55 protein-coding genes and 1 tRNA gene (1 of these 56 only partly in view) are annotated in these 54,099 nt (G+C 67.8%); 45 read left to right on the forward strand and 11 right to left on the reverse strand.

Annotated features, from left to right (window positions below; translation table 11 throughout):
• The 7 genes from ACW5E8_RS11575 to ACW5E8_RS11605 all read left to right on the forward strand — a co-directional run.
• On the forward strand, window positions 1–222 hold the end of the coding sequence (locus ACW5E8_RS11575) for a hypothetical protein (protein WP_456965673.1). The gene continues 234 nt to the left of window position 1, outside the view; the window shows 222 of its 456 coding nt (coding positions 235–456); the start codon falls outside the window, past its left edge; it ends in the stop codon at window positions 220–222.
• 52 nt (window positions 223–274) lie between these two features.
• Window positions 275–2,587 (forward strand): heavy metal translocating P-type ATPase, encoded by a 2,313-nt coding sequence (locus tag ACW5E8_RS11580; RefSeq protein ID WP_456965674.1) that lies wholly within the window; start codon window positions 275–277, stop codon window positions 2,585–2,587.
• A complete protein-coding gene (gene cueR / locus ACW5E8_RS11585) occupies window positions 2,584–2,991 on the forward strand; it encodes a Cu(I)-responsive transcriptional regulator (protein WP_456965675.1) in 408 nt (135 codons plus the stop codon). The genes ACW5E8_RS11580 and cueR overlap by 4 nt, the downstream gene beginning before the upstream one ends.
• Window positions 2,992–3,123: 132 nt before the next feature.
• Window positions 3,124–4,680, forward strand: coding sequence for an efflux transporter outer membrane subunit (locus tag ACW5E8_RS11590; RefSeq protein ID WP_456965676.1), 1,557 nt, complete (start codon window positions 3,124–3,126; stop codon window positions 4,678–4,680).
• 20 nt (window positions 4,681–4,700) lie between these two features.
• Window positions 4,701–5,909 carry an HlyD family secretion protein gene (locus tag ACW5E8_RS11595; RefSeq protein WP_456965677.1) on the forward strand — a complete coding sequence of 403 codons (1,209 nt, stop codon included), beginning with the start codon at window positions 4,701–4,703 and terminating at the stop codon, window positions 5,907–5,909.
• On the forward strand, window positions 5,906–6,958 hold the full coding sequence (locus ACW5E8_RS11600) for a DUF2955 domain-containing protein (RefSeq protein ID WP_456965678.1): 1,053 nt from the start codon (window positions 5,906–5,908) through the stop codon (window positions 6,956–6,958). Before ACW5E8_RS11595 ends, ACW5E8_RS11600 begins: the two co-directional genes overlap by 4 nt.
• Before the next feature lie 44 nt (window positions 6,959–7,002).
• Window positions 7,003–7,506, forward strand: a complete 504-nt coding sequence (locus ACW5E8_RS11605; protein ID WP_456965679.1) for a hypothetical protein — start codon at window positions 7,003–7,005, stop codon at window positions 7,504–7,506.
• Window positions 7,507–7,527: 21 nt separating this feature from the next.
• On the opposite strand, the gene ACW5E8_RS11610 is transcribed toward ACW5E8_RS11605, so the two are convergent.
• The 3 genes from ACW5E8_RS11610 to ACW5E8_RS11620 all read right to left on the reverse strand — a co-directional run bounded on the left by ACW5E8_RS11610 (window position 7,528) and on the right by ACW5E8_RS11620 (window position 9,797).
• Complete coding sequence (locus ACW5E8_RS11610) at window positions 7,528–8,676, reverse strand: AI-2E family transporter (protein WP_456965680.1); 1,149 nt, start codon at window positions 8,674–8,676, stop codon at window positions 7,528–7,530.
• Window positions 8,677–8,686: 10 nt separating this feature from the next.
• Window positions 8,687–9,082 (reverse strand): response regulator transcription factor, encoded by a 396-nt coding sequence (locus ACW5E8_RS11615; protein ID WP_456965745.1) that lies wholly within the window; start codon window positions 9,080–9,082, stop codon window positions 8,687–8,689.
• 100 nt (window positions 9,083–9,182) lie between these two features.
• Entirely contained in the window at window positions 9,183–9,797 is a 615-nt protein-coding gene (locus ACW5E8_RS11620) for a response regulator transcription factor (protein WP_456965681.1), read from the reverse strand.
• Between the two features lie 187 nt (window positions 9,798–9,984).
• On the opposite strand from ACW5E8_RS11620, the gene ACW5E8_RS11625 reads away from it, so the two are divergent.
• The 19 genes from ACW5E8_RS11625 to ACW5E8_RS11715 all read left to right on the forward strand — a co-directional run bounded on the left by ACW5E8_RS11625 (window position 9,985) and on the right by ACW5E8_RS11715 (window position 32,939).
• Window positions 9,985–12,288, forward strand: coding sequence for a PAS domain S-box protein (locus ACW5E8_RS11625; RefSeq protein ID WP_456965682.1), 2,304 nt, complete (start codon window positions 9,985–9,987; stop codon window positions 12,286–12,288).
• A gap of 169 nt (window positions 12,289–12,457) precedes the next feature.
• A complete protein-coding gene (locus ACW5E8_RS11630; RefSeq protein ID WP_456965683.1) occupies window positions 12,458–13,060 on the forward strand; it encodes a lipid-binding SYLF domain-containing protein in 603 nt (200 codons plus the stop codon).
• Window positions 13,061–13,238: 178 nt separating this feature from the next.
• The gene (locus tag ACW5E8_RS11635) at window positions 13,239–14,723 is read left to right on the forward strand and encodes an arylsulfatase (protein ID WP_456965684.1); all 1,485 of its coding nucleotides are present in this window, start codon (window positions 13,239–13,241) and stop codon (window positions 14,721–14,723) included.
• Entirely contained in the window at window positions 14,723–16,156 is a 1,434-nt protein-coding gene (locus ACW5E8_RS11640) for a class I SAM-dependent methyltransferase (protein WP_456965685.1), read from the forward strand. The genes ACW5E8_RS11635 and ACW5E8_RS11640 overlap by 1 nt, the downstream gene beginning before the upstream one ends.
• Entirely contained in the window at window positions 16,153–17,139 is a 987-nt protein-coding gene (locus ACW5E8_RS11645; protein WP_456965686.1) for a formylglycine-generating enzyme family protein, read from the forward strand. The genes ACW5E8_RS11640 and ACW5E8_RS11645 overlap by 4 nt, the downstream gene beginning before the upstream one ends.
• Before the next feature lie 2 nt (window positions 17,140–17,141).
• Window positions 17,142–17,510, forward strand: coding sequence for a DUF1622 domain-containing protein (locus tag ACW5E8_RS11650; protein WP_456965687.1), 369 nt, complete (start codon window positions 17,142–17,144; stop codon window positions 17,508–17,510).
• Window positions 17,507–18,031 (forward strand): YidH family protein, encoded by a 525-nt coding sequence (locus ACW5E8_RS11655; protein ID WP_456965688.1) that lies wholly within the window; start codon window positions 17,507–17,509, stop codon window positions 18,029–18,031. The genes ACW5E8_RS11650 and ACW5E8_RS11655 overlap by 4 nt, the downstream gene beginning before the upstream one ends.
• A 15-nt stretch (window positions 18,032–18,046) precedes the next feature.
• Window positions 18,047–18,427 (forward strand): hypothetical protein, encoded by a 381-nt coding sequence (locus ACW5E8_RS11660; protein WP_456965689.1) that lies wholly within the window; start codon window positions 18,047–18,049, stop codon window positions 18,425–18,427.
• Between the two features lie 40 nt (window positions 18,428–18,467).
• A complete protein-coding gene (locus ACW5E8_RS11665; protein ID WP_456965690.1) occupies window positions 18,468–20,831 on the forward strand; it encodes an arylsulfatase in 2,364 nt (787 codons plus the stop codon).
• Between the two features lie 169 nt (window positions 20,832–21,000).
• Window positions 21,001–21,957 (forward strand): SphA family protein, encoded by a 957-nt coding sequence (locus tag ACW5E8_RS11670; RefSeq protein WP_456965691.1) that lies wholly within the window; start codon window positions 21,001–21,003, stop codon window positions 21,955–21,957.
• Between the two features lie 164 nt (window positions 21,958–22,121).
• Window positions 22,122–24,494, forward strand: a complete 2,373-nt coding sequence (locus ACW5E8_RS11675) for an arylsulfatase (protein ID WP_456965692.1) — start codon at window positions 22,122–22,124, stop codon at window positions 24,492–24,494.
• Window positions 24,495–24,742: 248 nt separating this feature from the next.
• Window positions 24,743–25,948, forward strand: a complete 1,206-nt coding sequence (locus ACW5E8_RS11680) for a hypothetical protein (protein ID WP_456965693.1) — start codon at window positions 24,743–24,745, stop codon at window positions 25,946–25,948.
• A gap of 56 nt (window positions 25,949–26,004) precedes the next feature.
• On the forward strand, window positions 26,005–26,787 hold the full coding sequence (locus ACW5E8_RS11685; protein WP_456965694.1) for a hypothetical protein: 783 nt from the start codon (window positions 26,005–26,007) through the stop codon (window positions 26,785–26,787).
• Between the two features lie 13 nt (window positions 26,788–26,800).
• Window positions 26,801–27,238 (forward strand): hypothetical protein, encoded by a 438-nt coding sequence (locus ACW5E8_RS11690; RefSeq protein ID WP_456965695.1) that lies wholly within the window; start codon window positions 26,801–26,803, stop codon window positions 27,236–27,238.
• A 19-nt stretch (window positions 27,239–27,257) separates the two neighbouring features.
• Window positions 27,258–28,064 carry a transporter gene (locus ACW5E8_RS11695; RefSeq protein ID WP_456965696.1) on the forward strand — a complete coding sequence of 269 codons (807 nt, stop codon included), beginning with the start codon at window positions 27,258–27,260 and terminating at the stop codon, window positions 28,062–28,064.
• 261 nt (window positions 28,065–28,325) lie between these two features.
• On the forward strand, window positions 28,326–29,165 hold the full coding sequence (locus ACW5E8_RS11700; RefSeq protein WP_456965697.1) for a DUF2092 domain-containing protein: 840 nt from the start codon (window positions 28,326–28,328) through the stop codon (window positions 29,163–29,165).
• The gene (locus tag ACW5E8_RS11705) at window positions 29,162–29,818 is read left to right on the forward strand and encodes a hypothetical protein (RefSeq protein WP_456965698.1); all 657 of its coding nucleotides are present in this window, start codon (window positions 29,162–29,164) and stop codon (window positions 29,816–29,818) included. The genes ACW5E8_RS11700 and ACW5E8_RS11705 overlap by 4 nt, the downstream gene beginning before the upstream one ends.
• Window positions 29,819–29,848: 30 nt before the next feature.
• Entirely contained in the window at window positions 29,849–32,113 is a 2,265-nt protein-coding gene (locus ACW5E8_RS11710; RefSeq protein WP_456965699.1) for a patatin-like phospholipase family protein, read from the forward strand.
• A gap of 55 nt (window positions 32,114–32,168) precedes the next feature.
• Window positions 32,169–32,939, forward strand: coding sequence for a DUF2092 domain-containing protein (locus ACW5E8_RS11715; RefSeq protein ID WP_456965700.1), 771 nt, complete (start codon window positions 32,169–32,171; stop codon window positions 32,937–32,939).
• Window positions 32,940–32,952: 13 nt separating this feature from the next.
• On the opposite strand, the gene ACW5E8_RS11720 is transcribed toward ACW5E8_RS11715, so the two are convergent.
• Complete coding sequence (locus tag ACW5E8_RS11720; RefSeq protein ID WP_456965701.1) at window positions 32,953–33,318, reverse strand: STAS/SEC14 domain-containing protein; 366 nt, start codon at window positions 33,316–33,318, stop codon at window positions 32,953–32,955.
• Window positions 33,315–33,821, reverse strand: a complete 507-nt coding sequence (locus tag ACW5E8_RS11725) for an acyl-CoA thioesterase (protein ID WP_456965702.1) — start codon at window positions 33,819–33,821, stop codon at window positions 33,315–33,317. The genes ACW5E8_RS11720 and ACW5E8_RS11725 overlap by 4 nt, the downstream gene beginning before the upstream one ends.
• Window positions 33,822–34,111: 290 nt before the next feature.
• Here ACW5E8_RS11725 and ACW5E8_RS11730 point away from each other — a divergent pair, with 290 nt between their 5' ends.
• The 9 genes from ACW5E8_RS11730 to ACW5E8_RS11770 all read left to right on the forward strand — a co-directional run bounded on the left by ACW5E8_RS11730 (window position 34,112) and on the right by ACW5E8_RS11770 (window position 41,604).
• Complete coding sequence (locus ACW5E8_RS11730; RefSeq protein ID WP_456965703.1) at window positions 34,112–34,786, forward strand: lysozyme inhibitor LprI family protein; 675 nt, start codon at window positions 34,112–34,114, stop codon at window positions 34,784–34,786.
• Window positions 34,770–35,735, forward strand: a complete 966-nt coding sequence (locus ACW5E8_RS11735) for a hypothetical protein (protein ID WP_456965704.1) — start codon at window positions 34,770–34,772, stop codon at window positions 35,733–35,735. The genes ACW5E8_RS11730 and ACW5E8_RS11735 overlap by 17 nt, the downstream gene beginning before the upstream one ends.
• A gap of 32 nt (window positions 35,736–35,767) precedes the next feature.
• On the forward strand, window positions 35,768–36,160 hold the full coding sequence (locus ACW5E8_RS11740) for a hypothetical protein (protein ID WP_456965705.1): 393 nt from the start codon (window positions 35,768–35,770) through the stop codon (window positions 36,158–36,160).
• Window positions 36,161–36,174: 14 nt separating this feature from the next.
• On the forward strand, window positions 36,175–36,738 hold the full coding sequence (locus tag ACW5E8_RS11745) for a hypothetical protein (RefSeq protein ID WP_456965706.1): 564 nt from the start codon (window positions 36,175–36,177) through the stop codon (window positions 36,736–36,738).
• 141 nt (window positions 36,739–36,879) lie between these two features.
• Entirely contained in the window at window positions 36,880–37,890 is a 1,011-nt protein-coding gene (gene dusA, locus ACW5E8_RS11750) for a tRNA dihydrouridine(20/20a) synthase DusA (protein ID WP_456965707.1), read from the forward strand.
• 13 nt (window positions 37,891–37,903) lie between these two features.
• Window positions 37,904–38,815, forward strand: a complete 912-nt coding sequence (locus ACW5E8_RS11755; protein ID WP_456965708.1) for an arginine deiminase-related protein — start codon at window positions 37,904–37,906, stop codon at window positions 38,813–38,815.
• Window positions 38,816–38,975: 160 nt separating this feature from the next.
• Window positions 38,976–39,380, forward strand: coding sequence for a hypothetical protein (locus ACW5E8_RS11760; RefSeq protein WP_456965709.1), 405 nt, complete (start codon window positions 38,976–38,978; stop codon window positions 39,378–39,380).
• Window positions 39,381–39,447: 67 nt separating this feature from the next.
• Window positions 39,448–40,134 carry a response regulator transcription factor gene (locus ACW5E8_RS11765; protein WP_456965710.1) on the forward strand — a complete coding sequence of 229 codons (687 nt, stop codon included), beginning with the start codon at window positions 39,448–39,450 and terminating at the stop codon, window positions 40,132–40,134.
• A 75-nt stretch (window positions 40,135–40,209) separates the two neighbouring features.
• Window positions 40,210–41,604, forward strand: a complete 1,395-nt coding sequence (locus ACW5E8_RS11770) for an ATP-binding protein (RefSeq protein ID WP_456965746.1) — start codon at window positions 40,210–40,212, stop codon at window positions 41,602–41,604.
• Between the two features lie 9 nt (window positions 41,605–41,613).
• Here ACW5E8_RS11770 and ACW5E8_RS11775 read toward each other — a convergent pair whose 3' ends face one another.
• Both ACW5E8_RS11775 and ACW5E8_RS11780 read right to left on the reverse strand, forming a co-directional pair.
• Entirely contained in the window at window positions 41,614–42,405 is a 792-nt protein-coding gene (locus ACW5E8_RS11775) for a M90 family metallopeptidase (RefSeq protein WP_456965747.1), read from the reverse strand.
• Entirely contained in the window at window positions 42,372–42,632 is a 261-nt protein-coding gene (locus tag ACW5E8_RS11780) for a hypothetical protein (protein ID WP_456965711.1), read from the reverse strand. Before ACW5E8_RS11780 ends, ACW5E8_RS11775 begins: the two co-directional genes overlap by 34 nt.
• Before the next feature lie 108 nt (window positions 42,633–42,740).
• On the opposite strand from ACW5E8_RS11780, the gene ACW5E8_RS11785 reads away from it, so the two are divergent.
• The 10 genes from ACW5E8_RS11785 to ACW5E8_RS11830 all read left to right on the forward strand — a co-directional run bounded on the left by ACW5E8_RS11785 (window position 42,741) and on the right by ACW5E8_RS11830 (window position 49,751).
• Window positions 42,741–43,775 carry a biotin--[acetyl-CoA-carboxylase] ligase gene (locus tag ACW5E8_RS11785; protein WP_456965712.1) on the forward strand — a complete coding sequence of 345 codons (1,035 nt, stop codon included), beginning with the start codon at window positions 42,741–42,743 and terminating at the stop codon, window positions 43,773–43,775.
• Window positions 43,772–44,521 (forward strand): type III pantothenate kinase, encoded by a 750-nt coding sequence (locus ACW5E8_RS11790; protein ID WP_456965713.1) that lies wholly within the window; start codon window positions 43,772–43,774, stop codon window positions 44,519–44,521. Before ACW5E8_RS11785 ends, ACW5E8_RS11790 begins: the two co-directional genes overlap by 4 nt.
• A gap of 23 nt (window positions 44,522–44,544) precedes the next feature.
• A complete protein-coding gene (locus ACW5E8_RS11795) occupies window positions 44,545–45,360 on the forward strand; it encodes an SPOR domain-containing protein (RefSeq protein WP_456965714.1) in 816 nt (271 codons plus the stop codon).
• A gap of 29 nt (window positions 45,361–45,389) precedes the next feature.
• Window positions 45,390–45,465: transfer RNA gene (locus ACW5E8_RS11800), tRNA-Thr, on the forward strand.
• Between the two features lie 32 nt (window positions 45,466–45,497).
• The gene (gene rocF / locus ACW5E8_RS11805) at window positions 45,498–46,421 is read left to right on the forward strand and encodes an arginase (RefSeq protein WP_456965715.1); all 924 of its coding nucleotides are present in this window, start codon (window positions 45,498–45,500) and stop codon (window positions 46,419–46,421) included.
• Window positions 46,422–46,559: 138 nt separating this feature from the next.
• Entirely contained in the window at window positions 46,560–46,715 is a 156-nt protein-coding gene (locus ACW5E8_RS11810; protein WP_132985662.1) for an entericidin A/B family lipoprotein, read from the forward strand.
• Between the two features lie 127 nt (window positions 46,716–46,842).
• Window positions 46,843–47,043, forward strand: a complete 201-nt coding sequence (locus tag ACW5E8_RS11815) for a CsbD family protein (RefSeq protein ID WP_456965716.1) — start codon at window positions 46,843–46,845, stop codon at window positions 47,041–47,043.
• A 118-nt stretch (window positions 47,044–47,161) separates the two neighbouring features.
• Window positions 47,162–48,484 carry a tryptophan--tRNA ligase gene (locus ACW5E8_RS11820; protein ID WP_456965717.1) on the forward strand — a complete coding sequence of 441 codons (1,323 nt, stop codon included), beginning with the start codon at window positions 47,162–47,164 and terminating at the stop codon, window positions 48,482–48,484.
• The gene (locus ACW5E8_RS11825; RefSeq protein WP_456965718.1) at window positions 48,481–48,804 is read left to right on the forward strand and encodes a hypothetical protein; all 324 of its coding nucleotides are present in this window, start codon (window positions 48,481–48,483) and stop codon (window positions 48,802–48,804) included. Before ACW5E8_RS11820 ends, ACW5E8_RS11825 begins: the two co-directional genes overlap by 4 nt.
• On the forward strand, window positions 48,801–49,751 hold the full coding sequence (locus ACW5E8_RS11830) for an MBL fold metallo-hydrolase (protein WP_456965719.1): 951 nt from the start codon (window positions 48,801–48,803) through the stop codon (window positions 49,749–49,751). Before ACW5E8_RS11825 ends, ACW5E8_RS11830 begins: the two co-directional genes overlap by 4 nt.
• Window positions 49,752–49,794: 43 nt before the next feature.
• On the opposite strand, the gene ACW5E8_RS11835 is transcribed toward ACW5E8_RS11830, so the two are convergent.
• From ACW5E8_RS11835 to pdhA, 4 genes are all read right to left on the reverse strand, one after another.
• On the reverse strand, window positions 49,795–50,178 hold the full coding sequence (locus ACW5E8_RS11835; RefSeq protein ID WP_456965720.1) for a VOC family protein: 384 nt from the start codon (window positions 50,176–50,178) through the stop codon (window positions 49,795–49,797).
• Window positions 50,179–50,251: 73 nt separating this feature from the next.
• Complete coding sequence (locus tag ACW5E8_RS11840; RefSeq protein WP_456965722.1) at window positions 50,252–51,685, reverse strand: dihydrolipoamide acetyltransferase family protein; 1,434 nt, start codon at window positions 51,683–51,685, stop codon at window positions 50,252–50,254.
• A 147-nt stretch (window positions 51,686–51,832) separates the two neighbouring features.
• A complete protein-coding gene (locus ACW5E8_RS11845; RefSeq protein WP_456965723.1) occupies window positions 51,833–52,840 on the reverse strand; it encodes an alpha-ketoacid dehydrogenase subunit beta in 1,008 nt (335 codons plus the stop codon).
• Entirely contained in the window at window positions 52,837–53,910 is a 1,074-nt protein-coding gene (gene pdhA, locus ACW5E8_RS11850) for a pyruvate dehydrogenase (acetyl-transferring) E1 component subunit alpha (RefSeq protein ID WP_456965724.1), read from the reverse strand. The genes ACW5E8_RS11845 and pdhA overlap by 4 nt, the downstream gene beginning before the upstream one ends.
• Window positions 53,911–54,099: the final 189 nt, after the last annotated feature.

The raw sequence follows: 54,099 nt of genomic DNA on the forward strand, positions 1-54,099 counted from the left end.
ACGGTACCCGGCGACCTGTATTACGCCTGCGCCCTGGCGCGCGTTTCCGGGCGCCCCTGCCGGGGCGTGCTCGATGCCTGGCTCAGCGGGCACGAGGAAGGCTGGGAGGGTATCGCCCGCGATGTGGGCGTGGTGCCGGGTGATGCGCGCGCCAGGCGCCTGCGCGAGGGGATTGCGGAAAGCTATGCGCGCTGGGGGCGGCCGCTGCCCGACGGCAGCTGAGCGTCGTCGCCCGGCTTGACCTTCCAATGATGGGAAGGTCTAGGCTGTTCGCATGTTCAACGGCGACCAAGGCGAGGCCCCGCGGATGCACGACTCCACCATCGAACTGACCGTGGAAGGCATGTCCTGCGCGTCCTGCGTGGGCCGCGTCGAGCGTGCGCTGCAGGCGGTGCCGGGGGTGTCCGCAGCCACCGTGAACCTCGCCACCGAGCGCGCCACCGTGCACGGTGCGGCCCCGGCCGACGTATTGCTTGCCGCGGTCGGCAAGGCCGGCTACACGGCGCGCGCGATCGATGTCGGCGCGCCCGCCGGTGATGACGAAGCCGCGGCCCGGCGCGAAGCCGAGCGTGTCGCGCTCGGACGCGACCTGCTGCTGGCCGTGGCGCTGGCGCTGCCGGTCTTCCTGCTCGAGATGGGTTCGCACCTGGTGCCGGCCGTGCACCACTGGGTCGGGCAGACGCTGGGCCTGCAGCGCAGCTGGATCCTGCAGTTCGCGCTGACTACGCTGGTGCTGGTGGTTCCGGGCCGGCGCTTCTACACCGCCGGCATCCCGGCGCTGCTGCGGATGGCGCCGGACATGAACTCGCTGGTGGCCGTGGGCACGCTGGCCGCCTGGGGCTATTCGGTGGTCGCCACCTTCGCGCCGCGACTGCTGCCCGAGGGCACGGCCAACGTCTATTACGAAGCGGCGGCGGTGATCGTGGCCCTGGTCCTGCTCGGGCGCTGGCTGGAGGCGCGCGCCAAGGGCCGCACGTCGGAAGCGATCACGCGCCTGGTGGGACTGCAGCCGAAGGTCGCGCGGGTCCTGCGCGACGGCCGCGCGGTCGACATCCCGATCGGCGAGGTCGTGGATGGCGACCTGGTCGAGCTGCGGCCCGGCGAGCGCGTGCCGGTCGACGGCGAGGTCGTCGAAGGCAGTAGCTGGATCGATGAATCGATGATCACCGGTGAGCCGGTGCCCGTCGAAAAGTCCGCCGGCAGCGCCGTGGTCGGCGGCACGGTCAACCAGCAGGGCGCGCTGACCCTGCGCGCGACGGCCGTGGGCGCGCAGACGGTGCTGGCGCAGATCATCCGCCTGGTCGAGCAGGCCCAGGGCTCCAAGCTGCCGATCCAGGCGCTGGTGGACCGGGTCACGCTGTGGTTCGTGCCGGCGGTGATGGGCGCGGCGCTGCTGACCTTCATCGTGTGGATGGCTTTCGGGCCTTCACCGGCGCTGGGCTTCGCCCTGGTCAACGCCGTGGCCGTGCTGATCATCGCCTGCCCCTGCGCCATGGGCCTGGCGACGCCGACCTCGATCATGGTCGGCACCGGCCGCGGCGCCGAGCTGGGCGTGCTGTTCCGCAAGGGCGAGGCGCTGCAGCTGCTCAGGGATGCGCGCGTGGTGGCGGTGGACAAGACCGGCACGCTGACCGAGGGGCGGCCGAAGCTGACCGACCTGGACGTGTCGCAGGGCTTCGATCGTGCCGACGTGCTGCGGCTGGTGGCGGCGGTGGAGTCGCGCTCCGAGCATCCGATCGCGCGCGCCATCGTCGAGGCCGCCGAGGGCGAGGGCATCACGGTGCCGGCGCCGGCGGAGTTCACGTCCGTCACCGGCATGGGCGTGCGCGCCAGCATCGATGGCCGCCGCGTCGAGGTCGGTGCGGATCGCTACATGCGTTCGCTGGGCCTGGACGTGGATGCGTTCGACGACGTGGCCACCCGCCTGGCGGGCGAGGGCAAGTCGCCGCTGTACGCCGCCATCGACGGCCGGCTCGCCGCGATCATCGCGGTGGCCGATCCCATCAAGCGGGACACGCCCGCCGCCATCGCCGCGCTGCATGCGCTCGGCCTCAAGGTCGCCATGATCACCGGCGACAACGCACGCACCGCGCAGGCGATCGCCGCGCGCCTGGGCATCGACGAGGTGATCGCCGAAGTCCTGCCCGCGGGCAAGGTCGACGCGGTGCGCCGCCTCAAGGCCGAGCATGGTGGCGTGGCCTTCGTCGGCGACGGCATCAACGACGCCCCGGCGCTGGCCGAGGCCGACGTCGGCCTGGCCATCGGCACCGGCACCGATGTCGCGATGGAGGCCGCGGACGTGGTGCTGATGTCGGGCAGCCTGCAGGGCGTGCCCAATGCCATCGCCCTGTCGAAGGCGACCATCGGCAACATCCGCCAGAACCTGTTCTGGGCCTTCGCCTACAACACCGCGCTGATCCCTGTGGCGGCGGGCGTGCTGTATCCCGCGTTCGGGCTGCTGCTGTCGCCGATCCTCGCCGCCGGCGCGATGTCGCTGTCGAGCGTGTTCGTGCTCGGCAACGCGCTGCGCCTGCGCGGGTTCAAGCCGCCGCTGGCAAAGGACGCGGTGACCGGGGGGCGCGCATGAACATCGGCGAGGCATCCGCGGCCTCCGGCGTGTCCGCCAAGATGATCCGCTACTACGAAGACGCCGGCCTGGTCCCGCCGGCCGATCGCAGCGCGTCGGGCTACCGGATCTATGGCGATGCCGACGTGCACCGCCTGCGCTTCATCCGCCGCGCCCGCGACCTCGGCTTCCAGGTGGCCGAGATCGCCGACCTGCTCGGCCTGTGGAACGACCGCTCGCGCCGCAGCGCCGACGTGAAGCGCCTGGCGCAGGCGCACATCGCCGACCTCGAGGACCGGATCGCGAAGCTGCGGCAGATGGCCGACACCCTGCAGACCCTGAGCGACTGCTGCGCTGGCGATGGGCGCCCCGACTGCCCCATCCTCGCCGGCCTGGGCGAACCGGCCGCCCGGCCTCCGCTGTAGGAACCACTGCAGGCGCGACCGGCCGCGCCTCCGGCGATGCGGTAGGTACAAGGTGCGATGTTGGCGCCGAATTCGCCGTGCTATAGCTCCCCCGGTTGGGCTTTCGTTCCCTAGCCGATCAGGATCCGGGCCGTGACCGAACTGCAGACAGTGCCGCGGTGGGGTGTCGCAGCCGTGGCGGAACCCGTGGTCACGATGCCCCGCAGTGGCCGCTTCCGACTGTCGGGCAGCCTGACCCTCGCCATTCTCGTTTGCGGCAACGCCGGCTGCGTCCTCGGCCCGGACTATGTGCGGCCCAGCGTGGAGGTGCCGGAGGCCTGGCGCTTCGCGGCGGAGGCCGGATCCGCGTCGTCGCCGGGCGCGACGCTGGCGGACGTGCCGGCCTGGTGGCGCGGGTTTGGTGACAGTGCCCTCGACGCGCTGGTCGAGGAAGCCCTCGCCGCGAACCACGACCTGCGCATCGCCACGGCCCGGGTCGACGAGTTCGCCGCGCGCGTGGTCGCCACGCGCGCCCAGGGCCTGCCGCAGGCCGGCTACGGCGCCAGCGCCGGACGCCAGCGCGCGGGCTCCGCGGTCGGCGGCGACTACGCCGCGCTGCTGTCGGCCAGCTGGGAGCTCGACCTGTGGGGGCGCATCCGCCGCGAGGGCGAGGCCGCGCGCGCCAACCTGCTGGCGACCGAACAGGCGCGCCTCGGCGTGGCGCTGACCCTGGTGTCGGCGGTGGTCTCCGGCTACGTCACCCTGCTCGACCTCGATAAGCGCCTTGAGATCGCGCAGGCCACGCTCGAAGGCCGCAAGCACAACGTCGACGTGTTCCAGCTGCGGCTCGACGGTGGTGCGGTCTCGGATTTCGAAATGATGCAGGTGACGGCCGAGTACGAGACCGCCGTCGGCTCGATCCCGGAGCTCGAACAGGCGATCGCCCGGCAGGAGCATGCGCTGTCGATGCTGGTCGGGCGTAATCCCGGCCCGATCGCGCGCGGAGGCAGGCTGCAGGACCTGGCCGGACCACCGGTTCCGGCGGGGCTGCCCTCGGGGCTGATCGCCCGACGGCCCGACATCCTGCAGTCCGAGCAGCAGCTGATCGCCGCCAATGCGCTGGTCGGCGCCGCGCGCACGCTGTACTTCCCGAGTCTGTCGCTGACCGGTGCCGGCGGAAGCGCCAGCCGCGACCTCGACAACCTCTTCAGCGGACCCGCGCGCACCTGGTCGTTCGTGGGGCAGCTGTTCGGGCCGCTCTTCGCGGGCGGTGCCATCGATGCAGCCAACCAGCAGGCGGAAGCGCGCCGCGAGCAGGCGCTGGCGGCCTATGCGCAGACCATCCAGGGCGCCTTCCGCGATGTCGACGATGCGCTGGCCACGATCGGGGCCACGCGTGAGCAGCTCGCTTCGCTCGAACGTCGCGTGGCGGCGCTGCAGCGCGCAGTGGAGCTTGCGCGCGAGCGTTACGACAACGGCTATGCCGACTACCTCGAGGTGCTGGACACCGAACGCAGCCTGTTCTCGGCGGAGCTGGCCTTGAGCACCACGCGCGGCGACGGCTATCGCTCCCTGGTCGACCTGTATCGCGCGCTGGGGGGTGACTGGATTGCGCCCGTCGCGCCGTTTCCAACAACGCGGAGCGAGCCTGCGATGGACGACATCGCCAACGCCGCGCGCGCGCCCGTGGCCGGGCATCCGCCCCGGTAACGCGACCGACGGACACGCCGATGCCGAACCCGCTCCACGCCGGACCCGTGACCGCCGCCTTCCCGGGCGACGCGACGCAGCCCAGGCCCGCGTCCCCACCGCCGCCCGCGTCCCCGCCACCGGCCGCGGCTCCGCAGCCCGATGCCACGGCGAGCAGCGCGCGGCGCGTCCGGCGGATCGTGCAGGTGACGCTGGCCGTGCTGTTCGCGCTGTTCGTCTACCACCTGTTCGCAGACCGGATCACGCCGTACACCTCGCAGGCCTCGATCGACACCTTCCTCGTGCAGATCGCGCCCGAGGTCAGCGGGCCGGTGGTCGCCGTGGGCGTGCGCGACAACCACGAGGTGGAGAAGGGGCAGGTGCTGTTCCGCATCGATCCCCTGCCATTCCAGATCGCGCTGCGCGCGGCGCAGGCCAACCTGGCCGCGGCGGAGCAGGGCGCGGATTCGTCCGCGGCCGACGTGCGCGTGGCCGATGCGCAGCTGCAGCGCCAGCGCGTCGACCTGGCCGCGAGCCAGGAGCTGGGCAAGATCGTGCTCGACCTTTCGGCCAAGCGCGCGCTGTCGGAGACCTCGGCGATCCGCGCCCGCGCCGACATCGCCAAGACCCGCGCCGAGACCAGCCGCGCGCAGGCCGAAGCCGAGCGCGCGCGCATCCGCCTCGGCGACGCCGGCAACGGCAACGTGCAGGTGCGGCAGGCCCTGGTGGCGATGGAGCAGGCCGAGCTCGAACTGCGCCACGCCACGGTGGTGGCGCCCGCCAACGGCGCGGTCACCAACCTGCGTCTCTCCGCGGGCCAGTTCGCGAGCCGCGGCCAACCGGTGATGAGTTTCGTCGCCGACGGCCCGCGCTGGGTGACCGCGGCGATGCGCGAGAACCAGCTGGGCAACATCGCCGCCGGCAACCGCGCCTACGTCGTGTTCGACGATCGGCCGGGCAGGGTGTTCGCCGCGCGCGTGGAAAGCGTCGGCTGGGGCATTGCGCAGGGCGGCGAGGCGCCGACCGGCCAGCTGCCCGAAGTGCCGGCGCCCAGCGGCTGGCTGCGCGAGCCGCAGCGCTTCCCGGTGCGCATCGTGCTGGATCCGCCTGCAGATGGCGTGCAGCCGCTGCCGCCCGGCCGCAGCGGCGCGCAGGCCAACGTGGTGGTGCTCACCCGCGAGCGTTCGCTGCTCAACCCGCTGTCGCGCGCCTGGATCTGGATGATCGCCAAGCTGAGCTACCTGCAATGAGCGCGCAGCCGGCCACTCCCAGGCCAGCCGAGCACGCCGATGCCAGGCTGCACGCGACGCTGCGCTTCGCGGTCGGGGTCACGGCCGCGTTCGTGGCCTGCGAGGCCCTGCAGTGGGCACCGTCGTTCCTCGCCCCCGTGCTCGCCGCGGTGCTGCTGGCCAACCTGCCGATGCGGCCGCCGCTGAAGCTGGCGCTGGTGCTGGTGGTGGCGATGGCGGCGGCGGCGCTGTTCGCATTCGTGATCGCCTCGCTGCTGCGCGGCACGCCCGTGGTGCTGTTCGGGCTGATTGCGCTGTGCATGTTCCTGGCGTTCCTGGCGATGCTCGGCGGCCGCCCGGCCTTGCCGTTCATGCTGCTGCTGATCTGCCTGGCGACCATTCCGGTCGTGGTGATGATCGCGCCCGCGGAGGCGGGCGCCTTCCCGGTGGCACTGGTACGGGGCATCGCGCTGGCGCTGGTGGTGATCGCCCTGGTCCACCTGCCCTGGCCGCGCTTGCCAGTACCGGTGCCAAAGCCGGCCGCGCGCGCCAGCACCGCGACGCCGCTGGCGCGCGCGCTGCTTTCGACCGCGGTGGTGATGCCGGTGATGCTGGTCTACCTGCTGTTCGGCCTGGCCGACGTGCTGCCTGTGCTGGTGGCGACGGTGATGCTGGTGGTCAATTTCGACCTGCAGTCCGGTCGCGCGCAGGCGCTGGGCATGGTGCTCGGCAACTTCGCCGGCGGCCTGCTCGGCCTTGTCCTGCACAGCCTGCTGCTGACCACGCCGAGCCTGCCGTTCCTCGCGATCCTGCTGTGCGTGGTGCTGCTGGGCTTCGGCCAGCGCATCGTCGCCGGCGGTCCGATGGGCGCCGTGGCGCTGGTCGCCTGCAATGCCATGTTGATCATTCTCGGCTCCGCGATCGCGTCGGGGCCGGGTTCGCTGTCGCTGTGGCTGGCGCGCCTGTCGCAGTTCGCGCTCGCCGGCGCCTTCGCGGTCGGGACGATGCACCTCGTCTGGTACCGCGCATTCCCGCTTCGTCCCGCACCGCCAGGATCCGTGATCCGCTGATCGGGATCCTCCACCGAGTCGCCGCAAACCCCGGAGAAGACGCCATGCATATCGATGCTAAAGCCGTTGCCTACGCTGCGCTCATGCCGGCCCTGGCGACCGCACCCACGAACCGGCAGCGTCTGTTCATGCGCTACTTCACCGCGATCCTGATCGACCTGGTCGTGCTCAACCTGTTCGTCGAATACTCGGACAAGGTGACGATCGACTCGTTCACCGTCTCGTTGCTGGCGGCGGTGCTGTTGCAGGCACTGCTGAAGCTGACAATCGCAGTCGAACATCGCGTCGCGGTGTTCTTCAACGCACGCGCCGGTGGCCTCATGCGGTTCCTGCGGTTCTTCTTCGCATGGTTGGTGCTGTTCGGGTCGAAGTTCGTGATCCTCGAGGCGCTCTCGCTGACGTTCGGCGACAGCGTCCGCTTCGACGGCAGGTTCCATGGGCTGGTGACGCTGATCGTGGTGATCGTGGTGATGCTGGTGAGCGAGGAAGCCATCGTCCGGCTCTATCGCAGCCTTGGCGTGCGGAGCCACCATGGTCATGGCGGATAGGCCGGACGAAGGCTTCCTCGCTCACTGGCATCGCCCACGGCCCAGGTCGGGACGGCAGGTGTCATTCTCCCGGATCAGGGCAGGGCGGGCCGGTTCGTCCTGCAGCGGCTCTTCGACCCACTGCCAGAACAGCTGGTAGGCGACCGCCAGCACCACGGGACCGATGAACAGGCCGATGATGCCGTTGGTGACCATCCCGCCCACCGCGCCGACCAGGATCACCGGCATCGGCACCGCGACGCCGCGCCCCAGCAGCAGCGGCTTGAGCACGTTGTCGACGAGTCCCGCGACGAACACGTAGATCGAGAACACGATCGTCGCCACGCTGACGCCCTGGGTGGCGATGACGAACACGATCACCGGCAGCGTCACCAGCGTCGCCGGGATCTGCATGATGCCCAGCAGGAGCACCGCGAGCGCCAGCAAGCCGGCGCCGGGGACGTCCATGAGCACGAAGCCGACGCCGATCAGCAGCATCTGGATGAAGGCGATGCCGACCACGCCCAGCGCCACCGCGCGGATGGTGGATGTGCAAAGTGCGGTGATCCCGGGGCCCCTGTCGGCGCCGAACACGCGCGAGGCGATCTGCACGGCGCTGCGATGGCCGTTCTGCGCGTAGGCCATGATGATGCCGGCGACGATCAGGGACGCGATGAACACCAGCAGGCCCATGCCCAGCGCCGCGAGCTTGCCAAGCAGGACCAGGCTGGTCTCCCTGAGCTGCGGCGCGAACTTCTGGGCCAGGCTGGTCAGGTCGGTTGCCGCCTGCAGCCACACGGCATGCAGGCGTCCACCGACCAGCGGCCAATCCGCGACCGACGGGGATGGCGGCGGGATATGGAAGCCGCCGTCCTTGACGACGGCGATCGCATGTTGCGCGGAACCGGCCAGCGAAATGCCCAGCAGGTAGATCGGGACCAGCAGCACGCCGAGCGCGAGCAGCACGATCACGGTGGCGGCGCGGCCATCCTTGTTGCCCAGCCTTCGCTTCAGGTTGCAGTCCAGCGGGTAGAAGGTGATCGCCAGGATCACCGCCCAGAGCAGGAGGTCGAGGAACGGACGGAAGATCCGGAAGCAGAAGACCGCCAGCGCGAACACCAGGCCGGCGCGGATGAGTACATCGAGCAGGTCGCGCGACAGCGCCTTCTCCGGCAGCGGCGAGGCGGGCATGGGGCATCTCCTACCGTTGGCCGCCCTGGTCCCGGCTGGTGACCCAGTGGATCGCGTCGAGCAAAGCCTGGTCGTCGACCGGTTTGCGCAGGAACATCCGTGCGCCCAGGTTGCGCGCCATGGAGCGCGTGTCCTCGTCGTCACGCGCGGACACGGTGATCACCGGCAGCTTCAGCTGGCGCGCCTTCAACTCCGCCTGCACCTGCATGCCGGTCATGCGCGGCATGGTGATATCGAGCAGGATGCAGGCATCCTCGCCGTCCACCACTTCGCCAAGGAACCGTTCGGCCGAGCCATAGGGGCGCGGATCCAGGCCGGCGGAGCGGAACAGCTTGGCGAAGCCCTCGCGGACGGCCTCATCGTCATCGACGATGTACACGATCACGGAGCGCCCGATGCCGGACATCTTGGCCACGTCGGAGGTCCTGTGGTCGCCGTACTGTGGCGACCTTAGCCCTGGGGCGACAGACGGAGAATGGGACCATGATCCCATCCGTTCGCGGCGCCTAGATCCCCACGCCGACCGCATCGCACAGCCGCACCAGCTGCGCGACCGACCGCACCTCCATCTTGCCCATGGCGCGGCCGCGGTGGACCTTGACGGTTTTCTCCGCGATGCCGAGATCGGCCGCGATCTGCTTGTTCAGGCGTCCTGCGATCACGTGGTCCATGACTTCGCGTTCGCGTGGCGACAGCCGGTCGAGCCGAAGGCTGATGCCGTCCAGGCGACCCTGCGCTTCGCGGGCTGTTCGATGGTCGGTGATGGCCTGCTCGATGGCCGGCACGAGCACGGCTTCATCGACGGGTTTTTCGAGGAAGTCGCGGGCACCCTGCTTCATCGCCCGCACGCCGATCGCGAGGGTCGACTGACCGGTCAGGTAGATCACCGGCAGCGTGTTGCCGTCCTCGCGCATCCGGTCGTGCAGCTCCGGCCCGGTCATCCCGGGCATGCTGACGTCCAGCAGGACACAGCCGTCGAGGTGGCCGGGCCGCTCCTCGAGGAATGCATCGGCGGTCGCATAGGCGCGCACGTCCCAGCCGATGGCGCGGAGCAGGCGCGACAAACCATCGCGCACGTCGGGATCGTCGTCGATTACGTAGACAGTGTCATGGGCGTCCATCGTCCATAAACCTGCTGGAGTCGCCATCCGCTGGCAACCGTTGCCCTGTGCGACGGGTATGCGCGCCCATGCGTCGCATTGCAAGCCGCCACGGCGGCCGGGGAGGCGCCCGTCCGATGGACGGCACCGCAGCGGCGTCCGCGCCGGCACCCGCGCAGGCGGGCACGGCCCGCTTCCGGGAGTAGACTTGGCCGCGCTCGCCAACGGGGTCGATGCCGGAATGCTGGGCTTGAGCTGGATCAACCTGGTGTGGCCCATGGTGGCGGCTGCGAGCCTCACGCTCGCGGGCATCCACCTCGTCATCTGGTGCAGGCAGAGGAGCCAGCACGCCAACGTCCTGTTCGCGCTGACCGCGGTCTCGGTCGCGCTCATCTCGATGTTCGAACTGGCGCTGATGCGCGCGCGGACGCCGGACGAGTACGGCGACCTGGTGCGCTGGGCCCATGTCCCCATCGCGGTGCTGGTCGTGGGGCTCGTCGGATTCGTGCTCGTGCACTTTCGTGCCGGAAGCATGCCCCTGGCGGTGGCGGCCTGCCTGAGCCGGATTGCATGCCTGGCGCCCAACTTCCTTTCCGGCGCGAACCTCAACTTCCACTCGATTGCGGAACTGCGGACGCTGCCCGTATGGGGCGGCGATGCCATTTCGGTGCCCGCAGGCGCGCTCCCCAGCCCGTGGATGGCGCTGGGCCATGCCAGCGTGCTGCTGCTGGTGCTGTTCATCGCCAGCGCGATCGTGCAGGTCTGGCGCCGCGGGCCCTCCCCCGATCGTCGCAGGGTGCTGGTGGTCGGCGGCGGCATGGTGCTGTTCGTCCTGTTCTCCGGCGAATGGACCTGGGCGGTGGTGCATGGCGAGGTGCGGGGTCCGCTGGCCTTCAGTCCCGCCTTCCTGTTCGTGCTGCTGGGGATGGGGTATGAGCTCGGTGGCGACTTGCTTCGGGCCGGCCAGCTGGCCAGGCACCTGGCTGCCGCCGAGCTGAGGCTGCACGAGACCCGGCGCAGGATGGACCAAGCGGTGCACGCCGCCGATGTCGGGCTCTGGAACTGGAACATGGCCGGTGGGCGCTCCTGGTTCTCGGATCACGCGCTGCGCCTGCTGGGGTGCAGCCCCGGCGAGGCCTTCGACATGGCGCGGCTGCTCGAACGCGTGCATCCCGAAGACCGCCATCGCTTCGACGATGCGCTGCGGGACGCGCTGAACGCGGATGGCGCCTACATGTGCGAGTACCGGATCCTGCTTCCCGACGACACCACGCGCTGGCTCGTGGCCCGCGGCCAGGCCGAGTCAGGCGACGGGCGCGCGGTGACGCGCATCGACGGGGTGCTGGTCGACATCACCGAGCGCAAGCACGCCGAGGAGCGGTTCCGCCTGGTCGTCGAAAAGGCACCCCTGGCCATGCTGATGACCGATCCGGAAGGCCGCATCGCGCTTGCCAACCAGCAGGCGGAAGCGCTGTTCGGCTACTCGCGCGCGGAGCTGGCCGGCATGCCGGTGGAGCGGATCGTTCCGGCGCGGTTCCGCCGCGTCCATCATGCCGATCGGACCAGGTTCATGGCCGCGCAGCGCGCCATCGGCAACGGCCGCGACATGTACGGCCTGCACAAGGACGGGGCCCGGATCCCGATCGATGTGGCGCTCAACCCGATCCCGATGGAGTCCGGCCCGTTCGTGCTGGTGTCGGTGATGGACCTGCGCGAACGGATCCGCATGGAGCGCGAGATCGCGCTGCAGCGCGACGAGCTTGCGCACCTGTCGCGGCTGGCCCTGCTGGCGGAGCTGTCGGGTTCGCTGGCGCACGAGCTCAACCAGCCGCTCACCGCGATCCTGGCCAACGCGCAGGCGGCGGTCCGCTTCCTGGCCCACGCACCGCCCAACCTCGAGGAAGTGCGCGACGCCCTTGCCAACATCGTCGACAGCGACAAGCGCGCGGGCGAGGTCATCCGCCGCCTGCGTGCGCTGCTGCGCAAGGAGCTCTCCGACTACGGAAGCCTCGACGTCAACGAAGTGGTGCTGGACGTCCTGCGCATCATCCGCAGCGACCTGTTGAACAGGAGCGTGGAGGTGGTGCTCGACCTCGCCGAGGGCATGCCGCGCGTGCACGGGGACAAGGTGCAGCTGCAGCAGGTGCTGTTGAACCTGATCATGAACGCCAGCGATGCCATGAACGACCTCGCGCATGGCCGCGAGCTTTCGGTGGTGACCGTGCTGGCGGCCGACAACCGGGTGACCGTGTCGGTCTCGGACATCGGGAAGGGCATTCCAGACGGAGACACCGAGCGCATCTTCGTGCCGTTCGTCACCAGCAAGCGCGAGGGCCTCGGCCTCGGGCTTGCGGTGTGTCGGACGATCATCAATGCCCACGCCGGCACCTTGTGGGCCACCAACAACGCGGGTCCCGGCGCAACGCTCGCCTTCAGCCTGCCCGCGAGTGACCACCCCGGATCCGATGGTGGCGCGCAGGACGGGCGTGGCCTAGGGCCGGCTCCCACCTGAGGACGCGGCCAAAGCGAGCCGCCCGCGTTTGAACCGATGCGACCAAGGGGCAATTGGGCCCGTGCGCGTTTCCTGCTTCCATGCGTCACAGACAGGTCGCCTCCCCCACACGGCGTACGTCGTCCCGCGCGCATATGGCTTGCAACGAGTCGCATCGAGGAACCGCGCCATGAAAGTATCCAAGTTCGCCTGGCTCCAGTGTTCAGCGCTGGCCCTGCTGGTGCTGGCTGGCTGCACCAGCAGCAACATCCGCGATGCGGCACCCGGCCAGGAACGCGCAGCCGCGGTGGAGGAAGAACGCAATGAGGTGCGCGCGGCAGCGCGCAGCACGTTGCAGGAGCTCTACGCCACGCAGCCGGGCGCCAGGCAGGCGGTGGAAGGCGCGGCCGGGCACGCGGTATTCAGCAACTTCGGCATGAAGATCCTGGTCGCCGGTGGCGGCTCCGGAAGGGGCCTGGCGGTCGACAGGGCGGGGCGGGAAATCTTCATGCGCATGGCCGAGGTGCAGGCCGGCATCGGCTTCGGCGTCAAGAAGTTCCGGGTGGTGTGGGTGTTCGACACGCAGGCGGCGTACGACGAGTTCGTCACCAAGGGCTTCGAGTTCGGCGGCCAGGCGACGCTCGCCGCGCAGGCCGGCGGCCAGGGCGCCGCCTACGCGGGCGCAATGTCGGTCTCGCCGGGCGTCTGGGTTTACCAGATCACCGACGACGGACTCGCCGCCGAGTTGACTGTGAAAGGCACCAGGTACTACCGCGACAAGGATCTCAACTAGTGCCGGCAATCCGTGCACCCCATCGGTAGCTCGCTGGAGGTAGCGGTGAACAAGTCGCGCGAGGACCGGTAGGCGGCGATCAATGCCGCCGTGACCGATATTCGCCAAGTACCCGTTCGGGCTGGCGGATGAAACAGGTGTCATGCACCCCCTTCAACCGTGAGATGCGGAGCTGACCATGGCAATCGAGCGCAAACCCAACATCCTCATACTTTGGGGCGACGACATCGGCTACTGGAACATCAGCGCCTACAACCAGGGAATGATGGGCTACAAGACGCCCAACATCGACAGCATCGCCAAGGAAGGTGCGTTGTTCACCGACTGGTATGGCCAGCAGAGTTGCACAGCTGGTCGCGCCTGTTTCATCACCGGGCAGGTCGGCTTCCGCACCGGCATGCTCAAGGTCGGTTTGCCCGGCGCCCAGGAAGGGCTCAAGGCGCGCGACGTGACGATTGCCGAACTGCTCAAAGGACAGGGCTACAAGACCGGTCAGTTCGGCAAGAATCACCTCGGTGACCTCGACGAACATCTGCCCACCGCGCATGGTTTCGATGAGTTCTTCGGCTCGCTTTACCACCTCAATGCCGAAGAGGAGTTCGAGAATCCCGATTACTTCAAAGATCCGGAGATGATCAAGAAGTACAAGACGCGCGGCGTGCTCCATTGCTGGGCGAACCCGGACGGCACCCAGAAGATCGAGAGCAAGGGTCCGCTGGGCAAGAAGCGCATGGAGACCATCGACGAGGAGGTCACCAAGGAGGCGCTGCGTTTCATGGAAGAGGCCAAGAACGAGGACAAGCCGTTCTTTCTATGGTGGAACGCCACCCGTATGCACATCTTCACCCACCTCAAAGAGGAGAGTCAGGGCGTGACAGGCCTGGGCACCTATCCCGACGGCATGGTCGAACACGATGGTCACGTCGGGCAGATGCTCGCCAAGCTCAAGGAGCTCGGGCTAGACGAGAACACCATCGTCATGTACTCGACTGACAACGGCTCCGAATCCTTCAGCTGGCCGGATGGCGGCACGACGCCGTTCCGCGGCGAAAAGAACACCAACTGGGAGGGTGGCTACCGGGTGCCCTGCGCGCTTCGCTGGCCGGGCATGATCGAGCCGGGAACGGTGAACAACGACCTGTTCGCACACGAGGACATGCTGCCGACGCTCCTCGCCGCTGCTGGCGTGCCCGATGTCAAGAAGCAGTTGCTCACGGGAATGGAGATCGGCGAGAAGACGTTCAAGGTCCATCTGGATGGATACAACATCACCGATGCGCTCGGCGGCAAGAGCGCCAGCCCACGGCACGAGTTCATGTACTTCAATGATGACGGTTCGATCGTCGCGCTGCGTTACGACAACTGGAAGCTTACGTTCCAGGTGCAGCGTGCCGAGGGCCTGGAGGTCTGGCAGGAGCCGTTTGTTGCCTTGCGGTTCCCGATGTTGAACAACCTGCGCTCAGATCCATTCGAGCAAGCCCACGAGATTGGTATCGGCTATCCGAAGTGGCGCCTGGACCGTGCGTTCCTGCTGGTGCCGGCGCAGGCCATCGTCGGCAAGTTCCTCATGAGCTTCAAGGAGTTCCCGCCCAGCCAGAAGCCGGGAAGTTTCAGCCTTGATCACGTGATGGCATCGATCTCGGCAGGCCTGCAGGGCGGGTGATGGAAGTCGTTACTGCAAACGATGTACTGCCGCATTGCGGCGGCAGTGCACCGGCGCCGAAGCGCGACGCGCCCGTCGGAGGCGGGCGCGCGTGCGAACCCGATGCGCACGATTGTTTCAGCTGGGGTGGAATGACGGACGACGAAGCTGGCCAAGGGGGGGCCGACAGGATCGCGCAGGCCGTGGGCGCTTTCTACGAGCGCCACCCGTATCCGCCGCCGGTCGATGACCTCGACCGCTACCGCCAAGCGTGGGACGACGCACGGCGGCGAGCCGATGCCCATCTGTTCTGGCCGGCCGAATCTTATCGCGATGACCGCAGCATTCTGGTCGCGGGCTGCGGCACTTCACAGGTCGCGAAGTACGCGCTGCGCTGGCCAAATGCACGCGTGACCGGCATCGATCTGAGCGCTGCCAGCATCGAGGAAACCCGGAAGCTCAAGCACAGGTACGGTCTGGAGAACCTGGAACTGCATCAATTGCCGGTCGAGCGCGTTGTCGATCTCGGACGCAGTTTCGAACAAGTGGTCTGCACCGGTGTGCTGCACCACCTGTCGAGCCCAGACACTGGTTTACGGGCGCTGCGCGAAGTCCTCGAACCTGGTGGCGCCATGCACCTGATGTTGTATGCGCCCTATGGCCGCGCCGGGATCTACATGCTGCAGGAGTACTGCCGCCGGCTCGGAATTGGCACGACACGGCAGGAAATACAGGAACTCGCCGCAAGCCTGGACATGTTGCCGGCAGGCCACGCGCTGATACCGCTGCTGCATAACGCCCGCGACTTCCAAAGCGAGGCCGGCCTGGCGGATGCGTTGCTGCACCCGCAGGACCGGGCGTACTCCGTGCCGGAGGCGCTGGACTTTCTGTGTGCGGCCGACCTGGTGTTCGGGCGCTGGATACTGCAAGCGCCTTACCTGCCATATTGCGGCGCGCCACTCGTTACGCCCCATCACGCGCTGCTGGCACAACTAGATCCGGAAGGGCAGTTTGCCGCGATGGAGCTGTTCCGCGGAACCATGAGGCAGCACAGCCTGATTGCATACCGCAACGACCGTGTACGCCACGCGGAGATCACCTTCGACGACGAGGCATGGTTGGACTACGTGCCAATCAGGAAGCCCGACACCATCGCGGTGCAGGAGCGCCTGCCCGCAGAATCCGCCGCAGTCCTCATCAATCGCAGCCACTCCTACGCAGATATCTACTTGCCGATCGACGCCCGACAGAAGGTCTTGTTTGATGCGATCGACGGTTCGCGCTCAATCGGCGAGCTGGCTCCGGACTGCGAGCGACGCCAGACCGCGCGGATCCTGTTCGAACGACTTTGGCGTTACGACCAAGTGGTGTTCGACTTGTCATACCGGCCGACCCGATCGAAAGCTGATGCGGGCCCCTGCAACTCTTATGACCACCAACGGGATTTTTTATGAGCGCGATACTTGAAGCCATGCCCGTCGCCGCGCCGGGACCGTGTCCGTTTCCCGGCATGGTCTGGATCCCCGGCGCGACGTTTCGCATGGGTTCCGACCATCACTACCCCGAGGAAGCGCCAGCGCACCCGGTCAAGGTGGACGGCTTCTGGATGGACGCCACACCGGTGACCAACGCGCAGTTCCGCCGGTTCGTCGAAGCGACCGGACATGTCACGTTCTGCGAAACCGCGCCGGATGCATCCGATTACCCCGGCGCCGATCCTTCGATGCTGATCCCCGCATCGGTGGTGTTCGTGCCACCGACACATCGCGTGTCGTTGGTCAATCACTACCAGTGGTGGCAGTTTGTGCCCGGCGCCGACTGGCGTCATCCGCTGGGGCCGTGCAGCTCGATCGATGGCTGCGACGATCACCCCGTGGTTCATGTGGCACATGTCGACGTCGAAGCCTATGTACAGTGGGTCGGCAAGCAACTGCCGAGCGAAGCCGAGTGGGAATGGGCGGCGCGTGGCACAGGCGCCGACACCGAATTTGCGTGGGGCGATGAACTCGCACCGGGCGGACGACACCTTGCGAACACGTGGCAAGGCGAGTTTCCCTGGCAGAACCTCGCCGAGGACGGGCATGTCGGCACCTCGCCGGTCGGCACGTATCCAGCCAATGCCCACGGGCTGTCGGACATGATCGGCAACGTCTGGGAGTGGACCAGCGACTGGTACAGCCAGCGCCACGCCGAACCTGCAGCCAAGGCCTGCTGCATTCCAAGCAATCCGCGCGGCGGTGCACGTGACGCCAGTTTCGATCCGGCGCAGCCGCACATCCGCATCCCGCGCAAGGTGATGAAGGGCGGCTCGCACCTGTGCGCGCCGAACTACTGCCAGCGCTATCGCCCGGCCGCACGCATGTCGCAGCCGGTCGATACCTCGACGTCGCATCTTGGTTTCCGCTGCGTGGTCCGTGCCGGGCGGGGGAGCGACTAGCGATGGAAGCGCTGTTCCGCGAGCTCTCCAATGCCGTGGCGCTGGCGCTCGAGGCAGCCTCGGTGCTGATCATCGTGATCGGCGCGATGGAGTCCCTGTACCGGCTCGTGGTGCCGCTGATCGCGCGCGTGGATACGCATGGCGTGCGCCGTGCGGCGTGGCTGGTCCTGGCCCGCTGGCTGGTGCTCAGCCTGGAGTTCATGCTCGCGGCGGACATCGTGCGCAGCGCCATCGCACCCAGCTGGGACGACATCGGCCAGCTCGCTGCGATCGCGCTGATCCGCACCTTCCTCAACTACTTCCTCGAACGCGACCTGGAAGAAGCGGCGCAGCTGAAAGACGCGCCCGGCAACCCGGCGGAGGCTTCGTGAATACTCCCCATGATCCCGCAGGCGACCGCGTCAAGCCGCTGCCGGAAGCGCTGGCCAGGTCGGTGGAAGGCAAGGACAGCGGTACCGCGTCGACCCTGCTTTCGACGCACAGGACCCAGCTGTCGGAGCACCGCACCAACCTGTCGGAGCATCGCACCGGTCTGTCCGACCTGCGATCGCATCTGTCGAACGAACGCACCCACCTGTCCTACCTGCGCACCGCGATCTCGCTGATCGGATTCGGCATCACCATCAACCGCTTCAGCGTGTTCCTGCAGGAGCAGGGCAAGGTGGCGGCCAACCAGACCGGTCCGATGCTGCGCAGCTCGGAGCACGCTGGTGCCGGGATGGTCGTCATCGGCCTGGTGCTGATCGTGTGGTCGTTGTACCGCTACTGGCACGTCAACGAGGACATCGAGAAAGCGCGATTCAGGCCGCTGCATCGCGCCGTGATCATGCTCACGGTGCTGCTGGTGCTGGCAGGCGGATTCACGGCTGCCTGGCTGTTTCTCCAACAGTAGGTCCGGGAGCTCGGTATGGACGACATGTGGATGCGCTTCGTCGAGAACATGATCGACCGGGTCAGCGGGCCGATGAAACTCAGGCTGCTCCTGCAACCGACCATGGCCGCCATCTTTGCGGTCCTGGATGGCTTGAAGGATGCGAAGTGGGACAAGCCGCCGTACTTCTGGGGGCTGCTGAAGGATCCGCAGCACCGCCGGGAGATGGAACTGGATGGCTGGAAGCACGTCGGCAAGGTTTTCATCCTGGCGCTGGTCCTGGACGTCGTCTACCAGGTGATGGTCGCGCGCTTCGTCTATCCGGGCGAGGCCGTCGTCGTCGCGATCGTCCTGGCGATCGTGCCCTATCTGATGCTGCGCGGACTGGTCAACCGCCTGGTGCGCAAGTTCGGTTGATGACCCGGAACTGCTCTTCTGTGCTCCCAAGGAGATACCCATGTCCACCCAAAAGAATGACATCCAACGCAGCATCCTGCCCATCCCGGACCTCCAGCACGTGGGTGTGACCACGTATGACGCCAAAGACCCGGGCGCGAAGTATCCGAAGATCGAGCAACTGCGTCCGCCGAAGGGCGCGCCCAATGTGCTGGTCATCCTGATTGACGACGTGGGGTTTGGCGCATCGAGCGCGTTCGGCGGACCTTGCCACACGCCGGCTGCCGAGCGATTGGCGAAGAACGGACTGAAGTTCAATCGCTTTCACACCACCGCGCTCTGCTCGCCGACGCGCCAGGCGTTGCTGACCGGGCGCAACCACCATTCGGTGAGCATGGGTGGCATCTGTGAAATCGCGACCTCGGCTCCGGGCTACTCGTCAGTGCTGCCGAAGAACAAGGCGCCGCTGGCCATGACGCTCAAGCTCAACGGCTATTCGACGGCGCAGTTCGGCAAGTGCCACGAGGTGCCGGTCTGGCAGACGAGCGCGATGGGCCCCTTCGACCAATGGCCCTCCGGCGGCGGCGGGTTCGAGTACTTCTACGGCTTCATCGGCGGAGAAACCGACCAGTACTATCCAGGCCTCTATGAAGGTACGACGCCGATAAATCCGGGCAAGACACCCGAAGAGGGCTACCACTTCACCGAGGACATGACGAACAAGGCGATCGCCTGGATCCACCAGCAGAAGTCGCTGATGCCCGACAAGCCGTTCTTCATCTATTTCGCACCTGGCGCGACCCACGCGCCGCATCACGTGCCGAAGGATTGGATCGACAGGTACAAGGGAAAATTCGACGGCGGATGGGACCGGCAGCGCGAGGAGACGTTCGCGTGGCAGAAGAAGCTGGGCGTGATTCCCGCTGATGCTGTCCTCACCGAGCGGCCCGCCGAGATTCCCGCCTTCGATGAGATGCCGGAGGCGCTCAAGCCGATCCTCAGGCGCGAGATGGAGATCTATGCGGCGTTCCTCGAGCATACCGACCATCATGTTGGCCGCCTGCTCGATTCCCTGAAGGACCTGGAGATCCTCGACGACACGCTGATCTACTACATCATCGGCGACAACGGCGCTTCAGCAGAGGGGACGCCGAATGGCTGCTTCAACGAAATCGCCGTGCTCAACGGCATGGGTACGCTGGAAACGCCTGAGTTCCTGATGAGCAAGATCGACGACTTCGGCGGGCCGGAAGCATCGAACCACTACGCGGTGGGTTGGGCGCATGCGATGAACACGCCTTTGCAATGGACCAAGCAGGTGGCGTCCCACTTCGGCGGCACCCGCAACGGCACCATCGTCCACTGGCCAAACGGTATCAAGGCCAAGGGCGAGGTCCGCACGCAGTTTCATCACGTGATCGACATCGCGCCGACGGTGCTCGAGGCGGCAGGGATACCTGCTCCGATGATCGTCAACAGCGTGCAACAAGCGCCGATCGAGGGCACCAGCATGCTGTACGCGTTCAATGACGCCAAGGCGGCGGAGCAACGCGAAACACAGTACTTCGAGATGTTCGGCAACCGGGGTATCTACCACAGGGGTTGGACCGCCGTGACCCGGCATGGCATCCCTTGGGTAGGCTTCTACGACCGTACCTTCGATCAGGATATCTGGGAGCTGTATGACACCAATACCGACTGGAGCCAGTCGAAGGACCTGGCCAAGGACAATCCGGAGAAGCTGTACGAGCTGCAGCGGCTGTTCCTGATCGAAGCGGTCAAGTACAACGTGCTCCCGCTCGACGAGCGCCTGTTCGAGCGCTTCAACCCGGACCTCGCCGGCCGGCCCCAGCTCATCAAGGGCAACACGCAGCTGCTGTATGGCGGCATGAACCGGTTGAGCGAAGGTTCGATCGTCGCTACCCACAATAAGTCGTACTCGTTGACCGCGGAGATCGAGGTGCCGAAATCCGGCGCCGAAGGCGTCATCGTCGCCATGGGCGGCATGACGGGCGGCTGGAGCTTCTACGCCAAGAACGGCAAGTTGAAGCACTCCTACAACTTCTTCGGCATCAATGAGTACTTTGCCGAGGGCACGCAGCCCATTCCTGAAGGGAAGCACCAGGTCCGCATGGAGTTCAAGTACGACGGCGGCGGCACTGCCAAGGGCGGCACCGTGTCGCTGTACGTGGACGGCAAGAAAGACGGCGAAGGCCGTGTCGACCAGACCGTGCCGATGGCGTTCGGCACAGAGACCTGCGACCTCGGCGAGGATGCCGGCGCACCCGTGTCTTCGGACTACGAGGCAACGGGCAACCGGTTCTCCGGTCAGGTCAACTGGGTGCAGATCGACTTGGAGAAGGACGATAACGACCACCTGATCTCGCCGGAGGAGCGCTTCACGCTGGCGATGGCGCGGCAGTAAGAACTGGCGGCGGTCGAGTTGATGGCCGGGAAGAACTGGATCGTGAGGACTTTTGGTGGCTGGCCGGCCCAGTGCCCGCAGGCGTGGTCATGCAGCGGCACGAAATGGGATTCAACGTCGACGCGGTGATGAACAATGTTACTGAGAGCTCCGGCCGAAGGAGGTCGTGATGAATCCTCGGAGCTGGCTCACGTTGGCGGTTGCCTGGGCCGGCCTCGCCGCAACGCCAGCTGTCCTCGCCGATGAGGGCGGCGTGAGCTTCTGGATGCCGGGGCAATTCGCCAGTTTCGTGGCGGCACCTGGCGACCCGGGTTGGTCGCTCGGCATGGTCTATTACCACGCCACTACCGATGCCGACGCCGCGCAGTCGTTTCCCCGCGGCGGGCGAATCGCCGCTGGCCTCGATGTACGAGTCGACCTGTTGCTCCTCGCGCCGACTTTCGTAGTAAAGACACCGGTCGCTGGCGGGCAGGCCGCGTTTTCCATTGCCGGGTACGTGGGACGTGTCGATGTCGAGACGACCGCCATGCTCCAGGGGCCGCTCGGCAATACGTTTACAGGCGGCTTGCGCGATTCGCTCCAGGGCGTAGGCGATCTTTATCCGTCAGCGTCGCTGAAATGGAACCATGGCAACCACAACAACATGGTCTACACGATGGCGGGTGTGCCGGTCGGATCCTATCGGGCCGATCGCCTTGCCAATCTCGGCAGCAACCACTGGTCGGTCGATGTGGGCGGTGGCTACACCTACCTGAATTCGACCAAGGGGCGCGAGTTCTCGGCCGCAGTTGGCGTGACCCACAACTGGGAGAACCCGGACACGGGCTACCAGAACGGCGTCAGCGCGCATCTGGACTGGGCGGCGTCGCAGTTCCTGTCCGAGGCAACGCATGTCGGGCTGGGCGGCTACTTCTATCGACAAGTCACCGGCGACAGCGGCGCCGGGGCGGTGCTCGGCGATTTCAAGTCCCGAGTCTCAGGCATCGCGCCGCAAGTGGGGTACTTCTTCCCCTTGGGCGCACACAAAGGCTACGTCAACGCCAAAGGCATCTACGAGTTCGATGCAAGGAATCGTCCATCGGGCTGGAACGCGTGGGTGACGTTGGCCATCCCCCTCGGCCGATAGCATCCCGCTGCACCGCTCCGGCCGGCCATGTGTCCGGCCGACATCCTGGGCCTGAGCTGCATCCACGCCCATCGGCCGACACTCGAATTAGGCCCTAGGTCCAATTGAGGCCACTCTTTTCCGCGCCGCAGAATCAATGAACGCGATCAGGAAGGAATATGGCGATGTCCGACGAAAAGATGGCTCGAACTGTTTTGCCCATTCCCTCATCTCCCCGCATAGGCCTGATCACCTATGACGCGAAGGACCCGGATACAAAATTCCCGCCGATCGAGCAGTTGCGCCCGCCCAAGGGCGCGCCCAACGTGCTGGTGATCCTGATCGATGATGCAGGCTTCGGCTCCACAAGCGCGTTTGGCGGACCTTGCAACACGCCGAATGCCGAGCGCCTCGCGGCGCGGGGCCTGAAGTACAACCGCTTCCACACGACGGCGCTCTGCTCGCCGACGCGCCAGGCCCTGCTCACCGGTCGCAATCATCACTCGGTCGGCATGGGCTGCATCACCGAGGCCGCCACCGGCTCTCCTGGCTATTCATCGGTTCTGCCAAACACCATGGCTCCGCTGGCGAAGACGCTGAAACTCAACGGCTACGCCACTGCACAGTTCGGCAAATGCCATGAAGTGCCGGTGTGGGAAACCAGCCCGGCCGGCCCGTTCACTGCGTGGCCCACGGGTGGCGGCGGGTTCGAGTACTTCTACGGCTTCATCGGTGGCGAGGCGCATCAGTGGTATCCGTCGCTCTACGAGGGCACCACGCCGATCGAGGTGAAGAAGACACCCGAAGAGGGCTATCACTTCATGGAGGACATGACCGACAAGGCGATCGGCTGGATCGGCCAACAGAAGGCGCTGATGCCTGACAAGCCGTTCTTCATCTATTTCGCGCCCGGCGCGACCCACGCGCCGCACCACGTGCCGAAGGAATGGGCCGACAAGTACAAGGGCAAGTTCGACCAGGGCTGGGACAAGCTGCGCGAAGAGACCTATGCGCGGCAGAAGAAGCTCGGCGTCATTCCCGAGGACTGTGCGCTTACCCCGCGGCACGAGCAGATCCCCGCCTGGGACACCATGCCCGAGGAGATGAAGCCGGTGCTCCGGCGCCAGATGGAGGTGTATGCAGGCTTCCTCGAGTACGCCGACCATCATGTCGGCCGCCTCTTCGACACGCTCGACAAGCTGGACCTGAGCAACGACACGCTGATCTATTACATCATCGGCGACAACGGTGCGTCGGCCGAGGGCACCTTGATCGGCGCCTACAATGAGATGGCCAACTTCAACGGCTTGGCCGCGCTGGAGACTCCCGAGTTCCTGATGGAACGGCTCGACAAGCTGGGTGGGCCGGAGTCCTATAACCACTATGCCGTTGGTTGGGCGCATGCGATGAACACGCCCTATCAGTGGACCAAGCAGGTCGCGTCCCATTGGGGCGGCACCCGTAACGGCACGATCGTGAGTTGGCCGACGGGGATCAAGGGCAAGGGCGAGATCCGCTCGCAGTTCCATCACGTCATCGACGTCGCCCCAACCATCCTGGAGGTGGCGGGCCTGCCGCATCCGGTGTCGGTTGACGGCATCCAGCAGGCGCCGATCGAAGGCGTCAGCATGGTGTACTCAATGAATGACGCAAAGGCCGCCGAACGCCGCGAGACCCAGTATTTCGAAATGTTCGGCAACCGCGGCATCTACCACAAGGGCTGGACGGCCGTGACGCGGCACAAGACGCCGTGGCTACTGGTCGGCGACAAGATTCCGGCGTTCGACGACGACACGTGGGAGCTCTACGACACCAGCACGGATTGGAGCCAGGCGCGTGATCTCGCGGAGAAAAAGCCGGACAAGCTGCGCGACCTGCAGCGGCTCTGGCTGATCGAGGCGACGCGCTACAACGTACTGCCGCTCGACGATCGCGCCGCTGAACGCTTCAACTCCGACCTGGCAGGCCGCCCCGTCCTCATTCGCGGCAATACGCAGATCCTCTTCGGCGGCATGGGACGGCTTTCGGAGAACTCCGTCATCAGCATCAAGAACAAGTCGCACTCGGTGACAGCGGAGATCGATGTGCCGGATGGCGGCGCGCACGGCGTGATCATCGCGCAAGGCGGCAATATCGGTGGCTGGGCGCTTTATGCCAAAGAGGGAAAGCTCAAGTACTGCTACAACCTGATCGGCGTAAAGCACTTCTTTGCCGAGTCCGACAGTGCGATCCCGGCCGGATCCCATCAGGTCCGCATGGAGTTCGCCTATGCAGGCGGGGGACTTGGCAAGGGCGGGGCGGTCACCCTCCTTATCGACGGCAAGCAGGTAGGAAAGGGCCAGGTCGAGGCGACGGCCCCGATGGTGTTCTCGGCCGATGATGGCCTCGATGTCGGCTGTGACACCGGGGCTTCGGTCTCGCCCGACTTCGGCCCGCAGGACAACGAGTTCAACGGCACCGTCAGGGGCGTCCAGCTGGCCATCGCGGAGGCTGCGGAAGACTCCGATCACCTCGTGTCGCCGGAGGAAGCCATGCGCGTGGCGATGGCTCGGCAGTAGCGGGACTGTCTGTGCCCGGGTGATGAAGCAGGAGGGCGCGATGAGTCTCCTCGTTGTTGGCGATCAGAACAGAGCCAGGGCCGAGACCAGGTCGGCGAAGGATGGCCCCCTGCCGGCTCGGGTGTCCACGTCCTGCGCACGACGGCCGTCGCCGGCTGCCTCCCACCTCCATTCGGATGCGACCTTCATGGCCGACATGGACGCCGCCCGGGCCTCGCTGGCGATCAAGATCGCGGGCGTACTCTGAGATGGAGCGCAGGGCCGGCGAGCGACACCCGGCAGCGTCCATCGGCACCGAGGACTTCTCGCTCGTGCTGGGAGGGCCGCTGTATCGACTGCTGCTCAAGATGCGCCTCGCCCGGCCGCCGCTGAGACTCCTGCGTCGCCGCATGCTGGCGATCGTCGCGCTCGCGTGGCTGCCGCTGCTTCTGCTCAGCATCGCGGAAGGCAGCGCAGTGTCTGGCGTCACGATTCCGTTCCTGTCGGACGTCGAAGCCTATGCACGCTTCTTGGTGGCATTGCCCTTGCTGCTGTTCGCGGACGTGATCCTCCACCGGCGACTTGCCGAAGTCGTTGCACAGTTCCGGCGAAGCCAGGTCGTGTCGGCGGATGTCGTGCCGCGTTTCGAGGAGGCTGTCGCCTCGGCGGTTCGCCTGCGTGATTCCGCGCTGGTCGAGTTCGCGATCCTGGCCATCGTGTTCGTCGCGGCACCGTTGGCATGGCATTACGCCCCTGCGCTTCCGGCCAGCACCTGGTACGCCAACGTCCAGGCCGGGCGGGTCGACCTGACGCGTGCGGGCTGGTGGTTCGTGCATGCGAGCGTGCCGCTGTCGCAGTTCATGATCCTGCGCCTCTACTTCCGCCTGTACATCTGGGGACGTTTCCTGTGGCAGGTGTCGCGGCTGCCCTTGCATCTCACGCCAGCCCATCCCGACCGCGCAGGCGGGCTCGGCTTCCTGCAGGACAGCGTGGCCGGCTTCGTGCCGCTGCTGCTCGCACAAGCCATCACCGTGTCCGGATTCATTGCCAGCCGTGTGCTGTTCGACGGCCGCAACGTGCTCGACTTCCGCATCGAGCTGGTGGCCCTCGCGGTGACGCTGCTGGTGGTGGTCCTGCTGCCCTTGTCCCTGTTCACGATGCGCCTCATCGAAACGCGGCGGACGGCGCTGAGCGGCTACGGCGGACTGGCCTCCTCCTATGTGCACGAATTCGACCGCAAATGGCTTCAAGGCGAGGCGCCGCGCGACGAAGCGCTTCTTGGCAGTGCGGACATCCAATCCCTCGCCGACCTTGCGGGTAGCTACGACATCGTGCGCGGCATGCGCCCGATGCCCTTCGACACCCGCGTGGTGATCCAGGTACTGGCCGCCATCGTGCTTCCGTTCCTGCCACTGGTGTTCACGGTGTTCTCGTTGCCGGAGCTGCTGCGTCGCCTGGTCCAGGTGCTGCTGTGATGTCCGGTGGAAGCGTGCGGTTGCCGCGTTCGAATCCCTTCCGAAGGAGAGTTGCGATGAATGCACTGATGAAGACCTCACCAACCAAGGGCAGGGACCTGCGACGTGCGGCGCTCGGAACCGCGCTGTGTGTCGCCGGTCTTTCGCCCCTGGCACAAGCGGCCGACGGTGGCGGTTGGGAGTGGATGGTGGCGCCGTACGGATGGGCCGTGAGCATCGGCACCGATCTGGAGAGGGGCGTGCCGCCTGCGGGCGGCATCAGCAACGATACCGGCTTCGACGATATCGTCGACAAGATCGACGGCGCCTTCCAGCTCCACGTGGAAGGGCAGGGCGAACATCTCGGCATGTTCACGGACTTCACGTTCCTCGGCTTGGCGGACAGCAACGACCACCCCCGCTTCCACACGGAAGCCGACCTGGATACGCGCCTGTTCGAACTGGCGGCCGTATGGAGCCCTGGTGAAGGCCGCTACCGGGGATGGGACCTGTTCGCCGGCCTGCGTTACATCGACGTCGACCTGACCGTGCGGTTCGACCCGGAGAATCCGCAGTTCGAATCGACGACCTTCGACGGCGGCGATTCCTTCAGCGACCTCATGGTCGGCGCGCGCTACACGTGGGCACTTTCCGATCGCTGGGGCGTGACATTGCGCGGAGACGGTTCCTTCGGCGACACCGAGGGCACCTGGAACGCCAGTGTGGTGGGGACGTACCGGATGAAGCATGGCGCGTGGCTGTTCGGCTACCGCTACCTCTCGGCCGAATTCGAGACCGGAGACAGCTCCACCGAGATCACCTTGAACGGGCCGATGGTCGGCTACGGGTTCATGTTCTGAGCAGGAGAACGCAATGCGCAAGCTGATCCGCATCATGGTCGCCGTCGCCCTGTCCGCATGCGTGGCATCGGCATGGGCACAGAAACCAAGCGCCTATCCCGGCAAGGGACAGAGTGCCGAACAGCAGGGCCAGGACGACAGCCAGTGCCTGGCCTGGGCGAAGCAGGACACCGGCATCGATCCGACAACCGTGGCCGGCACGCTGACCGCACCCAAGGGACCGCAGGGAGAGCGCATCCGCGGCGCGGCGCGCGGCGCCGTGCTCGGGGAGGTCGTCAGCGACGATGCCGGCACGGGCGCCGCCATCGGCGCGCTGGCAGGCGGACGCCGCGCGCGCATCAACCAGGCGACGCATGCGCAACAGGCGCAGGCGCAGCAGTCGCAACAGCTCGATACCTATTACCGCGCGTACGGCGCCTGCATGCAGGGCCGGGGCTATAGCGTCAACTAGCAGCCGTCGGGAGACCGTCATGTACGAGCCGCGCAATCGTTCGATCTTGGTGTTGGCGCTGCTGGTGGCGGCGCCGGCGGCATGGGCCCAGAACGCCGACGAGCTTGCCAGGCAACTGTCGAATCCCATCGCCAGCCTCACCAGCGTGCCGATGCAACTCAACTACGACGATGGTATCGGTCCGCTGGACGATGGCGACAAGTTCACGATCAACGTGCAGCCGGTGATCCCGGTCTCGATCGGCGAAAGCTGGAACATGATCTCGCGGACGATCCTGCCGGTCGTCTACCAGCAGGACGTGTTTCCCGGCGCAGGCAGCCAGTTCGGCCTCGGCGATACCTTGCAGAGCCTGTTCTTCTCGCCCAAAGCCTTGACCGAAGGGGGGTGGACCTGGGGCGTGGGTCCCGCGTTGCTGGTTCCGACCGCGACGGATGACCTCCTCGGCGGCGAGAAATGGGGCGCCGGTCCCACGGCGGTCGCGCTCAGGCAGACCCGATCCGGCTGGACGTACGGCGCGCTGGCGAATCATCTGTGGTCGTTCGCGGGAGACAGCGATCGAGCCGGCATCAGCGCCACCTACCTGCAGCCCTTCATGGCCAAGAGTCTGGGCAAGGGTCGCACCGTATCGGTCGCGATCGAATCCACCTACGACTGGAAGAACGCGCAGTGGACGGTGCCGCTCAACATCGGCTACAGCCAGGTCGGTCGCATCGGTCAGCAAATGGTGAGTTGGCAGGGCGGAGTTCGCTACTACATGGAGGCACCCGACACCGGGGCCGAGTGGGGCCTGCGGTTCACCTTCACGCTCCTTTATCCAAAGAAATGAGCGGGCGCCCAGGACCAGGGAGGCGGCAGTTGTGGGTGTTCCGCACCCGTCATTTCAAAGCGCTGGCAACAACGGAAGCCGTCGCGCAGGGCGCGCCTACGGCCGAGCAGCTGCAGAAGCTCGCCGAGGCAGGCTACGAATCGGACCCGAAGCGCGAATTGCCCCTTGGGGCAATTTCGTCCGGGGGGCGGAAGTGCTGGAATCGCGGTGCGCAGTGCGGGTCCGCCTTGCGCGATGCGCCCATCAACGGAGAAAACGTTCATGGCTACTTCCAATCCCTATCGCCACTGGCTACGGATCGCCATGGGTGGCCTGTTGCTGGCCGCGGCCGGCCTGATGCCCGCATCGGCCCAGGATGCCGCTGACGCCGAGGTCGATGCCGCAATCGATACCGATGAAACGGCGTCACTCGAGTTCGATTCCGTCATCTCGCCGGATGCCCAGGCGGTGCTGGACCGGATGGCCGCCACCTTCGATGGCTTGAAGCGATATGCGGTGACCGCGCACATCACCCGCGATGAAGTGTTGCCGTTCGGCTACAAACTGCAGCACAACGAATCGGCGCGCATGTGGGTGGATGCACCCACCCGGATGCGGATTGAAGTCGCGGGCGACATCAAGAATCGCACCTATGTCTACGACGGCGCGCAAGTGAGCATGTTGGTGCCCGACCTGAACGTATACGCCGAGACCGCAGCCCCAGCCACCTTGGGCGAACTCGTCCGCGTGCTGCTGGATGCCGGAGTCGAGATGCCGCTGATCGACATGCTGTACCACGGCAAAGCCGGCGACCTTACCGAAGACGTCCGGGTCGGCCTGTTGGTCGGAGACAGCGTGGTGGATGGCGTGTTGACCGACCATCTGGCGTTCCGGCAGCCCAACGTCGACTGGCAGCTGTGGGTGGAGAAAGGCGCGCAGGCACTGCCACGGAAGTTGCTCATCACCACCCGTTACGAAGTCGGTGATCCGCAGTACGAGGCGATCCTGCAGTGGGACACCAAGCCGCGCATGGACGCGAAGTCGTTCACGTTCGTGCCGCCCCCGGGCGCCACCAAGATCCCGTACAACACCAAGCTGGTCGCCGATGGAGGTGACAAATGAACATCCAGCGCACGCCGGGCAGAACGCTCGCAACGCCACGCACTACTTTGCGCACGGCCCTGCTTGCCGCGGTTTTCCTGTTTGGGGCGGTGGCCATGCTCATCCCCGAGGACGCATCCGCTCGCCGCGGCGGCGGAGGTGGGGGCGGTCGCTCGATGGCGCGCAGTTCGGTGAGCGGCGCCTCCATGGGTGCGGCCAACCGGGGCGGTGCCAACCGGGGCAGTGCCAGCCGGGGTGGAGGCAGCATGTCCGCGGGCAACCGGGCCAGCGCGGGCAACCGGATGAGTGGCAGCGGCAACCGGGCCAGTACAGGCGACCGTGCCAACGCCGGCAATCGTGTCAATACCGGCGACCGTACAAATACAGGAAACCGCGTCAATACCGGCGACGTCAATATTGACCGCGGTGACGTGAACATCGATGTCGACGGTGGGTACGGCTGGGGCAACGGGGTGCGCTATCCGGTTGCTGCCGGCATCGCGGTGGGCGCCGCGGTTGGAACGGCGATCGCAGTCGGTTCGATGTACGCCGCGGTGCCGTCCGGCTGCCCGATCGTCCACACCTATGCGACGCCGTACTACTACTGTGGCGGCTATTACTACCAGCAGCAGATGCAGGGCGACGACGTCGTGTACGTGGTCGTGACGCCCTGACCGTCGGCAAAAAGGGCAGCGGCCCGGGCCATGTCGCCAGGAAACGCCACGATGCGGGTGCTGCAGGTCGCCATGCTGCTTTCGCTGGCAAGCGCCGGCGCGGCGTTCGCGCAATCCGCTCGGGTCGCGACCGCGGCCGCCGGCCATTCCTGCGGTGCGCGCATCGACGGCGATACGCGTCCCCGCATCGGCCTGGCGCTTGGCGGCGGCGGCGCGCGCGGCATCGCCCATATCAGCGTGTTGCGCGTGATCGAGGAACTGCATATCCCGATCGACTGCGTGGCCGGCACCAGCATGGGCGCGCTGGTCGGCGGGCTCTATGCATCCGGCATGTCGGTGGACGAGATGGAAGAACTGGTCGTCTCCACCGACTGGAAGCGCCTGTTCGACGACTCCCTGGCACGGCCGGAGCGGTCGTTCCGGCGCAAGCAGGATGATCGCGACGGGCTCACCACGGTCGGCGTGGGCATTGGCCGGGGCGGCATCCGGGTGTCGCCGGGCTTGCTGCAGGGCGAACGCATCCTCGCGATGTTCGAGAACGCTACGCTCGGGGTCAGCGCGGTCGACGATTTTGATCTCCTGCCGATCCCGTATCGCGCGGTGGCGACCGACCTCAACACCGGCCAGCCCGTCGTGCTCGACCATGGCAGCCTGGCGATGGCGATGCGCGCGAGCATGTCGCTGCCGGGCGTGTTCCAGCCGGTCGAGATCGATGGGCGGGTCCTGCTGGATGGCGGCCTGGTCAACCAGGTGCCGGTGGATGTCGTGCGCGCGATGGGTGCCGACGTCGTCATCGCGGTCGATGTCGGGACGCCGCTGGCGCAGCTGGACCGCGATGCGAGCCTGCTCGAGGTGGTGTCGCAGATCACCGGGATGATGACCACCGGCAATACCGGGCGGCAGCTGGCGGAGCTTCGCGAGTCGGACGTGCTGGTGCTGCCCCAGCTGGGCGACGTGGTCGCAACCGGCGACTTCACCAAGGCGCGCGAGGCGCTGGAGATGGGGGCGCAGGCCGCCGAGGCATCACGGGATGAGCTGACGGGCCTGTCGGTGCCAGCCGGGCTGCATGCCGCGTCACTGGAAGCACGTCCGCGGTTCGCTGCGGGTGCGCCGGTGGTCGAGTTCGTGCGGCTGGAGAACGAAACCGGCTATGCCGATGAACTGCTGCTGGCGCAGGTGCCGATCCCGATCGGCGAACCGCTGGACAGCGCACGGATCGAGGCCAGGCTGCTCCGGGCGTACGGCCTGGGCACGCTGTCCAGCATCACCTACGAAGTCGTGCGCGAGGATGGCCGCACGGGCGTGCTGCTGCGGGCCCGGCCCAAGCCGCATGGCCCCAACTACCTGCAGCTCGGCCTCACCCTCAATACCGACTTCGAGGGCGCGTTCGAAAGCAACCTGCGGATGGCGGTGCTGTTCTCGCCGCTCTCGCGGCTGGGCGCCGAGGGGCGCATCGCGGCCACCATCGGCAGCGAGCCGGGGCTGGAAGGCGAGTACTACCACCCCTTGGACGTGGCCAACCGCAACCTGCTGTACGCCCGGCTGGGCTACGACAACCCGAACATCCATGTGTTCAACACCGCTGGAGAGAACGTCGCCACCTATGACGTGCGCGTGGTCGGTCTCGAGCTGCGGGCGGCACGCGAGTTCGGCAATGTCGGCGCGGCGGGCATCGGGGTGCGGCGCGCGACCGGGCGGGCCACCGTCGAAGTCGGCGATCCACTGCTCGATGAGTTCGACTTCGAACAGGGCGAGCTGTTCGCCACGATCACGATCGACAGGCTCGACAGCCTGTTCTTCCCCCGCAGCGGCTACTACGGCCTGCTGGGCTACACCGTGTCCCGGGACTGGCTGGGAAGCGATGTCGAGTTCGACCAGTTCGACCTGGATGCCCTCGGCGCCAGGAGCTTCGGCAATCACGCGCTGCAGCTCGGTGCCAGGTACCACGTCACCACGTCGGGCACGCTGCCGGTGCAGAGCAGGTACCGGCTGGGAGGTCGTGCGCGGCTGGCTGGCTTCAGGCTCAACGAGCTGACCGGCCAGCATTATGCGCTGCTGCTCGTGGGTTACACCTACCAGCTGGCCGAGCTCTTCGGGCGCTCCGCACAGGTGGGCGCCACGATCGAGTACGGCAATGCCTGGGAGCGCCGCCAGGACATGGCCTTCGACGACGGCATCCTCAACGCGAGCGTGTACACCGGATTCGATTCATGGCTGGGCCCGATGCTGTTCGGCGTCGGCTGGCGCGAGCATGGCGGCGGCGTGCTGTTCCTCGAGGTCGGTCGACCGTTCTGATGCGTTGCGATCTGCGTGAACCGTTGTACCGCATTACGGAAAAGGAGATGGAATCATGAAAGCCGGTTGCAGGATCATCATCGCGCTCGCGCTGGCAGGCGGAAGCTGCTTCGCGTTTGCCGTGGAACCCCGGCCCCGACCCGCGCTTGCGGAGGAGGCGACCGAGGCGCTGGAAGACATCGGAGCCGAGCTGCGCGGGCTGGACAGCTATGCGTTGGCGATGGACGTGTCCACCAGGGCTGCGGTCGGGGGCGGGAAGTACCGCGACTTCTCGGGCACCGTCCACTACTCCGTGAAGGCACCGAGCCACCTTGTCGCCAGGATCCAGGGCAAGGGAGTGGATCGCCAGGTGTTCTACGACGGCCAGACGATCACGGTCTACGCGCCCCTCCAGCGCGTGTACGCGCGCATTGAGGCGCCCGGAACAATCAGGACGTTGCTCGAGCAGGTGCGGGCAAGGAAGGGGATCGAGCTGCCGGTCGTCGACCTGTTCGCGTGGGGCGTACCGGACGGCCCGATGTCTTCGGTCACCCGGGCGAGCTACGCGGGCAGGGGCATGGTCCGTGGACGGGAATGCGAGCACTACGCCTATGCGGAGGCAGGAGTGTCATGGGAGGTGTGGGCCGACGATGACCATCTGCCGTGCAAGGTGGTGATGGTTGATGCCACGGACGCCGGGCTGCCCGGGTATCGCGCGGAGCTGAGCTGGGACACCGCGGCGCAACCGGCGGACGGGGACTTCGTGTTTGCACCCGGGGAGGGTGTCACGCAGGTCGAGTTGTCGCAGATTTCCGAAACAGATCATCCCCCGGGTGAGGGACCCTGAGGCGGAACGGAATTCATCCCCTGACCCAGGCGTCCGCCCTGTCGGCGGAAGGCGTCGTGAAGTAGGCGATCTGCGTCTTCCGGAACCCCTGTCCGACGAAGGCCAGTGCCTCGTCGCGCCAGGACGCGTCGCCCACGATCGCGATGCGTGCGATGCGGTCGCCGTACTCGATCGTGAACTGCAGGTCGTCGTCCCAGCCCTCGTCGCGCGCCCAGCCCCGGAAGCCATCGAGCACCAGCAGGAGGCGGACCTCTCCACCGCCGTCGATCAGGCGGCGCGCCAGCGCCTCGAGCATCCTCTGGTCCGCGAGCGTCATCTCGCCCGTCAGCCGGGCATGCACGACGCCCGCGTCATCCGCCTGCGTGATCTGGACGCTCACGTATCCTCCCGCCTGGGCATTGCGTCGGGCACATAGCGCGCGACGGCTTCCTCGATGCCCTTGCTCAGGGCCATCACCTTGTCGGCGTACTCGAACAGGCGCTGGTCGGCCTCGCCGCTGGGGGTCCAGGTCGGGACCTCCAGCGGCGTGCCGGTGTCGCGGTCGACCGCAACGAACACGATGACGCAATGCGTGCACAGCCGGTCGTCGCCGCCCATCGGGTCGCGCGCACGCACGCCCACGCCGAACTGCATCGATGTCCGCCCGGTGCGCACCAGCCGTGCCGAGACCGTGACGAGGTCGGTGATCCGCACCGGCGCGACGAACCTGATGCCGCCCACCGCAACAGTGACGCAGTAATGGCCGCTCCATCCGACCGCTGCGGCGAAGCCGGCCTGGTCGATCCACTTCATCACCGTTCCGCCGTGCACCTTGCCGCCGTAGTTGACGTCGGTCGGCTCGGCGAGGAATCGCAGGGTGAGGCTGTGCGGGCGCCCGCTCATGTGCAGCCCTCCGCTGGGGGAATCCGGAGTGTACGTCTGATCCGCGCCTGCGGAACCCCGCCGCCGCATGCACCCAAAGGGCAATTGTGGCGCCTTCGACGCAGGCGCACGCGTATAGCCTGAACGCTGTCCCTCCGGCCCCGGATTTGGGCCGTGTAGCCTAGCGATTGGTTGATGATCGCTGTGGGTGCAATGTTGCAAATATGCAGCCTCGCCCCTTGAAGTGTGTGAGTTGACCCGTCGCTGATGCCGGGACACCATGGGCCTGCCGTACGGTGCGAGGAACAGGGATGATGCTCGACGGATCGAAGCGACTTTTGGCAGCCATGTTGCTGCTCTTGGTAATGGGACAAGGGTGTGCCCGATCGCCGTCGCCGGAGGCGACTCCGCAAAATCCGGTGACGAGTTACGCTGCCCCGACGACTTCAACTGATTCGAACCGCGGTGGACTGGCTAACCCGCTTCCTGCCCGGTCAACCAATATTCCGACCGTTGCGGCCGCGGCGACAGGCGGGTCTGCAGCGAAAGATTGCGATGCGCTACCGCTTGTGGAGAAGGAGGCGTGCTACGCCAGCTACGACGAAGGTGAGCTGGCCGAGTGCGAGGAGGTACGTCTCTACAGTTGCGCCCCCTACGCCCGCGTGCATCGGGCAGAGGTGGAGCTCAAGCAGGTTAGTGAAGTCGTGCTACAGGAAGTGCGCGACACCTACGCCTCCTATGAGGATAACCAGCCGGGCTACGTGAAGGACGTCGAGAGCGCTTACGTAGCCGCCGACAGCGCGTGGCGTGCATACCGGGATGCGCATTGCGCGCTGGAGCCGGTCGTTCAAGGCATGTCCCGTCAGGAGGCTCCCGGACTCACCGAGGCGTGCCGCGCAAGCATGACGGAGGCGCGGGTCAAGGAACTCAAGGAGCAAAAGTCCACGCTGTTTGCGGAAGGAGCCGGCAATGACGAGCGGAAATGATGAGCGGCGGATCTACGACCCGCTAGATCGTACGACTTTCGACGCTATCGCTTACAACGCCGTTGGGCGCGCGTCCGAGATCAATACCTTCCCCGCGCTGAGCCTGACACACAGTAGTGGCAACTCTGGCTGGAGCGTTGGCATCGTGCAGTGGGACTTTGGCCAACCTGGGCGTGGCGAGAAGGTGCATGAGCTGATGTCCGGCTACCAGGGATGGGCTAGTCCGGACCAGCGATTCTCACCAGCAGAGGTGAATGATCTAACCCGACGCCTGCAAACCCGCGGCCAGTCCGGCAACGCATTGAACGGCGAGGAGCAGGCGCGCCTGAACGAATACCTTCGCTCCGATTCCGGTCGCGAGTTGGTGAGCTCGCTCAACCAGGAACAGATCGACAAAAAGTGGCAAAACGTCGGTGAGCCGCTTTCCCGGATCGAATGGCTGCGCGATCTGCGTCAGGCCGATCCTGCACAGGCGACCGAAATCGTCGCGCAGGCAATGAAGCTCTACAACCAGAACGAGATACGTGGTGAGCGGCTCATCACCCATCTACAGAACAATGAACTGACTGCCGCGGAAACACGCGATTGGATCGGATCGCAAGGGATCAGTGGATTGAATCCCGCTGCACGTCAAGCGATTGTCACGGGACGCGACAACGCGATTGCAGGTGCCCGACTCATGAACGCCCTAGAGCTCGGCGAAGGACGGCTCGCGCAGGCTTGGCAGCGCGAGGTTCACGAAAGGGGTAGTCCGTCGCTTTACGAGGGGTTCAACAACAACCCTGATGTGCAATTGCTGGACGCTATGATGCGCAGCCCAGCTGCAGGGCGCACGATCCTTGATCACGTAGACAACGACCAGCCGGCACGGGGCGTCAGCATTCGTGCGGCCCGACCCAATGCTGCGCTGGAAATGTCCCGCGTTGAGCTCGAACGTCCGGCGATCTGACCGTTACCAGCCCCAATGCGGACACATTTGAGATGACCCGCGATGGTTGGAACCGGAACGGCGTCCCGATGCAGGTTCAGCAAGGTCGGGCGATAGATGCGCCCGATCACACAGATGGCCTCCGCTCGCGCCCGCTGATACCCGGAGACGAACGAAACCCTGATCAGGCGCAGGCGCAAGGCCAGCCCAAGTCTTTGCTCGACCGCTTGTACGAGGCGGCGGTCAACAAGGACGACAAGGCGATGGACGCCGCATTGATGGAATATGGCCAAAGCCTTGCAGGGCAGCAGTTTCAGCGCGAAATCGCGGGCGAGGAAAGGCTGTGGCTGGCCGAGGTTCGCCAGGCCGAGTTGCAGGCGCAGCTTGTCGAGCAGCAACGGATGGCACAGCAGATGGAGCGCAGTGGTCCGGTAATGTCGATGTAGCTGGGGGCGAGGCAATGGATCAGGAAGAAGGGAAGCTGGCCAAGCTTGGGTTCATCATCAAGCACTACGCGGATCGGAGCGAGGCGGCGGCTGCGAGGATGGAGCAGGGCGCGGCATCGCTGGAGCGCGGCGCCAGCGCCATGCTTTCCCAGGGACAGAGCCTGGCCAGCGCAGTGGTCAATGGCGTCAAAGGCCACGTTGCCGATGACATCAAGCAATGCGTGGGCCGTTCCATTGCGCCTGTGCATGAGATGCTCGGCTCTGATGCAAAGTCGATCGCGCGACTGGTCCAGGAGTTGCAAGCCGAGCGCGAAGCGATCAAGGCCGAGCGACGCAAATGGACGGTGGTCGGGATGGGTGGCTTGGCGACTTGTGCTGTACTGGCTTTCGCCGGCATTGCAGCTTGGGGAGCGTACTGGAAGAACAATGCGGCGGGCGCCAGGGCGGAGTTGGCATGGGTCGAGGCCGTCAATGATTCGGATTTCGTACCCTGCGGCGACAAGCGTGTGTGCGCGAATGTGGACATGCAGGCCAAACCCATCCAGGGGAAATACAGGCCAGTCAAGCAGAGGGAGTAGCCTCGCCACGCGTGCGATGCGCATTGTTCTGCCGGCGATGTGCTGTGGGCGTGCTCGGGGGATCGTCGCGCGCGGGTGTTCGCCGTGCGCTACCCTGTCCCCTTCCCGCGTGCCCGTTCTGTTCCTGCCCTGCCTGTCGCCGTGACCACACCCGCCGTTTCGCCCTCGATCGACCCCGCCCGGCTGCGCTTGTCCGTCGCTCCGATGATGGACTGGACCGACAACCACTGCCGGGTCTTCCATCGCCTGCTTGCGCCACACGCCCGGCTGTACAGCGAAATGGTGCACGCCAACGCCGTGATCCATGGCGACCGCGCCAGGCTGCTGGCGATGGACCCGATGGAGCATCCGGTGGCGCTGCAGCTCGGCGGCAGCGAACCGCCACTGCTGGCGCAGGCCGCGCGCGTCGGCGCCGACCATGGTTTCGACGAGATCAACCTCAACGTCGGCTGCCCGTCCGATCGCGTGCAGGCCGGTCGCTTCGGCGCCTGCCTGATGCGCGAACCCGCACTCGTCGCCGACAGCGTCGCGGCGATGATCGCCGCGGTCGACGTGCCGGTCACGGTGAAGTGCCGCCTCGGAGTCGACGACGATCACGAGTACGCGCGCTTCCTCGCCTTCATCGATACGGTTGCCGCCGCCGGCTGCCGGATGTTCGTGGTGCATGCGCGCAACGCCTGGCTGAAGGGCCTGTCGCCGAAGGAGAACCGCGAAGTGCCACCGCTGCGCTACGACTGGGCCTACGCCCTCAAGCGCGAGCGCCCGGAGCTGACCGTGGTCGTCAACGGCGGTATCGCGGACGCAGGCGAGGCGACGGCACACTTGGCGCACACCGACGGCGCGATGCTCGGCCGTGCCGCGTATCACGACCCCTGGCTGTTGCATCGCCTCGACGTGGCCTGGTTCGGGGGCGAGCTGTCCACGCGCGCTGACGTGCTGCGTTCGATGCGCCCCTACGTCGAAGGCCAGCTCGCGCGCGGCGCGCAGCTCAAGCACATCACCCGCCACCTGCTCGGCCTGTTCCACGGCGAGCGTGGCGGCCGCGCCTTCCGCCAGGTGTTGAGCGAGGGCGCGCACAAGCCAGGTGCCGACTGGGCGCTGGTCGAGGCCGCGATCGCCACCACCCGGGGCGACGCCCGCGTCGCTGCCTGAGGAGTCTGTTTCGATGCTGACCCGTGACACCGGCGCCTTCCTCGCGTTCGCGCGCGACTGCGCCCCCGGCTTCGGCGCGGCCACCGCGCGCGCGGCTTTCCTGGTTGCACCGGACGGCTTCGGCCGTGCCGACGAATCCGCCACCGACAACCGCTACATGGCCGATGCCGATAGCTTCGACGCGGCGCGCGCTTCCGCCGAGCACCGGGGACTGCAGCGCGCGCTCTCGGAGATCCTGCCGACCATCTGCTTCGCAGGCGATCCGGACGCGCCCGACGCGCTGTTCCCCAACAACGTGTTCGCCACCGCGCCCGGCACCCTGGTGGTCGGCCGCATGCGCCACCCGGTGCGCCGCCGCGAGGCCGGGCGCGCGGATATCCGCGGCTTCTTCCGTGACGTCCTTGGCTATGCGGTGCGCGACCTGTCGCAGCAGCCGCATCCCTGCGAACTGACCGGCGCGCTGGTGGTCGACCGCGCCCGCGGCCTGGGCCTGTGTGGCTTGTCCGAGCGCTGCGACGAGGAAGGCGCGCGGCTGATGCACGAGGCGCTGGGCCTGCGCGCCACGTTGATGTTCGATCTCGCGCCGGGCGAGTACCACACCAACGTCGTGCTCGCGGTGCTGGCGGGTCGCGCCGCGATCATCTGTCCGGGCGGCTTCGCCGACCCGGCCGTCAGCGATGCCATCGCGGCGTTGTACGCGCCACACGTGGTGACGCTCTCGCAGGCCGAGCAGTCCGCCTTTGCCGGGAACGCGATCAGCCTGTCGGATGACGTGGCCTGGATGAGCACGCGGGCGGCGCAGGCCCTGACGCCGTCCAGCCGCGACGCGCTGGCCCGCGCCGGCTTCGGGATCCGGACGGTTCCGCTGGAGGCGATCGAAGCCGCAGGTGGCTCGCTGCGCTGCTGCGTGGCCGAAATCTACTGATGCAGCGCCGCTGCGCCACGACAATCATGAACGGGGCCGCAGGGCACCTGGAAAAGTTAAGGGGTAATTCACCGCCACCCTCCGAGAATCATCCGGATGCTCCCGTGACCGCCGCTGTGGGAGCCCGTAACTTTCTGTATTCTCTGGAAGAATGGCTCCCATGACTGCTTGTCGCCTGTTTACCGCGCTGTGCCTGCTGGCCGCGTTCACGCACATGGGCGTGGCGCAGGCCGACGAGGGACGTCGCCAAGGGCGCGGCGCCGGCGCGCAGGCTCCCCGGGTCGCGGAGCAGGCTCCGAGGCCCCCACAGGCAGCGCCACGGGTGCGTGCGCCGGAAGCGAGGCCGTCACGCGGCTCGCGTCAGGACGCGCTGGCGGACTCCGTCCGTCGCGTGCAGAGCCGGACCGGTGGCCAGGTACTGAGTGCCGAGCGCGTGCCTTTCGAGGGCCGTGACATCAACCGGGTGAAAGTCGTGGACGAGCGCGGGCGCGTGCGCGTCTACATGGATGATCCCGCCTCCCGACCGCGTCGCCCGCCGCGCCCTACACGCGGCGACGACGACTGAATTCGCACCCTAGACAGCAGCCCCTCCCGTCCGCGGCCCGCCGCGACGGGACATTTTGGAGATACCGATGCGCATCCTCCTGGTCGAAGACGAAGCCCCCCTGCGGGAGACCCTGGCCGCGCGCCTGAAGCGCGAAGGGTATGCCGTGGACGCGGCGCAGGACGGCGAAGAAGGCCTGTACATGGGCCGCGAGGTGCCGTTCGACGTCGGCATCATCGACCTCGGCCTGCCGAAGATGTCGGGCATGGAACTGATCAAGGCCCTGCGTGACGAAGGCAAGCAGTTCCCGGTGCTGATCCTGACCGCGCGTTCCAGCTGGCAGGACAAGGTCGACGGCCTCAAGCAAGGCGCCGACGACTATCTGGTCAAGCCTTTCCACGTGGAGGAGCTGCTGGCGCGCATCAACGCCCTGGTGCGCCGCGCCGCGGGCTGGAGCAAGCCGACGCTGGAATGCGGCGCGGTGGTGCTCGATCTCGCCGCGCAGACGGTCAGCGTCGAAGGCCAGAACGTCGACCTCACCAGCTACGAGTACAAGGTGCTCGAGTACCTGATGATGCATGCCGGCGAGCTGGTCTCGAAGGCCGACCTCACCGAGCACATCTACCAACAGGACTTCGACCGCGACTCCAACGTGCTCGAGGTCTTCATCGGCCGCCTGCGCAAGAAGCTCGATCCCGACAGCGCGCTCAAGCCGATCGAGACCGTGCGTGGCCGCGGCTACCGCTTCGCGATCCCGCGCACCAACGAAGGCTGAGTCCGGTGGGCGCGCGCGACGCGCCCGCGGGCATGCGGGGAGGCTGGCGTGGGGCAGGGGCGTGACGGAAGGACACTGGGCTGGCGGCCGCGGTCGCTGCAGGCGCGCCAGCTGTTGGCCGCAAGCCTGGGCCTGCTCGCCTTCCTGGCAGCGGCCGGCTATGCCCTCGACCGCGCTTTCGTCGACGTCGCCAGCCAGCTGCAGCGCGACCGCCTGCGCAGCTATGCGACCTCCTACGCCCGCGACATCGAGTTCGACCGCGGCGGCGCCCTGATCCCGCCCTACACGCAGCCCGACGAGCGCTTCGAGCGCCCGGGCAGCGGCCTGTATGCCGAAGTGGTGCTGCCCCACGGCGGCTGGTCGTCGGAGTCCACGCGCGGGCCGCAGCTGCCGGAGTCTGACCTGCTTGAAGGCGGGACCGAGAAGTTCGAGGGCCCGATGCCGATCACCCGCAGCGACGGCACCTATGGCGAGGTGCTGCGCTACGGCAAGGGTTTCATCTGGGACATGGAACAGCGGCCCGAGGCCGAGTTCCCCTACACGATCTACATCATGGAAGACGCCGGCACCCTGCCGCAGCAGGTGCGCGTGTTCCGCGCCGCGCTGTGGGGCTACCTCGGCATCGCCGGCCTGGTGCTGCTGCTCCTGCAGGCCTTGGTGCTGCGCTGGAGCCTGCTGCCCCTGCGGCGCGTCGAGGCCGAGCTCAAACGCGTGCAGCTCGGACAGGCCAACCGCATGAGCGAACTCCATCCGCGCGAGCTCGAGCCACTGACCGAGAGCATCAACGCACTGGTCGAGAGCGAGCGCCAGAACCTCGAGCAGCAGCGCAACACCTTGGCCGACCTCGCGCACAGCCTGAAAACGCCGCTGGCGGTGCTGCGCACGCGCCTGGACAGCGATGCCAGCGAGGCCGAACTGCGCGAGGACGTGGCCACGCAGGTGCGGCGTATGAACGAACTGGTGAGCTACCAGCTCGGCCGCGGCGCGGCGGGTGGCCACCAGCTGTTCGCGGCGCCGGTCGAGGTCGAACCCTATGCCGAAGAGATCGTGCGCGGACTGGAGAAGATCTACGCCGGGCGCGGCACCGTATGCGAGTTCGACATCGACCCGGCCGCGCGCTTCCACGGCGAGCCCGGCGACCTGCAGGAACTGCTGGGCAACCTGCTGGAGAACGCCTTCAAGTGGTCGACGTCGCGCGTGCTGCTGACCGTGAAGCCGGGCGAGAGTGCACCGCGCCGGCGTCCCGGACTGCTGGTCGCGGTGGATGACGATGGCCCGGGCATTCCGACCGAGCGCATCTCCCACGTCCTGCAGCGTGGCGTGCGCGGGGACGAGCGCGTGCAGGGCCATGGCATCGGACTGTCGATCGTGCAGGACATCGTGCGCAGCTATCGCGGCGAGCTGGAAGTGGCGGAATCGCCCGAGCTGGGTGGCGCGCGCTTCGTGGTCCGGCTGCCGCCGGGACTGTAGGCGGCGGCTTCAGTCCGCGGCGAAGGGCGACGGGCCATAAAGCCGGCGCAGGTGCGCCGCCACTTCGGGTTGCGCGCGTTCGAGCAGGCCCGGGTCGCTGAAGTGGTACTCGCTGCACACCGCGAAGAATTCCTCGGGCGCCTCGGCGGCATACGGGTCCAGTGCGGTATGGCGGCCGCGCTCGACCTGTTCGACGAAGGCGTCGTAGGCCTGCTGGAAATCACGCGCCCATTCCCGCTGCCAGGCGCGTGGCAGCGGCGGCGTGCCGTCGAGCAGGCCATCAAGCGCATCGAGCTTGTGCACCATCTCGTGCACCGCCACGCAGCAGCCGTCATGGGGACTGGCGAGGTCGGCGGCGATGTCCGCCCATGACAGCACCAGCGGCCCGTGCTCCCAGGCCTCGCCGGCGAGTTCGTCCTCGCCTTCATGCATCACGCCGGCGGCATCGACGTGGCTGCGGTCGACGCGGAACGCATCGGGATAGACCAGCAGCTGCGCCCAGCCGTGCAGGCCCTCGGTGCCGAATTCCAGCAGCGGCAGGCAGCACAGCGCGGCCAGCATGGCGCGGTCGCGCGCATCAAGCGCGAGCCCGCCGAGCGGCGTGATCGTCTTGTCGTGCAGGAACTGCGCAGCCAGGGCGCGCAGGCGGTCGCGGCGCGCGGCATCCAGCGCGGTGACCCAGGGCACGTCCGCCTGGACGGCCTGCCAGATGGCTTGGTCGACGTCCGCGGGCGGGCGCCGGAACAGGCGCCGGATCACGCCATCGCCTAGCGGAACATCCCCGGCAGGAAGCTGTGCCAGCGCGGCGGCCGGGCCGCGTCGGCATCGGCGCCGCGCGGGATCACGGGCTTCTCGGATTCAGGACGCTTGCCGGTGCGCACCGGATCCGCGTCGGACGCGGCGCTGGTCGCATAGTTGGCGGAGCAGGCCGAGCCGTCGCCGCCGGTGCCCGACAGGCGCGCATCCTGGGCAGCGACCGGGAAGGCCAGGGACAGCAATGTCGCAGCGAAAGTGGCGCGGACGGACATGACAGGTGCCTGCACGGTGACCGGGTCAACCTCCGGATCATACATTGCCCCGGGGCGTGCGCACGCGCGGGCGGCCGCCCTGCTGGTCCAGGTGTGATAATCCGCCGCATGCCTGTGGACGCCACCAACGCGCCGCCTGAAGCCGCCGCTGCGGAGAGGGCGCTCTTGTTGCGCCTGGCCCGCGGGCCGGTCCCGGGCGCCACGCTGGCGCGGGAAGCCGGCCTGACGCGGGCCGCGGTCTGGAAGCGGATCGAATCGCTGCGCGCGGCCGGTGTCGCCATCGGCGCGCAGCGTGGCCGCGGCTATGTGCTGGAGGCGCCGCTGGACCTGCTCGACGCCGCGGCCATCGCGGCCGCGCTGCCCGATGCCGTGCGTGCGGGCGTGCACCGGCCCGAGGTCGCATGGAGCCTCGACTCCACCAACAGCGAGCTGCTGCGCCGACGTACGCCGCCGCACGGGGTCGCGGTGCTGCTGGCCGAACGCCAGCTCGGCGGTCGCGGCCGTCTTGGCCGTGCGTGGGCGTCGCCATTGGCGGCCAACCTCTATGTGTCGTTGGCGCGCGCCTTCGACGGCGGGCTGGCGCGCCTGGGCGGACTCGGCCTCGTGGCTGGCGTCGCCGCGGCGGAGGCCCTGCACGCACTGGGCTACGTCACGGTGCGGCTGAAGTGGCCGAACGACCTGGTGGTCGTCGGACCCGGGCCGTCGCTGCTGCAAAAGCTCGGCGGCCTGCTGGTCGAAGGCGGCGGCGAGCACGCCGGACCGGTACGCGCGGTGCTCGGCCTCGGCCTCAACGTGCGGATGCCGGCCGCGGCGGTGGCCGCGATCGACCAGCCATGGTGCGACCTGGCGTCATTGCCGCATCCGGCGCCACCGTCGCGCAACGCCATTGCCGCCATGCTGGTCGCGCACCTGGTGCCGGCGCTGGAGCAGTTCGACCACGACGGCCTGGCCCCTTTCCTGCCGCGCCACGCCGCGCTGGACGCACTGGCCGGGCGCGCGGTCGAGGTGCGCGCAGGCAGGGACGTGCATGCAGGCACGGCGCTGGGCCTGGCGGCCGATGGCGCGCTGCGCGTGGACATCGACGGCATTGAACGCCACTTCCATGCCGGCGAAGCCAGCCTGCGCGCACGGGCCGCGGCATGAGCGACTGGCTGTTCGACCTCGGCAACACCCGCCTCAAGCTGGCCGCGCTGGAGCGCGACGGCATCGGCCCGGTGTCCGCCTTCGCGCACGACGGCGCGGGCTTCGACCCGGCATGGGTGGCGGCGTTGCCGAAGGATATCGACGTTGCCTGGATCGCGAGCGTCGGTCCGGCGGCACTGCGCGCTTCCCTGCTGCAGGCGCTGGTGCCGCGCGCGGTGCGCGTGGTCGAGGTGCGTGTTGAACGCGAGATGGCCGGCGTGCGCATCGGCTACGCGGAGCCTGCGCGACTGGGCGTGGACCGCGCGCTGGCGCTGGTTGGCGCGCGCGCGCGGGTGCCGGGCTGGGCGCTGGTCGTGGGCGTGGGCACCGCGCTGACCATCGACCTGCTCGATGCCGTGGGGAACCACCACGGCGGCGCCATCGCGCCGTCGCCCACCCTGATGCGCGAAGCGCTGCATGCACGTGCGCCGCAGCTTCCTGTAGACGGCGGCACGGCCGCGGCCTTCGCCACCGATACCGTGGATGCGCTTGCGGGCGGCTGCTTCGGCGCGGCGCTTGGTTTGATCGAGCGCAGCTGCAGGGAGGCGGCTGCGCTGGCCGGCCTGCCACCGACCGTGCTGCTGCACGGTGGGGGCGCGGCAGGGCTGCTGGCACGGGTCGACGGCGCCGTGCACGCGCCTTCGCTGGTCATGGACGGCCTGGCGCGACTGGCGCGACAGCCACGCGGGCTGGAGTCCGCAGGCTAGGACTCGCGGGCTAGAATCCATCCATGCCCGCACGCGCACTGCTCGTCCTCCTGGTCATGCTCAACTTCGGCGTCGCCACCTGGTGGCTGCTGCGTCCGGAACCGCCGGCGCCGGCGCCGTGGGCGCCGCCCGCGGACGTGCCGCGCCTTCAGCTGCTCGGCGAGCAGGTCGCCGTGCAGGCCGACCCGGGACCCGGGATCGCCCCGGTGGATGGCGCCGAGCCGCCCGAAGCGGGCGCGGCCGCGGCGGAGCCGCTTTCGACGCCGGATGCAGACGCGCCCGCCGCGGTGGCGCAGGACGCATCGTCCGTCGCTCCGCCGCCGTCTCCGGATGCAGGCCCTCAGGCGGCGGCCGCCGCCACGCTGCGCTGCTCAAGCTTTGGCCCTTTCCCCGACGCCGTCTCCGTGGCCGCCGCACGCAGCGCGCTGCAGCCCCTGGGCGCCACGCGCATGCGCGTGCGCGACGTCGTCGAGGCGCCGCGCGGCTGGCGCGTGGTGATGGCGCCGCAGCCCGACCGTGCTGCCGCCGACGCATTGGCCGCCAAGATCAGGGAGGCGGGATTCGACGACCTGCTGGTGGTGCCCTCGGGTGATGAAGCCAACGGCATCGCGCTGGGGCGCTATGGCAGCGAGCCGTCGGCCCGCCGCCGTGAATCGGCGCTGCGCGCGGCCGGCTTCCCGGCGCAGGCGCAGCCGCTGGGCGATACCGTCATCCGGCACTGGCTGGACGTGGCTGCGGGCCCGGCGTTCGATGCCGCGGCCGCCCGCGCCGCCACCGCGGCGGCCCAGGTCCAGGACATCGAATGCGCCGGCGTCGTGGCGGCCGGCGCCTCGCGTTAGAATGCCGCGCGCCCTCCGTGGCGCATCGTGCCGGCATAGCTCAGCTGGTAGAGCAACCGCCTTGTAAGCGGTAGGTCGTCCGTTCGAATCGGACTGTCGGCACCACGGGAATCCCACTGTTGCCGCCGGAGGCACCCATGCCCTTTGAGTCCCAGCCTGTTTCCGTCTTCGGCGTGCCGACCGATATCGGCGCGGGGAGTCGCGGCGCATCCATGGGGCCCGAGGCGCTGCGCGTGGCGGGGCTGGTGGAAGCGCTGGTCGCGCGCGGCATCGACGCCATCGACCGCGGTGACGTCCAGGGGCCGCGCAATCCATGGCAGTCGCCGCAGGACGGCTATCGCCATCTCGATGAAGTGGTGGCATGGAACCGCGCGGTCATGGACATGACCGCCGCCGAGCTCGCCGCGGGTCGGGTGCCGGTGATGCTCGGCGGCGACCACTGCCTGGCGATGGGTTCGATCACCGCGGTCGCGCGCCACTGCAAGACCCGTGGCAAGCGCCTGCGCGTGCTGTGGCTCGACGCCCACGCCGACTTCAATACCTCCGCCATCACGCCGTCGGGCAACGTCCACGGCATGCCGGTGGCCTGCCTGTGCGGCCTGGGTCCGGACGTGCTGGTCAACCTTGGCGGCCCCGGCCCGATGATCTCGCCGTCCGACGTGCGCCAGATCGGCATCCGCTCCGTCGACGCGGCGGAGAAGCGCCTGGTGCGCGAGCACGGCCTGGACATCTACGACATGCGCTACATCGACGAAGTCGGCATGAAGCAGGTGATGGAAGAGGCGCTGGCCGGCATCGACGACGACACCCACCTCCACGTCAGCTTCGACGTCGACGTGCTCGATCCCTCCGTCGCCCCGGGCACCGGCACCCGCGTGCCCGGTGGCCTCGACTACCGCGAGGCGCAGTTGATGATGGAAATGCTCGCTGACGCCGGCGGTGCGGATTCGCTCGACGTGGTCGAAGTGAACCCGGCGCTGGACAAGCGCAACCGCACCGCGCGCCTGGCCGTCGACCTGGTGGAAAGCCTGTTCGGAAAGTCGACCCTGATGCGCGACTGAGCCTGCAGGATGAATGGAGACCCCCGCTGCGGCGGGGCCTTGCGCTGATTCAACGCGGATTTCACCTGCGGCCACGTTTCATGTCCCTGACCGCGGGCGAGATCCGCCCGTGGCACCGACCACCATTGGAGAGTCGCCATGAAGCGCATTGCAATCCTGATCCTGATCTCGATGTTCTCGGCCGGCATGCTGAGCGCCTGCAATACCGTCGCGGGTGCCGGCAAGGACGTGCAGAAGGTCGGCGAGAAGGTCGAAGACGCCGCGGACGACACCGGCGCCACCGACCCGCGCTGAACGCCTGCTCATTGAAGTGAAGGTCCACGCAACGAAATCTTGACCGCGTCACGATGCCCGCGTTGGCAGGATGGAATCCGATGCATCGCTCAGCGGTGATCGACTCCCCCAACCAACGAGGTAAGCCATGAACAAGGACATCATTTCCGGCAAGTGGACCCAGCTCAAGGGCAAGGCGCAGGCCAAGTGGGGCGACCTGACCGATGACGTCTTCGATGTTGCCGAAGGCAACGGCGAATACCTGACCGGCAAGCTGCAGGAGCAGTACGGCTGGGAGCGTGACCGCGCCGAGCGCGAGGTGCGGGACTTCGAGAAGACCCTCAACTGAGGCGTGATGCCATCTGACACGACGGGCCGGCACTTGCCGGCCCGTCGTGTTTCCGGGGCACGGCGACAAATCCGTGGCGGGGCTAAAATGGGCCGTTCCCTACTTTTCCGGCCCCTGAATGAGCCTTCGCGTCCTTACCGGCATCAAGCCCACCGGCGTTCCCCATCTTGGCAACTACGTGGGCGCCATCCGCCCCGCGGTGGTCGCGAGCGAGGCGCCGGGCGTGGAAAGCTTCTTCTTCCTCGCCGACTACCACGCCCTGATCAGCACCCAGGATCCGCTGCGCGTGCAGCGCTCGACGCTGGAGGTCGCGGCCAGCTGGATGGCCTGCGGGCTGGATCCGGAGCGGGTCGCCTTCTACCGCCAGTCCGACGTGCCGGAAACCACCGAGCTCACCTGGCTGCTGACCTGCGTGGCCGGCAAGGGCCTGCTCAACCGCGCGCATGCGTACAAGGCCGCGGTCGATCGAAACCGCGGCGAAGGCGAGGACGACGACGCCGGCGTGACCGCGGGCCTGTACATGTACCCGGTGCTGATGGCCGCCGACATCCTGCTGTTCAACGCCAACAAGGTGCCGGTGGGTCGCGACCAGGTGCAGCACATCGAAATGGCGCGCGACTTCGCGCAGCGCTTCAACCACCTCTATGGCGAACACTTCACCCTGCCCGAGGCGGCGGTGGAGGCGCAGGTGGCGACGCTGCCGGGCCTGGACGGCCGCAAGATGTCCAAGAGCTACGACAACGTGCTCCCGCTGTTCGCGCCGCGCGAGCAGCTGCGCAAGCTGGTGTTCTCGATCGTCACCGACTCGCGTGCCCCAGGTGAACCGAAGGACACCGAGGGCTCATCGCTGTTCCAGCTGTACCAGGCCTTTGCCGACTCCGGTGAAACCGCGGCGATGCGCAAGGCCTACGCCGAAGGCATCGCCTGGGGCGAGGCCAAGGAGCGCCTGTTCGAACGCATCGATGCCGAACTCGCGCCGCTTCGCGAGCGCTACGAGGCGCTGGTGGCTGATCCCGCCGACATCGAGCGCGTGCTGCGCGCGGGCGGACAGCGCCTTCGCGAGCAGCAGGCCGCCCCGTTCCTGTCGCGCCTGCGCGAAGCGGTAGGCCTGCGCGACCTGGGAACGCGGACGGACGTTGGAAGCAACGCTGCCGCCGCTGCCCCGGCGCCGCCGGTGTTCAAGCAGTACCGCGAGGCCGACGGTCACTTCCACTTCAAGCTGGTCGATGGCGATGTCCTGCTGCTGCAGGGCGACGGCCATGCATCGCCGCGCGACGCGGGTCGCATCGTCGCCCGCCTGAAGTCGGGCGGGACGGCTCCGCGCGTCGACGCCTCCGGGCGCGTCTGGCTCGATGACGCGGCAGTCGGTTGGCTGGGCGAAGGCGTCGACAGCGCTGTGCTGCTGGGCGCGCTGCAGCGCTTTGCCGAGGAAGCGGCATGAATCCGCTGTTCGAGGCCAACCTCACGCTGATCCTGTTCCTGCCGTGGTTCCTGATCCTGGCCGTGTTGTTCTGGATGTACCCGCGGCAGCCGCGCGGCCTTGCGCGGCGGCTCTACGACCTCGTCGCGCTGCTGCTGTCGCTGGGCGTGTTCGTGGCGAGCCTGTACTGGCTCCAGGACATCGCCGATCCCGCACATGGGCGCATGTGGCAGCACATCCTCACCACCGCAGCCGGATACGGCGTGTTCCTGGGCGCGATGCTGGTCGCCTTCATCCTGCGTGCGCTGCTGTTCCGCACGCCGGGCGCCCCGCAGGCGTGAGCGACGGCGTCACCATCGTCGACACCGGATTTGGCGGGCGGCCGGCGTTCTGCGCCGCCTACCTGCTGGTGGAAGCGGGACGCTCAGCCTTCATCGACTGCGGCACCCTGCACAGCGTGCCGAACATGCTGGCGGCGTTGGACGCGGCCGGCCTGTCGCGCGATGCCGTCGACTACGTCATCGCCACCCACGTCCACCTCGACCACGCCGGCGGCGCGGGCGCGCTGCTGCGCGAGCTGCCTGCGGCGCGGCTGGTGGTGCATCCACGCGGCGCGCCGCACCTGGTTGATCCGGAAAAACTCATCGCCAGCGCACGCCAGGTCTACGGCGATGCGCTGTTCGAACAGGCCTACGGAGGCCTGGTGCCCGCACCGGCGGAGCGCGTGGTCGAGGCCGCCGACGGCGAGGTGCTCCAATTGGGCGGCCGGCCGCTGCTGCTGGCGCACACGCCCGGCCATGCCCTGCATCATCTTTCGGTGTGGGACGAGCGCAGCCGCGCCTGGTTCACCGGCGATGTCTTCGGCATTTCCTACCGCGAGTTCGACGTCGGCGGGCGGCCGTTCGCGATCCCGACCACCTCGCCGGTGCAGTTCGATCCGGAGCAGATGAAGGACTCCATCCGGCGCTTGCTGTCGGCGCGGCCCGAGGTTTGCCACGTCACGCATTTCGGCGCCATCCGAGGCGACGTGCAGCGCGTCGGCCTGCGGCTGATCGAGCAGGTGGACGCGATGGTCGCGCTGGCGCAGTTCCTCGCCGACGCGCCCGACGGCCACGAAGCCCTGAAGCAGGCGCTCACCAGGCTTTACGTCGACCGCGCCCGTATCCACGGCGTGGCCGAGCCCGAGCGCCTGGTGCCGGAACTGCTGGCCATGGACATCGAGCTCAACGCACAGGGCCTGGCCGTGTGGCTGGAGCGCGAACGGAAGAAGGCGCGGGCGGCCGGCTAGCTGCGCGGGGGCCGACAGCAACCGGCCCGTCATCCGGTCGCGCTCAATCCCAGGCGTTGGGTTCGGCGCGCGCGCCCGGATTGTCCATCGGCACCACGCAGAAGCGCTGGCCGTCCGGCGCTTCCATCACCCACCAGCGCTTGATGAAGGCGATCCGGGTCGCGCCCAGGGCTTCAAGCCGCGCGACCTCGGCGTCGATGTCGTCGGTTTCGATGTCCAGGTGCACGCGCGAAGGATGTTCGACCTTCTGTACTTCGACGTGCAGGTTGCCGGGCGCGCCGCCGAGCTCGGCGTAGCGGCCGGTGCCGCCCGAGTCCGGGTCGGCGATGGGCAAGCCCAGGGCGCCGCTCCAGAACGCGGCGGAGGCGGCGAGGTCATCGCCGCGGGAATCGATGATGAATCCTGCAAGTCGGCTGCGGTGGGCCATGTCGGCACTCCGGGCGGGAGCGGTCGATCCTCCGCCCGGAGCGTGGGCGGCGGCAAGTGCCGCCGCCGGTACGTCAGTGCGCCAGTGCCAGGTCGTCCAGCAGGGCCTTCAGGAAGCGGGCGGCCTCGCCGCCGGTGGCGGCGCGGTGGTCGAAGGTCAGCGAGATCGGCATCCGGCGGTGCACTTCGATGCCACCGATCACCGCGACCACGTCCTGGCTCAGTTTGCCCGCGCCGACGATGGCCACGCAGGGCGGCACCACGACGGGCGTCGCGTAGCGGCCGGCGAACATGCCGAAGTTGGACAGGCTGATGGTGTAGCCCGACAGCTCGCTGGCCGGGATGCTGCGGTCCTCGACCTGCTGGCGCAGACGCTGGATGGCCGAGCGCACGCCGCCGGCATCGAGCACGTCGGCGTTGCGCAGGGCCGGCACGAACAGGCCGTCCTCGGTGTCCACGGCGATGCCGATATCCACCTGCGGATGCATGGTGCGGGTCAGGCTCTCGCCGTCGAACCAGGCGTTGAGCGCGGGCACGGCCTTGGCCGCCACGCAGATCGCACGGATCAGGCGCGCGGTGATGTCCTGCTTGCCCACCCAGCCGTGGAGGTCGGCATCGTCGACCAGGGTGGTCGGCACGACCTGGGCGTGCGCGGCGGCCATGACGCGCGCCATGTTGCGGCGCACGCCCTTGAGCTGCTCCGGCTGGCCGCTGGCGGTGACGCCCGGCGGCTGGGTGCGCATCGGCTTGCCGCTCGCGGACAGCGCGGTGCGATCGCCGGCGGCACGGCCGGCGGCTGCGCCTGCCCCTGCTCCTGTGGGAGCGGCCATGGCCGCGATCGGCGGTGCGGTATTCGCGGCTGTAGCCGCTCCCACAGAAGCCGCGGCACCCATGGGGGCGCTGCCGTCGGCGGCGGCGCGCTTCACGTCGGCCATGGTCACGGTGCCGTCGGTGCCGGTGCCGCGCACGCGGCCGAGGTCGACCTTGAGCTTGCGCGCCTGGGCCCGCACGGCGGGCATGGCGCGCACGCCGCCCACGGCCACGGCCTGCTCGCTGCGCACGGCGTCCGACGACTGCATGGCGCCGACCACGGTACCGCTGTCGCTGCGCTCGCCGCCGGCCTCGCCGCCCTCGCTGATCGCGCCGCCGTCATCGGACGCCACGACCTTGTCGTCGGGCGCCGGGTCCTGGCTGCCAACGCCGTGCCCGCCACCGCCATGGTGGTGCCCGGTGTCCTGCCCCTCGGCACGCTGCGGCTGGTCGGGATCGATCTCGAACTCGGCCAGCATCGCGCCGGTGATGACGATGTCGCCGGCGGCGCCGGCGAGCCTCAGCACCTTGCCCGAGACCGGCGAGGGCACCTCGACCACGGCCTTGGCGGTTTCCATCGACACCAGGTTCTCGTCCAGGCGGATCGTGTCGCCCACCTTGACGAACCATTCGACGATGGTGGCGTCGGGCAGGCCCTCGCCCAGGTCGGGGAGATGGAAGGTCTTCTTGTCAGCCATGGCGTCCTCGGAATCCGGTGCTCGCTGGAGCGGTTGCATGCGTGTCGCGGGCGCGTTGCGTGGTCGGTGGCGCGGCCGCATCGGTAGGTCTTGCAGCGCGCGGCCCGGGGGCCGCTCGCAGCTTGCGTGCGCGGGGTGGTGCGGGCCTCAGCCCGCGGCCATTGCCCGCTTTGCCGCCGCGACGATCTTCTCGACGCTGGGCAGGTACTTCATTTCAAGCCGGAACAGCGGGATGTGCGTGTCGTAGCCGGTGACGCGCTCGACCGGCGCCAGCAGGTCGTACATGCACTCCTCGGCCAGGCGCGCGGCGATCTCGCCGCCGAAGCCCGCGGTCTTGGGCGCCTCATGCACGATCACGCAGCGGCCGGTCTTGGCCACGGATTCGGCGATGGTGTCGAAGTCCAGCGGCGTGAGCGTGGCGACGTCGATGACCTCGGCGCTGATGCCGTCCTTTGCCAGCGCCTCGGCGGCTTCAAGCGTCTCTTTCACCTGCGCGCCCCAGGTCACCAGGGTCACATCGGTGCCATCGCGCAGCACGAAGCACACGTCCAGCGGCAGGGCCTCGCCGTCGTCGGGCACGAGTTCCTTGTACTGGCGGTAGATGCGCTTGGGCTCCATGAAGATGACCGGGTCGGGCTCGCGGATCGCGGCCAGCAGCAGGCCGTAGGCGCGCGCGGGCGACGATGGCAGCACCACGCGCAGGCCCGGGACATTGGTGAACAGCGCCTCGTTGGCCTCGGAGTGGTGTTCCGGCGCGCGGATGCCGCCGCCCCACGGCACGCGCAGCACCATCGGGCAGGTCAGGCGGCCGCGGGTGCGGTAACGGAAGCGCGCGGCGTGGCAGATGATGTGGTCGAGCATCGGGTAGACGAAGCCGTCGAACTGGGCTTCCGCCACCGGCTTCATGCCCTGCGCGGCCATGCCGACGGTCAGGCCGGCGATCGTGGTCTCGTCGAGCGGGGTGTCGATCACGCGCAGGTCGCCGAACTCGGCCTGCAGGCCGGCGGTGGCGCGGAACACGCCGCCGTTGACGCCGACGTCTTCGCCCAGCACCACGACGGAGGCGTCCTGGCGCATCTCGTAGGCCAGCGCCTGCGTGATCGCTTCGATCAGGGTGATCGCGGCCGGTGCCGCGTCCTTCCCCACGGCGCTCACGAACGCTTCTCCAGCGCGATGGCGGCAGCACGCTGCGCGAGCAGGTCCTGCGGCGGGTCGGCGTAGAGGTAGTCGAACATCGCTTCCACGGGCTGCACCTTGCTCTCCAGGTAGGCGTTGATTTCCACGTCGACCATGCGGCCGCATTCCTCGACCCAGGCCTTTTCCTGCGCCTCGTCCCAGGCGCCCTGGGCGGTGAGCCAGGTGCGCAGGCGGGTCATCGGGTCGCGCGTCCAGGCGTCCTTGACCTCGGCTTCGTCGCGGTAGCGGCGGGCGTCGTCGGCGGTGGTGTGGTCGTGCAGGCGGTAGGTCATGAACTCGATCACGCTGCCGCCGCCGCCCGAGCGCGCGCGCTCCATGGCGCGGCGCATGCCCTCGAGCACGGCGAACAGGTCGTTGCCGTCCACCTGCAGGCAGTGCAGGCCGCCGGCCAGGCCCTTCTGGGCCAGGGTCTTGGCGCCGGTCTGCGCGGAGCGCGGCACGGAGATCGCCCAGCCGTTGTTGATGATGCACTGGATGAAGGGCAGGGCGTAGGCGCCGGCGGAGTTGATCGCGGCGTAGGTGTCGGTCTTCGACGAGCCGCCGTCGCCACAGCAGGTCACGGCCACGCGGTCTTCGCCGCGGAGCTTGAACGCCAGCGCCGAACCCGCGGCGTGCAGGCACTGGGTGGCGATCGGCACGCACCAGGGGAAGTCGTGCTTCGGGCCGCTGAAATCGTTGCCACGCTCGTCGCCGCCCCAGTACATCAGGACGTCGCGCGGCTTCACGCCGCGCATGAACTGCGCGCCGTACTCGCGGTAGCTGGGGGCGAACACGTCTTCGGGACGCATCGCGGCGCCGATGCCGATATGCGTGGCCTCGTGCCCCAGGCAGGCGGCGTAGGTGCCGAGCTTGCCGGTGCGCTGCAGCGCGATCGCCTTGGCGTCGAAGGTGCGCACCAGCAGCATCTGCTTGAACAGCGGCAGGATTTCAGCCGCCGAGGGCGCTTCGGGCGGCAGGTCAGCCACCAGGGTGCCGTCCGGGCCAAGGTACTGGAGGTATTCGATTTCGAAGGTCGCGACAACGCTCATGCGGGCACGTGCTCGGTCATCCACGGGAGCCGGACATGATACCCGGCCGGCATTCGCGGTTCGTTGCGCGGTGCGGCAAGCCCCGGCGGGCGCGGATTCCGGGAGCCCCGCAAAAAAAGAGGTTCATCTCCCAAGTCCGGGGAAGCCGCTTCGACGAGGAGTGCCTGCTTCTTTCGCTATGCCTCACCG

The organism is Luteimonas sp. A649 (genome assembly GCF_054072735.1).

Bases quoted from the DNA above. Each gene is read 5' to 3' on its own strand.
- ACW5E8_RS11630 (WP_456965683.1), top strand. From the start codon at position 12,458: ATGAAAGTATCCAAGTTCGCCTGGCTCCAGTGTTCAGCGCTGGCCCTG.
- ACW5E8_RS11595 (WP_456965677.1), top strand. From the start codon at position 4,701: ATGCCGAACCCGCTCCACGCCGGACCCGTGACCGCCGCCTTCCCGGGC.
- ACW5E8_RS11675 (WP_456965692.1), top strand. From the start codon at position 22,122: ATGTCCGACGAAAAGATGGCTCGAACTGTTTTGCCCATTCCCTCATCT.
- ACW5E8_RS11660 (WP_456965689.1), top strand. From the start codon at position 18,047: ATGGACGACATGTGGATGCGCTTCGTCGAGAACATGATCGACCGGGTC.
- ACW5E8_RS11725 (WP_456965702.1), bottom strand. From the start codon at position 33,821: ATGAGCGGGCGCCCGCACAGCCTCACCCTGCGATTCCTCGCCGAGCCG.
- ACW5E8_RS11685 (WP_456965694.1), top strand. From the start codon at position 26,005: ATGAATGCACTGATGAAGACCTCACCAACCAAGGGCAGGGACCTGCGA.
- rocF (WP_456965715.1), top strand. From the start codon at position 45,498: ATGCCCTTTGAGTCCCAGCCTGTTTCCGTCTTCGGCGTGCCGACCGAT.
- ACW5E8_RS11605 (WP_456965679.1), top strand. From the start codon at position 7,003: ATGCATATCGATGCTAAAGCCGTTGCCTACGCTGCGCTCATGCCGGCC.
- ACW5E8_RS11710 (WP_456965699.1), top strand. From the start codon at position 29,849: ATGTCGCCAGGAAACGCCACGATGCGGGTGCTGCAGGTCGCCATGCTG.
- ACW5E8_RS11620 (WP_456965681.1), bottom strand. From the start codon at position 9,797: ATGGACGCCCATGACACTGTCTACGTAATCGACGACGATCCCGACGTG.
- ACW5E8_RS11740 (WP_456965705.1), top strand. From the start codon at position 35,768: ATGACCCGCGATGGTTGGAACCGGAACGGCGTCCCGATGCAGGTTCAG.
- ACW5E8_RS11645 (WP_456965686.1), top strand. From the start codon at position 16,153: ATGAGCGCGATACTTGAAGCCATGCCCGTCGCCGCGCCGGGACCGTGT.
- ACW5E8_RS11810 (WP_132985662.1), top strand. From the start codon at position 46,560: ATGAAGCGCATTGCAATCCTGATCCTGATCTCGATGTTCTCGGCCGGC.
- ACW5E8_RS11640 (WP_456965685.1), top strand. From the start codon at position 14,723: ATGGAAGTCGTTACTGCAAACGATGTACTGCCGCATTGCGGCGGCAGT.
- ACW5E8_RS11690 (WP_456965695.1), top strand. From the start codon at position 26,801: ATGCGCAAGCTGATCCGCATCATGGTCGCCGTCGCCCTGTCCGCATGC.
- ACW5E8_RS11610 (WP_456965680.1), bottom strand. From the start codon at position 8,676: ATGCCCGCCTCGCCGCTGCCGGAGAAGGCGCTGTCGCGCGACCTGCTC.
- ACW5E8_RS11715 (WP_456965700.1), top strand. From the start codon at position 32,169: ATGAAAGCCGGTTGCAGGATCATCATCGCGCTCGCGCTGGCAGGCGGA.
- ACW5E8_RS11670 (WP_456965691.1), top strand. From the start codon at position 21,001: ATGAATCCTCGGAGCTGGCTCACGTTGGCGGTTGCCTGGGCCGGCCTC.
- ACW5E8_RS11815 (WP_456965716.1), top strand. From the start codon at position 46,843: ATGAACAAGGACATCATTTCCGGCAAGTGGACCCAGCTCAAGGGCAAG.
- ACW5E8_RS11600 (WP_456965678.1), top strand. From the start codon at position 5,906: ATGAGCGCGCAGCCGGCCACTCCCAGGCCAGCCGAGCACGCCGATGCC.
- ACW5E8_RS11825 (WP_456965718.1), top strand. From the start codon at position 48,481: ATGAATCCGCTGTTCGAGGCCAACCTCACGCTGATCCTGTTCCTGCCG.
- ACW5E8_RS11730 (WP_456965703.1), top strand. From the start codon at position 34,112: ATGATGCTCGACGGATCGAAGCGACTTTTGGCAGCCATGTTGCTGCTC.
- cueR (WP_456965675.1), top strand. From the start codon at position 2,584: ATGAACATCGGCGAGGCATCCGCGGCCTCCGGCGTGTCCGCCAAGATG.
- ACW5E8_RS11665 (WP_456965690.1), top strand. From the start codon at position 18,468: ATGTCCACCCAAAAGAATGACATCCAACGCAGCATCCTGCCCATCCCG.
- pdhA (WP_456965724.1), bottom strand. From the start codon at position 53,910: ATGAGCGTTGTCGCGACCTTCGAAATCGAATACCTCCAGTACCTTGGC.
- ACW5E8_RS11580 (WP_456965674.1), top strand. From the start codon at position 275: ATGTTCAACGGCGACCAAGGCGAGGCCCCGCGGATGCACGACTCCACC.
- ACW5E8_RS11615 (WP_456965745.1), bottom strand. From the start codon at position 9,082: ATGTCCGGCATCGGGCGCTCCGTGATCGTGTACATCGTCGATGACGAT.
- ACW5E8_RS11695 (WP_456965696.1), top strand. From the start codon at position 27,258: ATGTACGAGCCGCGCAATCGTTCGATCTTGGTGTTGGCGCTGCTGGTG.
- ACW5E8_RS11755 (WP_456965708.1), top strand. From the start codon at position 37,904: ATGCTGACCCGTGACACCGGCGCCTTCCTCGCGTTCGCGCGCGACTGC.
- ACW5E8_RS11820 (WP_456965717.1), top strand. From the start codon at position 47,162: ATGAGCCTTCGCGTCCTTACCGGCATCAAGCCCACCGGCGTTCCCCAT.
- ACW5E8_RS11745 (WP_456965706.1), top strand. From the start codon at position 36,175: ATGGATCAGGAAGAAGGGAAGCTGGCCAAGCTTGGGTTCATCATCAAG.
- ACW5E8_RS11765 (WP_456965710.1), top strand. From the start codon at position 39,448: ATGCGCATCCTCCTGGTCGAAGACGAAGCCCCCCTGCGGGAGACCCTG.
- ACW5E8_RS11635 (WP_456965684.1), top strand. From the start codon at position 13,239: ATGGCAATCGAGCGCAAACCCAACATCCTCATACTTTGGGGCGACGAC.
- ACW5E8_RS11735 (WP_456965704.1), top strand. From the start codon at position 34,770: ATGACGAGCGGAAATGATGAGCGGCGGATCTACGACCCGCTAGATCGT.
- ACW5E8_RS11705 (WP_456965698.1), top strand. From the start codon at position 29,162: ATGAACATCCAGCGCACGCCGGGCAGAACGCTCGCAACGCCACGCACT.
- ACW5E8_RS11790 (WP_456965713.1), top strand. From the start codon at position 43,772: ATGAGCGACTGGCTGTTCGACCTCGGCAACACCCGCCTCAAGCTGGCC.
- ACW5E8_RS11780 (WP_456965711.1), bottom strand. From the start codon at position 42,632: ATGTCCGTCCGCGCCACTTTCGCTGCGACATTGCTGTCCCTGGCCTTC.
- ACW5E8_RS11700 (WP_456965697.1), top strand. From the start codon at position 28,326: ATGGCTACTTCCAATCCCTATCGCCACTGGCTACGGATCGCCATGGGT.
- ACW5E8_RS11835 (WP_456965720.1), bottom strand. From the start codon at position 50,178: ATGGCCCACCGCAGCCGACTTGCAGGATTCATCATCGATTCCCGCGGC.
- ACW5E8_RS11680 (WP_456965693.1), top strand. From the start codon at position 24,743: ATGGAGCGCAGGGCCGGCGAGCGACACCCGGCAGCGTCCATCGGCACC.
- ACW5E8_RS11840 (WP_456965722.1), bottom strand. From the start codon at position 51,685: ATGGCTGACAAGAAGACCTTCCATCTCCCCGACCTGGGCGAGGGCCTG.
- ACW5E8_RS11785 (WP_456965712.1), top strand. From the start codon at position 42,741: ATGCCTGTGGACGCCACCAACGCGCCGCCTGAAGCCGCCGCTGCGGAG.
- ACW5E8_RS11795 (WP_456965714.1), top strand. From the start codon at position 44,545: ATGCCCGCACGCGCACTGCTCGTCCTCCTGGTCATGCTCAACTTCGGC.
- ACW5E8_RS11650 (WP_456965687.1), top strand. From the start codon at position 17,142: ATGGAAGCGCTGTTCCGCGAGCTCTCCAATGCCGTGGCGCTGGCGCTC.
- ACW5E8_RS11760 (WP_456965709.1), top strand. From the start codon at position 38,976: ATGACTGCTTGTCGCCTGTTTACCGCGCTGTGCCTGCTGGCCGCGTTC.